Raw genomic sequence first — 57,671 nt, forward strand, 5'->3', positions numbered from 1 at the left:
CCTGCCAAAAGCGATGAAGTTTTTGCATGTCTTAGTTGGTGCTTATTTATATTAATCCCATTTCACTTTAAAGTCAATGCTTTTTCTCCATTTCTTATATTTATATATTACCGGTGATTAGCATCTTCAGTTTATCAACAATTTCAAGACAGCACTTATATAATAGAAAGACGAAAATGACCTGATAATTATCTTTATATCCTTTTGATGCTCTTAATAATAGTGAAGTTCTGGAACATAACCAAGTTGACTTCATAATTTTCATTATGCTATTATATAACCAAGTAAAATAATCGGAATAGTTAATTTTATTAAAACCTTCTATTAACAAAACTTAGCTAAATCAAAGGAGATGGGAATATGACAGCAGCAATGGTAATACCAGGTGCGGAATCTTTTTTCTTACCCGGCAATTCTATCGGCATCCTTATTTGCCATGGTTTTAACGGAACGCCACAAAGCGTAAGGTATTTAGGTGAAAAATTTGCCGCCAAAGGCTTTACTGTCTTCGCTCCTCGACTGGCAGGCCACGGAACGGATGAATATGAAATGGAAACAAGTCATTATCAGGAATGGATACAAGATGTTGAAATGGCTTATGCAAAATTAAAGCGAACCTGCACCCATGTTTTCGCCATCGGACAATCAATGGGAGGCGCCCTTGTTCTCGATTTAGCGACAAAATTGGCTTGTGATGGAATTCTTACTATCAACGCCGCTCTCCAAGTTCCTGAATATGAAAGATATCGTAACCAATCGGTTCCACGCTTTATTCCCGAAGGCAAGCCTGACATAAAAGACGATATACCTAAAGAAATCACATATGACCAAGTTCCGTCAAAAGCGATTAATCAATTGCTTGATATAATGGAACATACCAGCCAAAAACTAATAGACGTTTCGTGCCCGATTCTTATCTTCCATTCACCAGAAGACCACGTTGTACCAGACTCGTGTTCCTATCAGATTTACGATACTGTCATGTCCGGTGATAAAGAGATGGTGCGCCTTGAAAATTCATATCATGTGGCGTCGTTGGATCATGACAAAGATCATATCATTGAACATTCCTATCAGTTCATTCAAAGGTTAAGTAAAAGGGAAATAATCGCTTCTTAAAACTCCTTTCTCCATAAATCAGGTTTACCCATACACTTCATGGGTAAATACAGTATATAAAGAAAAAGGAGGTAACATAATGAGCGGTTTATCAGACAAAGTAAAGAGTGCTGTAAATAAAGTTAAAGGTGAAACGAAAGACCAAGTCGGAAACGCGAAAAATGATCCTCACTTACAAGCAGAAGGTAAAGCCGATAAATTAAAAGGCAATCTCCAAGATGGCATTAGTAAATTGAAAAATGACCGTTAATTGCAAATAGCCGAATACAGGATTCACTCTCTTAACGAACATTCTCATTTCATATAAAAGTGACCCCCCCTTTTATAGAGAAGAGGCGGCAGATGATCTGCCGCCTCTTCCTTCTTCAATTCGCTTGAATAACCACAACACACATATCATCAGGCTGATCTTGCTGCATTTCAGGTGACATCAAAAAATCGATAGGGGGAGATTCTTTACAATCAAACCATCTTGTCGAGACCGCTTCTTTTATTTGGTCGAGCCCTTCCGTCCCTTCTCGATCTATTGCTTCCATGACTCCATCCGTAAATAGCATAAGCTGAATCTTCTCTTCATAATGAATGACGGATTTCTCTATTTTCATCTCGGTGAAGAAACCAACAGGACATGTCCCTTTTGAAAGGGAGACCACTTTTCCATCGTCCATTAAAGCAAATCCAGGAGGATGTCCGGCATTTACATATTCCACTGTCTTTTGCTCTGTATCAATGATCATATAAATAGCGGTAAAATAATAATGCACTGGATTATCATCTTTATTAAGGGTACTCATCCAGCGATTCATTTCATTTATTACTGACACTGGGTCCGAATGGGTCCTGATGGCATCCCTCAATACGGAGGATATGAACATACACACAAGTGAGGCGGATATGCCATGCCCCATCATATCCAACAGGATGATCCCATACCGATTTTCATCAATGCGGTGCCAATAGTACATATCCCCTGCTAATTTATTCGCAGGTAAGTATGATGCCCTTATAGTTAAGTGGTCATTTATAATGGGTTCACTTAATAAGCTGCTTTGAACCTGCATGGAAAGATCCAATTCATTGCGGATTTTTTCATCCTGCATTTTATGCCAATCTTTTTCATATTTAAGTCTTAACCCCACGCGAATCCTCGCAAGTAAATCTATTTTATTGATGGGCTTCATTATATAATCAATTCCGCCAACATCAAGTGCCTCGGCCACCTTGTTTGAATCTTCAAGGGCGGTCACAAAAATGACGGGGATATCTCTAAGGTGAGGAATACTTTGAAGTCTCCTGCACGCCTCTATCCCATCGATCTCCGGCATCATGATATCAAGCAGAATGATATCAACTGAAGTCTCTTTAGGTTGCGGACTATCCACCTGTAAATATTCAAACATCTCAACAGCTGAAGTTAATGATAGAAAATCCGTATAGCCAGCTCGTTTTAGAATTTTCTCTATAACGAAAAGGTTAACCTGGTTATCATCTACGATTAAAATCGTCATTCTTTCATTCCCCTTTTGGCTTATATCGAGCGGCAACATTTATCTTTTTTATATGGAACAGTACTTATATAAAGCTCCCTTAACAGGGATTTTTCCATTATATTATAACGAAGTTCAGTCTCTTTTAATAATAATAAACTGCAGTCGAGATTCTGCATGGAGACCAACTCATTATATATACCCCTTTTTCCGATGCCTTAAACATAGTAAAGCAAAAAAATGAAAAATAATTTAATCAAAAAAGAAAGAGTCCGCATAAATGCGAACTCTTTCTTTTTTACAGTTTCCGATAAATCCGTTCCTTTGAATCAAAGTCCTCATAATCCTCCGAAAAGGATGATGTACGAAGAGTTTCCTTGCTGCCGACTGCAAGGAAGCCATCTTTACAAAGACTGTCATAAAACAACTGATTAACATAGGTCTGTAATTCACCGGTAAAATAAATCATCACATTCCGGCACATGATGATATGGAACTCATTGAACGAACCATCAGTAACTAAATTATGCTGGAAAAACACAATGTTTTTAAGGAGACCCGAATCAAGATAAGCATTTTGATAATCGGTTGTATAATACTCCGAAAATTCCTGGTTACCTCCAGCTTGCAGATAGTTTTTCGTATAAGACTGCATTCTATTTAAAGGTAATATCCCTTTTTCCGCATGACGGAGGACTTCATCATTCATATCAGTGGCATAAATTCTCGCCTTATCATAAAGTCCCTCCTCCTTGAGGATGATCGCCATGGAAAAGGCTTCTTCACCGGTTGAACATCCCGCATGCCAAATTCTGATTTCAGGAAGTTTTTTCAGGAGCGGTACAATATTTAAACGAAAGGCTTTAAAGAAATCCGGATCGCGAAACATTTCAGTGACATTTATTGAAAAATCTCTCAATAGCTTCTCGACATACCCTTTTTCATATAAAACCATTTCAATCATTCCGCTGATCCTGCGAACATGGTCCAGCCTCATTCTATTTTCAACTCTTCTTTTTATTGAAGAACGCATATATTTACGAAAGTCATAGCCAGAAACGGAATAAATGGCCTCTAGCAATAATTCGATTTCTAAATCTTCTCTTTCTTCAATCGTTAAAGTATCCTTCATGAAAATCCTTCCTCACCCATACTATCAATCAATTAGTCAGCCATACTCTTAGGACTGATAGCAGCTGATCCAATTTTAATGGTTTGCTGACATAATCGGAAGCGCCGGCCTTCAGGCATTTTTCCCTATCGCCTTTCATCGCTTTTGCAGTTAACGCGATGATTGGAAGATCCTCGAATTTACTTTGCTCGCGAATTCTGGTCATCGTTTCGTAACCGTCCATACCCGGCATCATGATATCCATCAATATAACATCTATATTGTTACCTTTTTCAAGGAGTTCCAAACATTCAAAGCCGTTTTCAGCTGTAAGGATTTCCATCCCCTCATGCTTCAGCGCATTTTTCAGGGCAAATATATTGCGGTGATCATCATCGACGACCAGTACTGTTTTATTGCAGAATGGTTTGGCCTTATCCTGATCTTCTTCATACATCATACCTGCATCCGGTTCTCCCTGATCGCCAAAAGGCGCGGCAGAATCATCGTGGTTAGCTGCTGCCACTTCCGGAGAAGCAGCTATTGCTTCGTCGACATTTTTGAAGCCCTCTGGCATGCTTGGAATAAAGAAAGTAAAGGTACTGCCTTGCCCTTCTTCACTATCTACAATGACCCAGCCTCCCAGAAGTTTGGCAAACTCCCGGCAAATCGATAGCCCAAGTCCTGTACCGCCATATTTTCTCATTGTAGCTCCGTCACCTTGCTGGAATGCTTCAAAGATAAGCTTTTGCTTCTCTTTTGATATTCCGATGCCAGTATCCGTCACCTTAATTTCAACCCAATTGCTCGCTCCTTTTGTCTGTATCCATTGTGCTACATTTTCTTCATCAGCTTTTTTGATTTGGACAGACACAGAACCTTTTTCCGTGAATTTAAATGCATTGGATAGCAGGTTTTTCAAAATTTGCTGGAAGCGCTGTTCATCCGTAAAGAAAATATCCGGAACGTTTTTACTTTTTTCGATTATAAAGTCAATGTTCTTTTTCTTCGCTACATGATCGAAGTTACGGTGCAATAACTCAGGAAGCTCACTCAGATTCATTTCATCAAAGACCACTTCAAGCTTTCCGACTTCAACTTTTGATAAATCCAAAATGTCATTGATCAACGTTAATAAGTCTTGACCTGATGAATTAATGACACGAGCGAACTCCTGTTGCTCTTCATTTAATTTACTATCATTAGGATCTGAAAGCATTTCCGATAAAATCAGGATACTATTGAGCGGTGTCCGCAATTCATGGGACATATTTGCCATGAATTCCGATTTATATTTTGAACTTAACTTCAATTCTTCCGCTTGTTTTTCAAGATTCAGTTTAGCGACTTGAAGCTCTTTCGATTTTTCTTCCGTTTCACGATTTCTCTCTTCCAATTGTTCATTGATCATTCGCAACTCTTCAGCCTGTGTTTGCAGTTCCTCTGATTGGGCTTGCATCTCCTCTGACTGTGATTGCAATTCTTCCGATTGAGCCTGTAACTCTTCAGTCTGTGCCTGTGATTCTTTCAATAAACGCTCTATTTCCATCCGGCCCTCAACATTATTGATCGTTATGCCCAGAGTATCAAGTACCTGGTTCAGGAACGTTTTTTGCAGCTTCGTAAAGGCCTCCAAACTCGCCAGTTCAACCATCGCCACCACTTCATCCTCAAAAATGACTGGCGCAATGACAATGCTTTTCGGGTTGACTTCCCCCAATCCTGTCGTAACCAATTGGAAATCCTCAGGGATATCTTCGATGACTTTGGATTTCTTTTCAAGGGCGCATTGACCGATCAAACCTTCGCCAAGACGGAATTCACCCCTGCCCGAATCTTCGCCATCTCCAGCAAAGCTGGCAAGCTTCACAAAGCGCATATCCACACCCTCACCCCGTTTGACGTAAAAAGCTCCAATTGAAGCTCCCATCATCGGTGCAAGTCTTGTAATAAACCGGTCAGCTAGGACTTCCACATCAACAATGCGCTGATACATGGTAGCTATATCTGCAACACGGGTCTGAATCCAGTTCTGTTCACTGATCTTTTCAGTGAAATCTTTTTCTTTTTGGTTATAGATTTCAAGCGATTCCGCCATATCATTGAACGATTTCGCTATATCCCCAATTTCATCAGTGGTCCGAACCGGAATTCTTGGTATGACCGACAAATTTTTAAAATCGATATTTTTGATGACCTTCGTAATCGATTGCAGATCTTTTGATGTGCTCCGAATCATCCAAACAACCGTTACGGAAATGACCAAAATGCTGAGAATAACCGCAAAAATTACAAAACCGATCATATCTTCATAGGTTTGTTTCGAATTACTTAAGGTATCTTTCATGACACCTTCTTGGTAATCCTTAAATTCATCCATCGTACTGATGACTTTCGTTCGTTTTTCCCTTTGGTCATCCATCAGGCTTGAAAGATTATCAGAAGAGTTTCCCGATTTTATCTTTTGGATGATTTCAGCCTCCGTTATGGAGTAAGAAGCATATTGGGTCTCGAACTCCTTCAATAGCTGCTTCGCTTTCGCCTTATTTAACGAACCTGATAACCCGGCAATTTTTGATTCAATCAAACTATGATTTTCATTGATGATTTCGAGGCTCTCTGCTCTTTCTTCTTTATTTGCATCATTAGCTGCAAACAAAATCTCACGGTCCGATCTAGAAAAAAGCTGACGGATTTCCATCGAAGCTTGAACCTTCTCATAGCGATTCTCAACTATTTCAGTCATGCTGCTCTTTAAATTGTTTAGCGTAAACATCATGAATGAAAGTAAAATAGCCAAGAAAAGCAAGATCAAACCAAATCCCAACATTTGCTTTTTCTTAAAACCCATTTTCCCGCCCACCTTCAATACTTATTTATACCAGCCCGAAATAGCGGCATTGCAAAATACTAGAACTCACCTTATATTCTTTGAAATGATATATAGATAGTTTCATTGCTCAAAATCAATTTTAACATTTTCCAAGCTAGAATGGTTACCTACACTATCATTTTACATGAATTCCTTTTCCAATTAAGTAACAGTCTGCCTTACCATTGTCATATATGGTTCGTACATAATAAAAGCCGAAAGTTTTCACTTTCGGCTTTTGGTGTGATCCTGTTTATTTAATCTTCTTCACTTCAACATATAAAACATGGTGGCCGTCCATTTCCTTTACAGTAAATTCATATCCGGCGTATTCAATTCTATCTCCGACAGCAATTTCAAATCTGCCTGTCAGGAACCATCCACCCAATGTATCGATATCTTCCTCCGGCAAATCGATCGCAAGGGTATCATTGACATCTTCAACCAATGTTTTAGCATCGAATACATAATGCCCTTCATCAATTTTTTGAATGAGCGGACGTTCATCCTGATCAAATTCATCACGGATTTCCCCGACGATTTCTTCAAGGATGTCTTCAACCGTTACAAGACCAGCTGTTCCGCCATATTCATCGGTCAAAACTGCCATATGGATCCTTTCCTTCTGCATTTTTAGCAGCAGATCATGAATGGCGATCGTTTCAAGAACACGGATGATGGGTGTTACAAAGGAATCCACCGTTAAAGCCGTTACATTATCTTCTGTAATCGTCGCTGTATAAAGGCGTTTGATATTGACCATTCCCACGACATTATCTTTATCACCGTCTATGACCGGATACCTTGTGTACTGTTCTTCCTGAATCAGTTCAACAACTTCCAATAATGGCATGCCTTTTTCGATAACGGTCATTTCCGTACGGGGAACCATGATTTCATTGGCAATGCGCTCATCAAATTCAAATATCTGATTGACATATTTGTATTCCGATTGGTTGATCTCACCGCTTTTATAGCTTTCCGATAAAATGATGCGCAGCTCTTCTTCGGAATGGGCCATTTCGGACTCGGAAGCAGGCTTTAATCCGAACATGCCCGTCAGGAGACGTGCAGAACCATTCAGTACCCAAATGAATGGATACAAAATGCGGTAAAAGAGAATTAATGGCTTTGCAAATAGCAAGGTCACCTCTTCTGCCTTTTGAATCGCAACTGTTTTCGGTGCGAGTTCGCCGACTACAACATGAAGGAATGTCACGGAACCGAACGCGATCAGGAACGAGATGATGTGACTTACAGATTCCTCTAATCCCCATTTAGTGAACAATGGTTTTAAGATTGCCTCGACCGTCGGTTCACCCAACACCCCTAAACCTAGGGCTGTTACTGTAATCCCCAATTGACAGGCAGATAAGTACTCATCGATATGCGATGTCACTTTCTTGGCTGCGAGGGCATTTCTATGCCCTTCTTCAATTAATTGATTGATCCGGGAACTTCTGACTTTCACGATTGCAAATTCCGATGCAACGAAAAATGCGGTTAATGCTATTAATGCAGCTACTGCCAATAATTTTATAAAAATCTCCAATATGTGCGGGTTCTCCATATAGTTCCAATCCTACTGTTCTTCGGATTAGACATATATGGCTTAATCCCAAGCACCTCCTGTATAAATGGTTATTTTCGTTTAATAAGCATTTTTGCCTTATAACATGAACCAAAACCATTTAGCCTATATCGTTACTATGCACCTTTGTGCATAAAACTATAGAGATAAATTTTAATCATACGAGCAACACTAGTAATGATTGGATCAAGGCCATGCTTTCACGGGATATCTGTTTTTTTAGAAGAAGCTCACTTTTTCCGTCCTTTTCAATCAAGCTGATGAATTCCTGAAGTTCTTCGTTCAGGCCATCCATTTTATTCTTGAGCTGAAGACCTTTTGCCTCAATTGCTGATGCGGCTTCCTTATCCTTTTTAAGTATTTCTTTAATATCTTCCAATGAAAGGTTTTCTCTTTTGTATCCTTCGATACGGCGGAGCCTTTCAAGTTCACCGACTGAATAATAACGGTAATTAGAGGCGGAACGTTCTGCTTTAAGCAAGCCAAGATTCGTATAATAATCTACGGTTCGTTTCGTAACATTCGCCATTTCCGCCAACTCGCCAATTTTTAAAGTCTCGTTCCCAACATAGCCCCTCCTAACCGTCACGTTATGGTTTAGACAAATCTTCATGACGTTTTATTCTATTCTATAATCGTACATTATTTTAATTGAAATGAAAAATATTTGTTATGCTCTTTACCCCTTATTGGAAAAATAAAAACCGATTAATTGAATAATCGGTTCATTTTTTGAGAGTGTATAAAATATGAACGCTGATTGGAACGTAAGGCACTCGTTTTCCGCGGTCGGTCCGGGAGCCTCGAACAACCGCTCCAATCAACTTTGTTTAAAAATTAAGATGGAACCCTTTTTATCTACAAACTCAAACCGATTAATGGTTTAGTTTATGATCTATTCCAGTGGTGTTTATTTTTTTGTTTTATCTGAGAGTTGATTGCTCAGTATCTTAGGACCGCACTGGCATAGGGAAGAATGCTTTAGCTTTTTTATTGGTGTTCCACATGTTTCACAAACTTTTGCTACCATTTATACTGTCCTCCTAACTTTTGTTTCATGATAAATATATTATACTACTTTTATAATGATAATCAATACTAAATTAAAATAATTATAAATAAGATCACCTTTTGTTTTATTAACCTTTCTCTTCACAAGTGATTAAAATAAGGATAAAATATAATAAAACACATAAGGAAGGTTGGTATTATATGACGAGTGAAATTCGTTCCATTCCCCGTCCCTTAGTACGTACGAATCAATGGGTCATTTTGTTAAGCGTAGCTACCGCCTTATTGACGGGACAAATATGGATATTAGCCATTCCTTTAACAGCGGGGCTTTTGGGTCTTCTCTTTAATTTCAATCCAGTGATGCGTCTGGCAAAGCTCTATCTTAAAAAGAAACCGTCCGATTATATTCCTGAAGATCATTCACAGCAACAATTCAACCAGGCAATAGCAGTCGTTTGCTTAGGACTTGGATTCACTTCCTTTTTGCTTGGTTGGAATGTTACCGGTTATATATTTACCTTGATGGTCGGAGTGGCTTCACTCATAGCCATTCTTGGATTCTGCATCGGCTGCTTCATCCTTTATCAATGGAAGCAATATTCCTATCGCCGATCACTACGCTAATAGCACACATAAATGGGACTGACATTCGTCAGTCCCATTTTATTATTCGGTTGCACGTAAGGAATTACTCTGTTTGACCCAAATGGCGGCCAATGCAATCAGCAATAATAATACAGCTTGCGGCACCAGCGTTTCCATTGTTGGATAAAGACCTATCGTTTCTGCAAATGGGAAGGAGCTGATCGTATTTGTCTGTATCACTTGAGAAACCTGAAGTGAGTGGATGGAGACTCCAAGAATCTTGAAAGCCAAGGCATATATGAGTATCGTTGCCACTTTAAAGAATAGGGACATCGGTAATTTCACACTGTACCGCAGCATGATGAAACCAATTACCACTAAAATGAGGAAGGCAAGGAAAATCCCGCTCAGCAGCTGCTTTAATTCCATATAAGGAGCCATTCCAGCATAAAAGATAATCGTCTCGGCACCTTCACGGAAGATGGATAGAAAACTGATTAAAGCGAAAGAGATGATGCTCCCCGTCGCAATGGCTTGGTTCATTTGCTTGCTGATATATCGGTTCCATGCATGGACGTTCGATTTACTATGAAGCCAAAGACCAATTGTCAACATCATCAATACGGCTATTATCCCAGTGATTCCCTCAATATATTCCCGGCTTGAAGCAGCCGTGATCTGAGAGAAAACGATATTGATTATGACCGCCAATATGGAACTGGCAACTAACCCCGCACCAACTCCTGTCCAAATCCATTTTTGTTTGTCCGCTTGCCCGATTTTCTTTAGGAAAGACAGCAATGTAGCTACAATCAAGAGTGCTTCCAATCCTTCCCGTAAAAGGATCAGAGCTGCATCCCATGTTGTATAACCCGTATCCTCAATTAAAGGGAGTAACCTTGTGTTTAAATCGGTTACGATTCCCTTTGCTTCATCCGCCTTTACATTTTTCGATTGCAATAGGCTGATTGCGGTCGGGACCTTCGTTTCCATATCGCTGTAAAGTTTGCTGTCCCTTGTGGAAACCTCCCCTTCTACATTAGGCCAAATTGTTAAGATTTCATTTAGCTTATCAACGGCAGAATCGATTTCATCCTTTTCAATATCCGTTGCACTTCCTTGTAAAAGTTGTGTTACATCCCCAAGTGAATAGGTGTTTTTCTGGCTTCCTACTTCAACTTTACCAGCAAGGAAATCCTCGATTAAACCCTTCAATTCAGTTAGATTTTTTTGGGCTTTTTCCGGATCAGGTGGATCTTGGGTAATCGCTATCCGCACAAAGGCCATTTTCGTTTCGAACTCACCATATGTAGCAACACTTTTCTCCCTGACAATGACCTCTGCATCGGTCCATTGATTCAAGAGATTGGTGTATTGAACTTTAGCTTGATCAAAGTCACCTTCAGTTATCAAAGCCTCCAACTTATCTATTAATGGAAGTATCGCTTGTAACCGTTCTTTATAGTCAGTCTTGTCAACAGGGTTTTCGTTTGTATCATAAATAACAAGCGTACTTGATAATGCCGATAATCGCTTTTTGATTTCATCTGTGGAGGCTCGGTCGCTCACAGCACGTTTTACTGCGGATAGCTTCTCGTCGACTTTCCTCGCACTTTCGCTGTCCGTTTTTATCGTTTTCCAATCTTGCTCGAATCGCTCGATATTTTTCGATACTTCCTCAAGGTCGCCTGATTTCACCTTCATTAAACTATCGCCAATATAAACAAAGAGCTGATCATGGTTTTCACCCGCCGAAACCATCTTAATATCAGTCGAAAGAAATAAAAGACTGACGACTAAAACAAATATTCCACTCTTCCATCTAGAAACGGTCATAGTGGTCCCTCCTTATTCATGAACTAAAATCGCCAACTGGATAATATCCATGCTGGCGATTTTCACAGCCTCATTTGAAATGATATTTATCCAAAAAGGGAATCCCCGATATAGCCACCCTTTTTCACACCTGGTAAACAAGCGAACATGGCACTGCCCCTGTGAACGATATATTCGTTGAGCTTATCATTCTTTGCCAGTCGCTCTTGTATCGGTATGAATTGTTTACTTGGGTTTCGCTGAAAACAAATGAATAGCAAGCCTGCATTGAAGCTCCCTGTTTTGGGATCCATTCCATCTGCATATGAATATGGACGCCGCAATATCTTTGCTTTTCCGTCCCCTCTGGAGAGACTTACATGTGAATCTTCTGGAATGATCCGGTTTCCATTTGGGTCTTTAGCTTCGAGATCCACGGTATCGAACTCATTTTTCATTCCTAGTGGAGCTCCACTGTCGCGATGACGGCCAAACGTATTTTCTTGTTCTTTCAAAATAGTCCGGTCCCAAACTTCAATGTACATCTGGATTCGCCGCACCACCATATAACTGCCTCCAACAAGCCAGTCAGGACCGTCCTCGCCCTTCACCCAAACATGCTCATTCATTTCATTATTATCATTCGTATCCGGATTGACGGTCCCATCCTTAAACCCGAAAAGGTTACGTGGTGTCGTTTTTTGTGAATCGGCTTGCTTAGTCCGTTGAAAACCTGTTTGTGCCCAATGAATGATCGCTTTCCCTCTGCCGATCCTCACTAAGTTCCGGACGGCATGGAAAGCCACTTGAAGATCATCTGCACATGCTTGAATACAAATATCCCCACCGCTCCATTCTTCTTCTAAAGCATCTAAAGGAAATTGGGGCAGGTCCTTTAATTCAGCAGGTCTTTTTGATTTCAAACCAAATCGATCCTTGCCATCCTTCGAAAACAGGGTCGGACCCACTCCAAAAGTGATCGTTAAATTGGAAGGTGATAATTCTTTCGCTTCCCCCGTATCCTTTGGGGGCATATTCGTATTAAGTGATGTATCACCAATCAAATTCCCCGCTGTCATCTGAGCCGCAGCCTCTGTCCAATCCTTGAATAACTGGATTAAGTCCGATCTTTTATCCGTGGTTACTTCCAATGACGCGAAGTAAAGGTTATCTTGCGCTTCAGTGGTGATACCAGCTTGATGCGCTCCATAGAAAGGTACAATATCCTTAGTTTGTCCCTTCGCCTTTTGTCCAGAAAGTGACAGCAGCCCGCCAAATCCGGATGCTCCTATCACGACTCCGATTCCACCCACTCCTGCCGTTTTCAGCATGTTACGACGACTCACCTTTTTTGTAAAAAGTCCGGTTTCATCTTTCGGCGTATGTTCTTTCAATTAAGATTCCTCCGTTACAATCCCTATTTGCGAAAGTGGTTCAGCCAATGCATCAATTGCTTGACTTAACTCTTTGACTTCAGATTCCTTTAAATCCGTATATGAGATGTATCCATCCCCTTCTTTATGCTTTTCAAGCAAGTCGTATACATCGTCAAAACGTTGTTGAATTTCCGCAGCAAGCTTCGCATCCTTTTCTTTCAGCGCTGGAGTAAGCAGTTCATAGATCTTCTCTGCACCTTCAACATTAGCCACGAAATCATATAAATCGGTATGGGAGTATCGGTCCTCTTCTCCTGTCACTTTACTTGTTGAAACTTCATTCAATAAATCCACCGCACCCGTGATCAACAAATCCGGTGTTACCTCAACCGTTTCAACTTTGGCACGAAGCAAATTGACATCACTCATTAATTGATCTGCAAACTTTTCGTATCCTTTCGTTGTATTTTCTTGCCATAACCCCATTTCAATCCTATGGTAACCGCCCCATTCTTCATCTTTGACATCCCCTTTACGCGCATCTATTTTGGGATCAAGATCGCCAAAAACTTCAGCGATGGGTTCCGCTCTTTCATAATGCATCCGTGCTGGTGCGTATAATTCCTTCGCCTTTTCAATATCACCGGCAGATACGGCCGTGGTGAATTCTTCCGTTGCGTTTACGAACTCTTCTATTTCACCAATGGCATATTCCCGGTACTCGCTAGATACACCATCAAGCTTACTCGCACTCACTTCTTTGGCATTATCATCTGCCTGTTCAGTTCCTTCCTTTTCCTGCGCACAGCCAAATAATAGACTGGTTGATAATAAGACTGCTAATGACGCCTTTGCTTTCTTCATATTGTATTCTCCCTTTGAAATGATTTGTAGATTCATATTAGCAGATAATGAAATTCATTATCAATATATATTTTTATGGAAACAGACATTGTTCATTCTCTTCCAAAATATTCAACTCTATCCCTTTTCCTTACGCAGGATAAGTAGCTCCCAGCTGGCTAAAAATAAAAAAGGCAGCCTGCATATCAGCTACCTTTCACGCTCACTCATTAACCTGTCATTTTCTTTATCCACGATTTTTGTGATTTCCTCAACAAATTGATTGATCAATATTAGCTCTTGCTCATTATAAGCTGAGCATAATTCTTTTGTGGCCATGGAGAGCTTTTGATAGTGCGATTTGATCTGTTCCTGCCTTTCCGGAATCGGCATAATCATGACCTTTCTTCCATCCAATTGATCTCGTTCCCTTTTAACATAGCCCGATTTCTCAAGGCGATTGATCAGTGCCGTAACCGAACCCGTGCTCAATCCTGTAATTTTGGATAATTCACCAGCGGTAATCGGTCCTGTTTCATTCAATATTTCAGCACTCTTTAAGTCCGTATGGGACACCCCTATTTTCTGGGCCATATTTTGTTGAAATAAAACGGATCTCATTCCATACCGCTGCAATCTGTGTGTTAAACTCTCTAACAGAGCTGAATTCAGCCTATTATCGCTTGACATAAAATGCCACCCCTTTTACACTTGAATTTATCTTGATTATCAAGATAAATATTTTGTTTCATCTTAACGTTTACCCTTCAACCATGTAAAGGAAAATTCATGAGCTGGTTGATATGAAGGAGGAAAATAAATGAACGTTCAAAAAAAACAAAAATTCATTGTTGCCGGTTTACTACTGGGTATCCTGATGTCAGCAATGGATAATACGATTGTTGCTACTGCGATGGGAACGATCGTTTCTGATTTAGGCGGATTTGATAAGTTTGTATGGGTGACATCTGCCTATATGGTCGCCACGATGGCAAGTATGCCGATATTCGGTAAGCTTTCGGACATGTATGGAAGAAAGCGGTTTTTTATTTTCGGACTTATAGTCTTTTTGATTGGTTCCGCATTATGCGGCATGGCTCAGAGCATAGTGCAGTTAAGTATCTTCCGTGCAATCCAAGGGATCGGCGGAGGCGCCTTGATGCCTATAGCCTTTACGATTATTTTTGATATTTTCCCACCTGAAAAACGGGGAAAATTAACTGGCCTTTTCGGTGCTGTATTTGGGGCATCAAGCGTATTGGGACCACTTTTAGGTGCTTATATTACTGAATACTCCAGCTGGCACTGGATTTTCTACGTCAATGTTCCGATTGGAATCATTTCTTTATTTTTCATCTGGAATTATTACAATGAGTCACCCAACACCCAGGAGCAAAAAATTGATTGGGGTGGCGCAGCAACTCTCGTCATAGCCGTTATCAGCTTAATGTTCGCTCTTGAACTAGGCGGGGAGTATGGTTGGAGTTCCTCTCCCATCATAGGCCTGTTTGCCAGTTTTGTGGTTTTCTTCGTTTCATTTTTCTTTTTCGAAAAAAGAGCAAAAGATCCCATCATTTCATTATGGCTGTTTAAAAGGCGATTATTTGCCACTTCTCAGATTTTAGCCATTCTTTATGGCGGCACATTCATTATTTTAACCGTCTATATCCCGATTTTCGTGCAGGCAGTTTACGGTGGTTCCGCAACAAATGCCGGACTGATCCTAACTCCCATGATGCTTGGTTCTGTATTCGGCAGTGCAATTGGCGGGATATTCAATACAAAGACAAGCTTTCGCAACTTAATGACGATTTCCGTCATCTGTTATTTTGCAGGTATGCTTCTATTAGGGACCATCACCCCTGATACCAGCAGGACTTTATTAACTTTGTACATGATTCTGACTGGATTTGGCATGGGCTTTTCTTTCTCCCTTTTGCCTATTGCGTCCATTCACAACTTGGAACCTAGATTCAGGGGGTCGGCCAATTCAACAAACTCCTTCCTCCGGTCATTTGGGATGACACTCGGTGTAACGATTTATGGAGCGATTCAGACCAATGTATTCCAAAGTAAAATGACGGATGCATTTAAAGGAATGCAAGGAGGTCCGGATACAGCCGGCTTGATGGATGACCCACGTCAGCTCTTCCAATCGGAAGCACGTGCGGAGATTCCGGACTTTATCCTGGATAAAATCGTTCACGCGATGTCCGATTCGATATCATTGATATTCACCTTGGCCCTCATTCCGATCGGTCTTGCAGCCATCACTGTGTTCTTCATGGGAAAAACAAGGGTGGAAACACCTTCAAAAAAGGAATCATTACAATAAACAAAAAGCGCTGCACTCCCAGCGCTTTTTGTATTTTCATCTCCCTTCTATAAAGGAGGTGAAGATTGCCGAAATATCATTCCACTACTAAAATATAAGTAACACATTCACATACCGAGGTGAGAAGTTTGAAGATCGTATGTTTTGGAGACAGTTTAACCAGAGGCATCTCTTATGTTAGGGGGCGCCTTCGCATCATTAAAGAAAATTATCCAAACTCTTTAGCTAAGCTAACAGAATCTTTGCCATTCGTCGAAGTTTTGAATAAAGGGGTTTTCAATGATACCTCCGACCTGTTGGTTAGCCGGATCGAGAAAGACGTCATGTCGGAAAATCCCGATATCGTATTAATAGAGGTAGGTGGAAATGACTGTAACTTCCATTGGGACGAAGTAGCCAAGAATCCAGAAGGTGACCATGAGCCCATCGTTCCAATCGAACGCTACCTGGAAAATGTCACGCAACTTGTCAAGCAGGTTCAGGACAAGCATATAACCCCTTTCCTTTTAACTCTTCCGCCACTGGATCCTGCCAGATATTACAGATCCATCGCCGATAAGTTCGGTCATTCAATCGGCCATTTCGTTTCCCATGTCGGCGGTATTGAACATTGGCATGGGATGTATAATCGCCAATTGAAAAGCCTTGCAGAGGAACTAAAGGTGCCTTTGATCGACGTCCGTTCCCATATTAAATCCTCCGGTGACTTGGGTCCCTTGATTAGCGATGATGGCATCCACCTCACTTCAGAAGGATACCAGCAAATGAGCCTGGCCATTTTCAGTGATTTGCTGAAGCATATGGAAGAAGATATGTTTCCTAAAGCCATAAAACGGTAAAAAGGCAAAGCATGGCGCTTTGCCTTTTTGGGTTTTACAGACTTTTCACTTCCACGTTTTCCGGAAGCTTGAAAGGGTTTTCGGTATTGATCCGGTCATAAAACATCATCCCGTTCAAATGATCTAGCTCATGTTGAAACACGATTGCAGCAAAGCCCTTCAGCCGCATCTCTATTTCCTCACCATTACCGTCAAAAGCTTTGATTTTAACCCGTTCATAACGCGGTACATATCCTTTAATATCACGGTCGACAGAAAGGCAGCCTTCACTTTGCGGTAAATAGATCATTGTGGCGGAATGGCTGATGATTTTCGGATTCACAAGGGCATATTCAAACAGCTTCCCCTTTTCGTCGGGAAAATACATGACGAACATGCGTTTATTCAAGCCTATCTGATTGGCAGACAACCCAACTCCTTCACGCAAGTTGAACTTCTTTTGGAGTTTTGGATCCTGACTGTTTTTCAGGTATTGCATCATGCATTCCAGCGTTTCACGATCTTCATCCGAAATCGGCAGGCTAACTTCATCCGTTACCTGACGCAGAATGGGATCCCCTTCTCTAACGATATCCTTCATCGTAATCATATAGTCTTTTATAAATTTACTCATAGAACTTCACACTCTTCTACCATTTTATTTTTTCATGACTTAGACCATTTCACTTTAGCATTTCGCATTTAAAAAGTCTAATATCCCGGATAGATTAAATATTTCTAAATTCCGGACTCTTTAAACTCTCATACATAAGTGTTATTTCTTTCCTTTAACATTATTTACCTTTAATTTAAGGTACAAAGACCTATAGATTACATGTTTAAAAATTTTATACTGAATATATATACTTAAAGGAGATGAAAAATTGAACTCGAACTCTAAATTAGTTTCGAAATTGCTGCCGTTCCTTACGGCTCTCATTGTGATAATTGCTGGAATCAGTTGGTATGCTGTTACTCAGTCAAAGGATATGGTCATTCCTTTTTCATCGGTGGAAAAAACGATTAAAGCCCAAAATGGGGCTCCTGTCACCATTGAAGAAAAAAGAAATGGCACTCTTCACATCTCCACACCAGATGGAGAATACGTTTCAAGTATTCCTCCCAACAGTCAAATGATCAATAAACTTGTCGAAACTTATAACGTTCAATATTCTTTTTCATCAACTAATAAATCAGCATTATGGATTTTAGGCGGGTTAATGGCGGCCCTCGTCACAACCGGTGTCATTATACAGAAAAAATCAAAGGGCGGATTGCGGATCGGCAGCAAAAAACAAAGCCTTTCCACCCCAAAACCCCTGCCAGAGATAACTTTGGATGATGTAGGCGGTTTGCAATCCGAAATCAAACAGGAGATCCTTCAGACACTTACTACACTAAAGGAACCTGAACGTTCAGCTAAAATTGGAATTAAGCCGCCTCAAGGCATTTTATTATACGGCCCTCCTGGAACGGGGAAAACGCTGCTTGCACAGGCAATTGCAAAAGAGCTTGGTGCAAACTTCTTCTCAACGAGCGGTTCAGCCTTCAACGAAATGTTTGTTGGAGTCGGTGCAGCCCGTGTCCGCAGCCTTTTCCAAAATGCACGTAAACAATCGCCAGCTGTCATTTTCATCGATGAAGTGGATGCATTGGCTGGTAAAAGGAAACCCCACGGCGGGGAAGAAGGCGAAAAAACGTTAACCGAACTGCTTGTCCAATTGGATGGGGGCCATCCAAATGAAGGCATTTTATTCATTGCAGCGACCAACCGGAAAGATATGCTCGATGAGGCATTTCTACGTCCGGGCAGGATCGATTTCTCTTTCCAAGTCCCACTTCCGGATACACAAGGAAGAAGGGAAATCATCGATATCCATACGAAGGGAAAGCGTCTAGCGACAGATGTCCTGGCTTCCCTGGATGAGTTGGCTGAAAGTACATCCGGTTTCTCCGGCGCTGACTTAAGCTCCCTGTTCGATACTGCCTCACGTCATGCCCTGAGGAATGAACAGGATATGATTCGTAAACAGGATCTTGATTACGCGATTGACCGTACGATACTTGGAGCGACATCACGTACTTTGAATGATGCGGATACGAAGCGGCGTGTGGCCATTCATGAAAGTGGACATGCCCTGATTGCTGCTTTGACAAAGCCTGGCTCCGTTAGAAAGGCGACCATCATTCCGCGTGGGGAAGCCCTTGGATATGTAGCGCCGATACCAAAAGAGCTCCATCTGGCAACAGCCAGTGAATTGCTCGATCAAGTCAAAATGATTTTGGCAGGCGGCGTGGCGGAAAGAATGTACCTAGGGGAACATAGCATAGGTGTAGGCGGAGATGTACAGCAGGCGAAACATCTGCTGGAACAAATGGTCGATACCGGAATGCTTCAAGATGGATTCACCCTCACCTTCAATAAAGGTGAGAAGGAGCAAAAGATGCAGGAATTATTCACGAAAGCGATTCAGGAAACGGAAATGTTGATTGACTCGAATCGCCTACAGTATGAAGAACTCGTTGAAGAGTTATTGAAAAAAGAGACACTTGAGGGATCTGAAGTTCAGCGTATCGTTGACGCTTCGGAAATAACCGGTATATGCTCGAATGCATAATACTCTTCTCCACTAAGTCTTAAGAACTGATTTCCAGAGCCTGTTTGCAATAAAACAGGCTCTTTTTTTTCAGCCGCAAAGCCAATCTTTAATTAATATTTTATGTAGGCAGTCCCTGTGCCGCTAGCAAAATGAAAAGGAGGTCACTGGCAAAATCACAGTGGCCTTCCTGTTACTTATCCGCTTCTGACCTGTTTTATATCAAGGGATTTAGACATATTTTGTTTCGGTATCTTGGCCTTAAAATCATCCTTTTTCAAACGCATCGCAAATAATAGGGCTATGACGAGCAAAGCCACAGAACCTAGGAGAGCAAATTGATAGGATATTAAATTAACATGGTGCTCCCCATTCGTTCCTATCGAGCTAGTGCCCACTTCCCCCAGAATGCTGGCTAGGATGGCTACACCAATGGCAGAGCCAATCCGGTTTTGGACATTGAACAATGTGGCCGCCATTCCCATCGAAGCAGAGTTGATATTGGTGAAAGTGGAAAACTGTACGGCCACAACAGTATGTCCCAAACAGATACCGACACTAAATAATAAGGCACGAAGGAACCAGGGGTTGGCTGTCGGCCCGACAATGCTGATCAATGTATAAATGATGATTGTACCAAGCAGCCCTATCCGGATCACCTGATGTATGCCCAGTTTCTTCGTAGTCCAAGGCATCATCCGGGAGGCCACCATCAAACCTATAGCTTCCGGGAAAGTGGTCAGCCCGCTTTCTAAAGCTGAAGCATGAAGCGAACTTTGATACATTAACGGGAACACGAAGAGCATCCCCAATAAGCCCGCCATTGAAAATAATGAAATGATGCCCAATGTCCGAAACAATCGATCGGATAATAAACGCAAATCAAGCATCGGTTCGTTCACACGCAGCTCCAATAGAATAAATGAGAGAACAAGAACTGCACCGATAATTCCTGTATACATGATAGCGGGGGAACCCCATCCTTTAGATGGCCCTAAGCTCATTGCATACATCAGCATGGAAAAGCCTGCAGCTGACAATAAGAATCCTGGAAGGTCCAATCTGCCAGCAGTTGATTCTTTATTTTCTTTTAAAAACCATACACCGAATATCAGGACCATAATTCCGAAAGGGACATTTATATAAAATGCCCAACGCCAAGACAGCTGCTCCGCAAGGAATCCGCCAACAATCGGACCAACAGCTGGTGCGAATGCTATGGGAAGCACAAGGGAACGGGACACCTTTGGGCGTTCTTCAACAGAGTACGTTCTAAATAATATGGCCATTCCAATTGGTGTAAGGATCCCGCCTCCTGCCCCCTGCAAAACCCTGAACAAATTCAAGGTTTGAAGATTATTAGCGAATCCGCATAAAAAGGAGGCTGCCGTAAAGACACCCAATGCCATCAAGAAGATTTTCTTGGTTCCAAAACGATCCCCAAGCCACCCAGCTACCGGAAGGAATACAGCCAGGCTTACTAAATATCCAACATTAATGCCACTGGCTGAAGAGGGATCAAGGTTAAATTCACTACTGATCGTTGGCAGGATCACATTGACAATCGTCCCGTCCATCGAAACCATGAACATCGCTATGACATAAACGATGCTAACTACTATTTTAGGGTCCATTTGCATCCTTACTTTCATTTTGTTCCATCAATGCTAGCAACTAGTTTTATGTATTTCCAGCAGTCCTCTCGATATATCAATGACCAGCCTTCTGGAATAACCAAAAAGGCGGGCCAAAGGGAATTTCGACCTTCTTCAATTATTAATTCATTGTAGATCCCATTTTCATTCACAAAACGGTTGGTCATCAGTCATTGTCCTCCTTCATAATTTTTTCGAATTTTCGATAGTGAATGTTTGTTAGTTATCTCCTAGCTAACCAATAATGATAATCATTATCAATCATAATCTACAGGTAATGATATATATTTATAACTTACTGGTCAAGTGCCTTCCGTGGATTTACTGAGAAAGTCCTATTTCTTACCAGTCACATTTCTCTTCAAAGCAAAACGCAAAGCCCTGTTAATCAAAGGCGGCAAAACTGAAAGATGCCCTTCCCCTTCAGACTCGTTGAATTGAACATTCACTCTGCTATCCTTCAAGGATAATCGTTTTGATAATTCCAAAGCATTTTCATTCGTCCCGCTTTTATGGGTGCCTTCCAGCTCCCCCACGCCAAGCAAAAAGGAAATATCACCATCCTTTCCTTGATTCAATCGGGAAAGAAACTTCTCCTCCTCCTCACGGAACCACTTTTTGATCCAATGGAGAGATGGGCATCCAGCCATTTCGAAACCGGCAAATCGCCCATCTATCCGGTGGTCAAAGACAAAGGTTTGGCTGGCAATGGCTTTAGCACAGAAAACGGAGATTTTATTATTGGATGAGCCAACCACCTGCCTTGATATGGCTCATCAACTAGAGGTTTTGCAAATAGTTGAAAAGCTTAATAAAGAACAAAAAATAACGACTGTCATGGTATTGCATGATATTAACCATGCGTCCCGGTTTTCACATGAAATCATAACGATGAAGGAAGGGGAAATCGTTAAAATCGGTAACCCGGGGGAAATCATCATACCTGCCGTTTTAGAGGAAGTCTTTCGTATTCATGCAAGGGTTATGATAGATCCCGGCCAATGGGGCACCCGTTTGTATTGGTTATGACAATTTATCACAGCAAGAAGTATATAAAGAAGCCGTTTTATCCAATTGAAAGGTGTGGTTCGTAAAACGTATAATTCATCAAATGATATTCCCGAATCAACTGATTCAAACCAACACCTCCAACTCCGCGGGTATGGTTTCCATCTGAATTTTATAACATAGTTGATTGGAACTCCTGCTTAGAAAAGCGCGTCTAGGGGAGACCCCGCAGGTGCAAGCCGAGGAGGCTCCCCGACCGCCCGCGGAAAGCGAGTGCCTGGATTTGGAAATCAACATCCAAATTGTACAAGTCATAAAAAAACTGCAGGCAAACTCACTTTTCTTTGAGTTTGTCTACAGTCTAAAGGGATGTCGACAAGTCGACATCCCATTTTACAAATTTATAGTTTTTCCAACTGGATGATATCTGGTGTATTTTGTTTCTGGATCCCTGACTTTTGCAACTTCACTGCCGTTCCTTCAGGTAAGTTAGTGAATATAATAGGAGTGACCGTTGATGGTGCATTCCGTTTAATGAAATCTAAATCAATTTCCAAAAGAGGTGTTCCCTTTGTTATTCTTTGGCCTTCTTGAACAAGAGCTGTGAACCCTTCTCCATTTAATTTAACTGTATCCAAACCAACATGAATCAGAATTTCCAGACCATTATCCATTTTCAAGCCCAGTGCATGATTTGTCGGGAAGATACTTAGAACTTCCCCATCGATTGGGGATACTAGTTTTCCGTTGACTGGCTCGATAGCAAAGCCATCCCCCATCATTTTCATGGCAAACACTTGATCGGGAACTTGTTCTATCGGTAAAATGGTTCCTTCAATTGGAAGGACAAAGTCATTTGCACCCAAAGCTTGGTTTTCCTCTACTATATCCTCTGCCACTTGTGCAGATGGACTTGTTTTCACTTGGCTTGGGTCGACTCCATCCTTGACAAGCTGTTTCATTGCATTTGCAACGAATTCAACATTCGTTCCAACAATGACCTGTACACTCGATTTATTCAACTTCATGACACCGCGGGCACCATGCCGTTTTAAGGCTGCTTCATTCACATTTCCTGAATCGGCCACTTGTAAACGCAAGCGTGTTGCACAGTTATCAATTAGCTTTATATTCTCTTTACCGCCAAGATCTTGAATGAAAAGCGATCCCATATCGGTATATTTATCCCCTGTTTTCACAATAGTTTCTTCTTCCACTTCTTCCTCATCGTCTTCACGGCCAGGTGTTTTTAAATCCATGATCTTGATGACAAAATAGAAAATCACGAAGTAAACTGCCGCGTATACCAATCCAATCGGGATTAACCATAGCGGTTTTTGCGCAATACCAAAGTTCAAGAAATAATCAATGGCTCCTGCGGAGAATCCAAACCCATGATGGATATCCAATATAACAGCAAGTGCCAGAGAGACCCCGGTTAAAAGGGCATGTATTACATATAACACCGGTGCGATGAACATGAAAAGAAATTCAATCGGTTCTGTGATTCCTGTAAGGAAAGAAGTGAAAGCCAATCCAACAAGCATCCCTGTCACCAATTTACGTTTCTCTTTCTTAGCAGCTGCAATCATCGCTAATGCTGCAGCTGGAAGACCGAACATCATGATCGGGAAAAAGCCGGTCATGAAGGGCCCAGCAGTCGGGTCCCCTGCGAAGAAACGATTTATATCACCCGTCGCTCCATTGTACTCACCAAAGACGAACCAAACCATACTATTCAAGACATGATGCAATCCTACTGGAAGCAATAAGCGATTCAATACGCCGAATACGCCGGCACCCAATGCCCCTGCACCTGTAATCCAGTCACCGACACTATTTATTACATCTTGAATCGGCGGCCACACAAAACCGAATATTCCCGCAAGTATGATCATCGCAAGCGAAGTGATGATCGGGACGAATCGTTTCCCTGAAAAGAATCCAAGCCATTCAGGGAGTCTTATGTCGGAGTATCTATTATATAGAAGAGCGGCAACTATCCCCGATATAATACCGCCTAAAACAGCCATGTTGATTTCTTTATCAATCGCTTGTGTACCATTCGTTAATACAAAGTATCCAACAAGGCCTGATAATGCCGCAGCGCCACTTCCATCTTTGGATAATCCAATCGCTATTCCCAAGGCGAACAATATCGCAAGGTTATCGAATATCGCCTTTCCAGCTGCGGCAATAAAGGCAATATCAAGTAAATCCGGTTGCCCTAAACGAAGCAATAACGCGGCTGCTGGTAAAACGGCAATCGGTAACATTAAAGCTTTCCCAATCTTTTGTAAAAAATTTAACATCGAACTCATCTCCCTTGTACCTAACTTCTTTAATCAACAACAAGATGTATTAAGCGTTTTCATTTTATCAATATAATAACGTTTCTTTGGGATTATACTAGCACAGAAAATATATAGATGTCTATACCAATTTACTTGTAAATATACTATATTCTTCGAAAACATAGTAAAAATATCATTTTTGTTCTTGATACTCCCTAACTGGTCTAGACAACTTTTAATAAAAACGATAAAATGAGGGCAAAATATATGAGACCATTTCATGACTCATTCATTAAGTTTTACTTTCATAAAGGAGATTATGTATGAAAACATTCATTATTAATAATCTGATGGTTCACAGCGAAAAGGAAACATACAAAAATGGGTACATTAAAGTCGTGGATGGAAAAATTGCCGAAGTTGGTCCAGGCAGCCAATACAAACAGGACGATGATGCCAAGGTGATTACTCTTTCACCGGATTATCAGGTAATTCCCGGTGCCATCGACATTCATATTCACGGTGCATCCAATTCCGATGCAATGGATGCCACACATGACGCATTATCCACAATGGCAAAGACCCTTCCTAAAGAAGGAACCACCAGCTTTCTGGCCACTACAATGACCCAAGCCACCCAAGCCATTGAATCAGCACTTCTTAATGCTGGTAAATATATCGAAAATCAAACTCAGGAAAATGCTGAAATAGTTGGAGTACATTTAGAAGGTCCTTTCATTTCACCGGCCCGTAAAGGAGCACAGCCTGAGGATTATATCGTTGATCCTGATGTCACTCTATTTAAAAGATGGCAGGAAATGGCCGAAAATCAAATCAAGCTTGTAACGCTTGCTCCTGAACAACCGAACGGATTAGATCTTGCCGCCCACTTAAGGGGAACTGGCGTCGTCGCCTCCATCGGCCATTCAGATGCAACATATGACCAAATAGATGAAGCAATCCAGGCAGGGACTACCCACGTTACACATCTTTATAACGGAATGCGTGGACTCCATCACCGCGAACCTGGCGTTTTGGGAGCTGCTTATCTTCGAGATGAGCTATATGTTGAACTTATTGCTGACGGCATTCACTGCAGGCCGGAAATGATCAAGCTCGCATATGACCAAATTACCAGCGAACGAATGATACTGATAACGGACTCACTTCGTGCCAAATGGCTTGAAAAGGGAACCTATGATTTAGGTGGTCAGCCTGTTAATGTTGACGAAACGAAAGCAACGCTTTCAGACGGCACACTAGCCGGCAGTATATTGAAAATGAATGATGCCATCAAGAACACAATGGAATATACCGGTTGTTCCATGACTGACATTATAAAAATGACGGCGGAAAACCCTGCCAAACAACTTCGGATTTTTGACAGAAAAGGAAGCATCCAAGTCGGCAAAGACGCAGATCTTGTAATATTGAATGACCGCTTGGACGTTGAAATGACTTTCTGCAGAGGAAATTTAGCTTTTAAAAAGGAGAATATATAATGAATATCATACAAGTGCAGGACTACACGGAAATGAGCCGGACAGCCGCAGAAATAGTGATCGGAAAAGTCAAAGGAAATCCGAATATCAAATTGGGCCTTGCAACAGGCGGCACCCCTAAAGGAATGTACGATAATTTGATTGAAGATCACGTACGTAATCATACTTCATATGAACATGTAACGTCTTTTAACCTTGACGAGTATATCGGCTTAAAACCAAATGATCCAAACAGTTACCATTTTTATATGGATCATTCCTTATTCACTCACATCAATATAAATAAAGAGCGTACTCACCTGCCTAATGGCACAGCCGATGACACGAATGGAGAATGTCAACGGTATGACGAAATGATTGATTCCGTGGGCGGGATCGATCTTCAGATACTTGGCATTGGCCAAAATGGCCATATTGGTTTTAATGAACCTGGAACTTCCTTCACATCCGGTACACATGTCGTGACACTTGAAGATTCGACGCGCCAAGCGAATGCACGTTATTTCGACTCCATAGACGAAGTTCCGACACATGCCGTTACGATGGGCATTTCAACAATCATGAAAAGCAAAGAAATTCTGCTGCTGATTTCTGGTGAAGAAAAAGCCGAAACACTGAAGAAATTGATACACGGTGACATTTCAGAGGAATTTCCTGCATCTATCCTAAAAAAACATAATAGTGTTACAATTATCGCAGACCAAAAAGCGTTATCCGGAGTGATAATACCCTAAAGGAGCGAAAGTCGATGATTGATAAAAACTCACCTCTTCCGATTTATTTTCAAATCGAAGAACAAATAAAAAGAAAAATAGAAAACGGTGAGTTCCAAGCGCACGATGCCCTTCCATCTGAACGTGAATATGCCGAGCAATTCGAAATTAGCCGGATGACCGTCCGCCAAGCCATAAATAATTTGGTGAATGACGGATACTTATACCGTCAGAAAGGAAGGGGAACCTTTGTCGCCGATAAGAAATTGGAGCAGCAGCTCAATGGGCTGACCAGTTTTACCGAGGACATGAAGGCCAGGGGATTAAACCCAAGCAGCAAGCTGCTGAGCTTTGAAATCATTCCGGCTGATAAGAAGATTGCCAGTGAATTGCACATTTCCCTTTATGCTCCCGTTTATGAAATAAAACGCATTCGGTTGGCTGATGATGTTCCAATGGCGCTCGAGACCGTGTACATGTCTGCCAATTTAATTAAAGGATTAACGGAAGAAATCATTAACCTTTCCCTTTACCAATATGTGGAGAACTACGTCAAACTAAAGATAGACTATGCTTCACAAACGTTGGAATCATCGATTGCTTCTGAATTGGAAGTGACCCATTTAGCAATTCCAAAGCACTCACCCATATTATTCATTCAAAGGAATACGTTCTTAATAGACGGAACTCCCCTTGAATATGTTAAATCGGCTTATCGTGCGGATAGGTATAAGTTCACTATCAACATAAGCAGATAAAATGGAATATTTTCATCACTATAGTCTTTTAATTGCCAAAGGTAATCGGAGGGTGTCACATATATGAACTCATACTTTGAAGAAGTGCAGGCTTTACTCACAATTGTGGGAGAACAGGAAAAGCAATCAATTAAGGAATCTGTGAAACGTATCTCAAAAGCAGTCATGTCGGATGGGATCATCCATTTATTCGGAAGCGGACACTCCCACATTTTGACCGAAGAGGTATTCTACCGGGCTGGTGGGTTAGCCGCAATTCGTCCAATTTTCGTTGAAGATCTAATGCTTTTTAAAGGAGCATCAAGATCATCCCAACTTGAACGCCAAAATGACCTATCAGAGAAATTCATGAATGATGAAGATATCCGTCCTGGTGATGTTTGTATTGTCATTTCGTCATCGGGCGTAAATCCCGTTCCGATAGATGTAGCCACTATCGCAAAAGAAAAAGGGGCATTCGTTATTGGACTAACATCACCGGAGTATGCAAAAAGTTGTTCTTCACGGCATAAACAGAAGCATTATCTCCACGATGTCGTTGATTTGGTCATAGACAATCATATTGCCAAAGGTGACACATTACTGAAATCAAATAATATACCTTTTGGTTCCGGATCGACCGTGGTCGGGGCCGTTCTCCTCAATATGGTTTTCACGCAAGTCATCCAAACGATTATTGAATCAGGGGAAACCCCTCCCGTATTCCTTAGCAGTAATATCGAAGGGGCAGATGAACACAATCAAAAGATCATCGCGAAATATAAAACAAGAATCCCCCAATTATGAAATGGAATACATATTTTTTTGTTTCGGTTGTTTATTTCTTACTGTAGGCAAACTCCATCGAGTTGGTCTACAGTTTTTTTGAGAGTTTGGAAGTTGAGCGTTGAATTCCACTGCAGGCACTCGCTTTCCGCGGGCAGTCCGGGGTCCGGGGAGCCTCCTCGGCGTTTGCGCCTGCCTGCGGTGTCTCCCCTGCACTCGTATTCCCGCAGGAGTCTCGCACCTTCCGTTCCAGTCAACAGAGTTTTAGTAATTAGACAGAACTCCATGGGCCAACGGTCTTTCTGCAACTTTTATTCAAACGCTTTTCCATCCCCTCTTAACTAAATGTTTCATTTAACGAATGAGTGCAGGGCATGTATTTGTTGATCCCACACATTCGTTTCATGCACCAGCAGACCATAACAAATTTGTGTTGTGGACGAGAGTAACACCGATTGAGAAAGTAGGAAAACCGGAAGCTGTTGAAGATGCAGCTTCCAAAACCAGTACGCCTGATTATGTGTATGATGGAACTTATGATTGTCATTCTTCCTCCACCGGGCGAGCTTTTAAATCCATTTCCCATTTTATAATCATTCAAAAAGGGTTTCGGAATTGGAGCATTCCGAAACCCTTTTGTCTACAGTCTGGAGGCATCCGAATGGAGGCCTTCTTTATTTTATATTCCCTTTTATTCCTTATTTTTTAAAAACGGCCACCAATTCGCGTTTCCAAACGTTGCAACCATCACCGGAATAAACAATGGCAAGATGACAAACGCATATAAAGCAAGCCCCACCAATATTAATGTGGCTATCTCCAAGAGCGATAAAACTCCTGCTGGCATCATGGCAGCAAAGGTTCCGCCCAGAATGACAGCCGCCGAGATGATCACCGTTCCCATTTTTCTCATGGACAGCAACATCGCTTCCTTGACCGGCTTATCTTTCCACTCGTTGAAGCGATCCATCAAGAAAATGCTATAGTCAATGCCAAGAGCAATCAAGATGACGAAGGCAAAGAAAGGAACTGCCCAGCCAATGCCGGCATAACCGAGAATATTAACAAAAATCAACTCTGTAATGGCTGCCGCTGTATAATAAGTCAAAACGAGCGACACTATCAAATAGACAGGCATGATCAAGGATCGCAGCATGAAAAAGAGAATGATTGCAATACCCGACAGCATCAAAACGACCGTCCTTGAGAAATCCTCCCCAGACATCATGCCCAAGTCATGATGTGTACTTGTGATTCCCCCTATCGCCACCTGCGCGTTTTCAAGCTTTGTATCTTTCGTTACTCTTTCAACGGTTGCCTCAATCGAATCAATTTGCTCGATTGCATCATTGGAATAAGGATTCGCCTTGAATACCACATCCATGGTCATGGTTTTACCATCTTCAGATAAATACGCGTTCAATGCTTCCCCGAATTCTTCGCTTTCCACTACTTCTTTGGGAATGTACATGCCTGTTACCGTTTTATCCGTTTTTGCCAGCCCTGATAAATAACCCTGTGCGGACGATAGTCCATCATGGACTTCATTCAGACCATCCGCACTTTCATTTAAGCCATTAGTCAAATCAGTAAGCTGCCCGCCCAGGCTTGAAAAACCATTTAGGAGTTCTTGCTGCCCATTACTTAAGCTAGTAAGGCCTCCTTTAAATCCTGACAGATTATTTATGACTTCCCCCTGACCATTAGCCATGGTGCTTAGACCCTTTTGTAAATTGTCAACGCCTGAAATCAATTGGTTCAGGCCCTCCCCAAGAGAATTTTGACCCTTTACGATTTCTTCCATATTTTCATTCGCCGTATTCAAACCGCCGGACACTGAACCAAGATTCCTATTGAGCTCTGAAAGGCCTGCTGCCATGGGCTCCAAGCCACCCTGTGCCCCTTGCACTGTTTGCTTGATCGTTTGATAGGACTGATCAGCCTGTAATTCTGGATGAGTGGCTTCCATTTGCTCAAAAGAAGGATTTAAACCGGCAAGGCTTTGTGATACACCCGTAAGGTTAGTTTGAATTTCTTTATATTGACCTGTGAGCTCACTTAACCCATTAGCTGATTGTTTATAGCCTTCGAGAAGCTGTCCGCTTCCGGTGGCGAGCTTATCCAAGTTAGCCTTGACCTCATTCAATCCGTTTTTTATGTCCCCGGTTCCTGAAGACCCATCACGAATGCCTGCTTCAATGCTTGTTAACGCCTTCTCCACCTGACCTACGCCGCTCTTTAATTCATTGGTCCCGGATATGAGTCCCCCTATTCCGTCCGTCGCTTGCTTCAATCGCGGTCCTGAATCGGAAAGCTCACTGCCTGCCGTTTTCAATCCATCGCTGATTTGTTTAATGCCTTCATTTCCTTCCCCGATTCCCTTTTCCAAGGTTTCGGCCTGGTTCGCTACAAATAAATCCTTAATCGGTTCACCTGTCGGGCGGGTCATGGATCGAACTACATCGACTTCATCCACCTTGACTACTTCCTGGCTGATTTTTTCAGCAAGTGCGACGTACTCTTCCGAATCCATGCGTTCGTCATTCTTTATGACAATCTGTGTTGGCATCGATTGTCCCGGTCCGAATTCATCGGAAATGATATTAAATGCCATGATGGAAGGAACATCATCACCCGCTTCTTCAAGGGAGTTATATGAAATCTTCCCATCATACATAAACAAAAAGGGAACACAGACGATTGCGACGATCATAAGCGCCAATAATGGGCGGTTCAAGGAGAAGTTACCTAGAACTCCCCATAGTTTACTTTCACTATGCGCAAGTTTCCCTTTCGCCGGCCAGAATAGCTTTTTGCCAAGAACCGCCATGAAAAATGGAACGATCGTATAAAGGGCGATCATTAAAATGAAGACCCCTATGGCAACGGCCGCCGCAGATTGATAGAGCTTAAAAGTAGAAAAACCAATTGCCGCAAAGCCAATCATTACGGTCAGCCCGCTGAAGAAGACAGTCTTACCGGCAGTTCGGTATGTCTCAACGATCGCTTCAGGCAAGGACTCCTGTGACGTTAGCTCTTCCTTGAAACGACTAAGCAGCAGGATGCAATAATCAGTCCCTATTCCAAATAAAATACCTACCAGGAATATTTGGGTGTAAGACGAAATCGGAAAGTCCCATTTATCCACCAGGAGTGAGACGATGGATTGGGAGCATAAATAAGTGAAACCTACCGTTACCAACGGAATGACCGGTGCCACCACTGAACGGAAGACTATCAGCAATACAGCCAGAATGAAGACAACCGTGATGCCTTCAGTTTTCTTCAGCCCTTCTTGGGAATTGGCATTAAGATCTTCATCGATCATCCAGCTGCTTGTGTAATAATGCTCGACATCCACTTGCTCCAGCTCTTTATAAAGGGCATCGATCACTTCCTTAGCTTCTCGGTCCCCCTTGACCATCGTGATGGATGTCAAAACCGTTGTTTCGTTCTCCGAGACCAACTGACCTTTTAGCGAGGGCTCTTTAAAATGGGTCATGACCTCTTTGATGCCAAGCTCCGCTTTATTCTTTTCAAGGTTTTGGATCGCTACCTCGATCTCTTTCAATTCCGGGGAAGACAGCTTCTTATCACCATGAAATACGAGAGCCACTTGTGACTCATCCTTATCCTGGATCTCTTTCATTAGCTCATTGGCCATCCCAGAGGAATACTCTGCCGGTACATCCAGCTGGCCCTTATTCCGGACAAGCTCCGCCATATTCGGTGCCGCAAACAATAAACCTGCCGTAATGGCAACCCATACGATAATGACCAGCCATCTTCCCTTTATGATCCCCCTCATTTATACTCCTCCCATTCCTCATTCTTCATTTGAATGAAAATTTGTGAAAGCTTCTCATATGTATCAAGGAATTTAACAATCTCTTCATAATCGAATTTCGTCATGATGCTCTCTACCAATTTATGAATCTTATTTTCCGTTTCCTGTAACAACGCTTCCCCCTCTTTGGAAAGCTTCAAATGGAAGACCCTTCGGTCAACCTGGTCCTGTTCCCGTTCTATCAATCCTTTGCCTTCCAGCCTGTTGATGTTGGACGTGACGGCACTCTTATTAATATAAAAGGCATCACTGATTTCCGTCGATGTACACAACCGCTGTTGTTGAATGAACCGTAAAGTATAGTATTGTTCGTTCGTCAGCACATCACAAATCTGATCTTTTATTAAAAGCTCCCCCATCTTATTGACATAGAAAGAAACCTTCATATATCGATCAATCAATCCAGAAACTTTTTCATTCGTCATCGTTGCACCTCTCAAAAAGTAGTTCAGTCATTTAACTATATGTAGAGTACTATTGTTTTATTTATCATGTCAATCCCATGATAGTTTATTATTTCCAGTTTAACTTATGGTAAATAAGGGAAAACCCAAAATAAGCAAACAATCTACTATTCTAAAGGAGGAAATATAAATGACTCAAACAACTATCGAAACTCAAACGAATAGCAAACTTTTAAAAGGGATTCTAATCGGGGGGCTTGTCGGCGGTGCATTGACCTTGCTCGACTCCAACACGAGAAATAAAGTAAAGCGATCTGCCGTCCTTTTAAAAGACAACTCCATGAATATGATTGAACAGGTCAAGGAAAATCCCGGCGAAATGAAGGAACAGATGGTATCAGGAGTCAAAGGGGCAACGGAGACGATTAAAGAGGCAATCAATGACGTTGAAACACTATATGAAACCGTGAATGAAGACGTGGTGGGTAAAGTATCCGAAGTAAAGGATATCTCCACTGATGCCCTTGGTACAGCGAAGGACGCAACAAGTGAATTAAAAGACATCAGTTCAAAAGTGGTCGTTGCCGGTAAACAGCTGAAAGAAACGCCAGCACAATCATTGAAATCCAATAATGATAAAGGTGAAAAAGAGAGTGATGAAATCGTTAAAAAATCAGGATTATCCAATCAAAAATCCATCTCATCCAACTTCTAATATATAAAAAAGCTGAGGCATTATGCCTCAGCTTTTTTTGTAGAGAAAATGCACCCGGAAAATGTGCGTTTCATCAAATGAAGTTCCCGAACAACCAAAACAACACCTTCAACTAAATAAGGATGGTTTTATCTAAATTTAAATTATGGCTTGTACGATTTGGATGTTGATTTCCGCTTCAGGCACTCGCTTTCCGCGGGCGGTCGTGGAGCCTCCTCGGCATGCGCCTGCGGGGGTCTCCCCTAGACGCGCTTTTCCCGCAGGAGTCTCGTACCTTTCACTCCAATCAACTCTGTTTGGTTTCGGAATATCCTTCACTTGATACCTTAGTTAGAGTCCTCCAATTTATTCGTTATATCATGGTCTTTTTTTACTTCGGCTAACCAAACTGGATATTCCTCTTGTAATCTTTCAGAAAGAAGCGTTTCTTTAATTACTTCTTTACTGTCTTCTAAATTAGCTTTTTTTGCTTCCTTCTTACCGGTTACTTTTATGATATGGTACCCATATTCGGTTTTGACTGGATCACTGACTTTATTTATATCAAGATCAAAGGCAACATTTTCAAACTCTTCCACCATATCGCCTTTTCCAAAATACCCCAGACTTCCACCGTTATCCGCCGTTTCAGTATCAGTGGAATATTCAGCTGCCAACTTAGCGAAATCACCGCCTGCCGCAAGTTCTTTCGCAACCTTTTTAGCCGTTTTTTCGTCTTCGACTAAAATATGACTAGCTTCCACTTGTTCCGCTTGAGCAAATGTATCTTTATTATCTTCAAAATACGTACTGATTTCATCGTCCGTTACAGTAATTCTCGGTTCGACCAATTTTTTCGTTTGCAGGTAAACCACGATGTCCTTTTTTAAAGCATCCATTGAAGAACCGCTTGCTTCCAATTGTTCTTTTAACGACTTTTCATCACCATAGGACTCCACCATAACATCGATTTCTTTCTGGATTTCTTCATCCTTAATTTTGATTCCTGCTTTTTCCGCTTCCAATTCCACCAATTTATTCGTAATTAGCAGGTCTAAAGTATCTGCTCCGTACCCTGCAACAAGCGCGTCATACAGCTCATCCTCATTGATTTTCTCGCCATCGATACTCGCAATTGTCTTATCCATGGACGAAATCATCGCAAATGCCATGATCCCGGCAATGATTAAAATGCTCCCTGCCCAAATATATGCCTTCGTGCTTTTTAATAGTTTCATGAATAGTCTCCCTTAAGTTTTCTATTATGATAGCTTGTAAATATTAATTAATCCTTAAGACTTTAACTTAACCTTCAATATGTATGAACTCTATCATTATACTAACATACTTATATTTCTGCAGATATTTTAGAGCATTTCATTCTGTTATGGATTTACATTAAATTTTGGATGATTATAACAAAAAACGGTATTATACCGTTATATCAACTCTTGATATATAGGTAACAGAGTGTAATTCGGCTTTCACTCGTAAGTTTCGAGCAATACTCGTGAGTTTCCGGCTTTCACTCGTGAATTTCGAGCTTTTACTCGTAAGTTTCGAGCAAACGAAAAAGCATGGTGTACGGAGGGAATTCCTACACCATGCTTTATTTATTTTGTTATTTACGATGCATCTTGAATTCAAGGAAGAGTTCATTGTAACGGGCCAAGTTTTTCTTCCCAAGGTTTTCGTACACTTCCAGTTTCTTCGTCAGTTCAGGTGATGGATAGAAACGTTCATCCTTAACCACTTCTTCAGGCATATATTTAAGTGCTTCTTTATTAGGTGTCGAGTAACTTACATATTCAGCATTTTGAGCTGCAATTTTCGGGTCCAGCATGAAGTTGATGAACTGGTGGGCCGCATCGACATTTTTCGTTGTTTTCGGGATGACCATATTATCAAACCATAAATTGGACCCCTCTTTTGGAACAACGTATTCGAGATCTTCATTTTCAGCCATGATTTCAGAAGCAACTCCCGACCAAACAAGGCCAATCGCCGCCTCCTGGGCTTCCAATAGCATGCGGCTTTCATCTCCCACTATCGCTTTAATATTCGGGGTGAGGGCATCAAGTTTGGTTTTTGCCTCTTGAAGGTGTTCTTCATCTGTATCATTCAATGAATAATTCAAAGAGTTCAGACCCATGCCCATCACTTCTCTAGCGCCATCCGTCAAAAGGATTTCATTTTTTAAATCTTTATCCCATAAATCCGCCCAGGCCGTTATTTCTTTGCCACCGAGCATCTTGGAGTTGTAAACAATTCCAACCGTTCCCCAGAAGTACGGGACGGAATATTTATTCTCCGGATCGAATGGCAGATCGATGAATCGCTCATCGATATTTTTCAAATTCGGAAGCTTGGAATGATCCAAGGGAACCAGTAAGTCTTCTTGCCTCATCTTATCGATCATATACTCAGACGGAATGGCAATATCATAAGTGGTACCGCCCTGTTCAATTTTAGTCATCATGGCCTCATTCGAATCGAACGTCTCATAAATGACCTTTATACCTGTTTCTTCTTCAAAACGTTCGATTAGATCCGTATCGATGTAATCGCCCCAATTATAGATGGTAAGCGTATTGCTGCTCGTAAATCCCTGCGCTGAATTCAATCTTGAAATCGCATATAGCAGCAAAGCGGATACGAGGGAAATGAGCAAAAACATTTGCAGTAGCCTTTTCATCGTTTCCCCCCCATTCCCGTTTGCCTAACACGTTGAGTTATAAAGTAATAGACGACAACCAACAGCAGTGTCACGACGAACAGCAGTGTCGATAGTGCATTGATATTCAATGAAATTCCACGGCGGGCCAATGAATAGATTTCCACGGAAAGAGTGGAGAAACCATTACCGGTCACAAAGAACGTTACCGCAAAATCATCAAGTGAATAAGTCAATGCCATAAAAAAACCAGCAAAGATACCTGGCAAGATGTATGGAAGGATGACTTTCGTCAATACATCCCACCGGCTGGCCCCTAAATCCCGGGCGGCATCAATTAAAGTAGGGCTCATTTCCTGAAGTTTCGGAAGGACCAGCAGCACAACGATTGGGATACTGAAGGCGATATGTGACAACAGTACCGCGTAGAATCCAAGCTTGATCCCGGCCATTGTGAATAAAATCAGGAAGGAAGCACCGATGATCACATCGGGACTGACAATCAATACATTATTCAATGACAATACCGTATTCTTAGCTTTACTGCTCGTAAAGGAGCGAATTCCAATTGCCCCTATCACCCCGATGATCGTTGCGATCAGTGCAGATAATAAAGCTATCACAAGTGTATTCAATACAATGATCAACAGCCTCGTATCTTGGAACAGCTCCTTGTACCACTCCATCGTGAACCCTTTAAAGTCATACATCGTTCCACCGCTGTTAAAAGAGTAAAAGACTAAAAAGAAAATCGGTGCATAGAGAATGAGAAAAATCAAAACGAGAAACGCTTTTGATATTGGTGATAATTTATTGCCCAATTTACACACCCTGCTTTCGGTTACCCGTTACAAACATAATCAGGAACATTATAATAATCAAAAATACCGCGATCGTGGAACCCATTCCCCAATCCTGTGTTACAAGGAAATGCTGCTCGATAGCCGTACCAAGCGTAATGACTCGGTTACCGGCAATCAATCTTGTAAGCATGAACAATGAAAGTGCCGGGATGAAGACTACTTGGCATCCCGTCTTTACCCCATCTAACGTCAATGGAAAAATGACACGGCGGAATGTCATCCATCGGGACGCTCCCAAGTCATTGGCCGCATCCAAAAGGGTTGGATTCATTTCATCAAGCGCATTGAATATCGGTAAAATCATAAACGGGATGAAAATATAAACCGAAACGAATATGAAGCTGAAATCCGTAAAGAGAATCTGCTGCTTTCCGATTCCTACCGCCTCCAGAAATCCATTCGCCACACCATACGTGCCAAAAATTCCAATGAAGGCATAAGCTTTCAAAAGTAAATTGATCCAGGAAGGCACGATAATCAGCAAAAGCCACAACTGCTTATGCTTGGTTTTCGTTAACAAATAGGCTGTCGGGTAAGCGACTAAAAGGGATATTCCCGTAATCAGGAATGCATACCAAAATGAGCTCAATGTCATTTTTAAATATACTGGCGTAAAGAACTTTTGATAGTTAATCAATGATAAATTGCCTTCAATGTCAAAGAAGGAATAGTAAAGGATTAACAAAATGGGTGCGATCACGAATAAAGCAATCCATAAGACATAGGGTATGAAGTAAATATTACGGGATATTTTATTCTTCATGACTTTCCCCATCATGATACGCTTCCAGACGCTTATCGAATTCTTCTTCAGTTTCACCCAATCGCATGACATGGATCGATTCCGGTTCGAAATAAAGACCTATTTCATCTCCGACTGCCACTTTTTTCGTTGATTGGACAAGCCATTCATTTCCATCATGGTCATAACAGCTGATTTCATAATGAACACCTCGAAATAGCTGGGAGTCCACCCGAACTCGCAGTTTTCCGCGATCGACGGAAGTAATCTCTAAATCTTCCGGGCGGATGACAATATCGACAGCTTCATTACTGTTCAATCCTTGGTCAACACATTCGAACTGTCTGCCGACGAACTCCACGAGGTAATCTTCAATCATTTTTCCTTTTACAATATTGGACTCACCGATGAAATCGGCAACGAATCGATTCAGCGGTTCATCATAAATATCCGTAGGGGTCCCGCTTTGCTGGATTTTCCCTTTGTTAAGGACAAAAATCTCATCTGACATCGCTAAAGCTTCCTCTTGGTCATGAGTGACGAAGATAAACGTGATTCCCAGCCTCTGTTGCAGCTCCCGCAATTCATATTGCATTTCTGTACGCAATTTCAAATCGAGGGCAGATAGCGGTTCATCCAGGAGAATGACTTCAGGTTCATTAACAATAGCCCTCGCAATAGCTACCCGTTGCCGCTGGCCGCCGGACATTTCCCTGATCTCCCGTTTTTCATACCCTTCCAAATTAACAAAGCTGAGGGCTTCCTTCACCTTGATTTCCACTTCCGAATTCTTCATTTTTTTGATCCGAAGACCAAATGCTACATTTTCAAACACATTTAAATGCGGAAACAGTGCATAATCTTGAAATACCGTATTCACTTGCCTTTTATTGGCTGGCACATCATTGATCTTTTTCCCTTCAAAGTAAATATCACCTTTGGAAGCTTCCGTAAATCCGGCAATCAAACGAAGGATCGTGGTCTTCCCACACCCGGAAGGACCCAATAGCGTATAGAACTTCCCTCTCTCGATTTCAAAACTAACATTATCGAGAACCACCGTTTCATCATCAAATTGCTTCGTAACTTGATCGAAGCGTATTATATTCCCATTTGCCATAGCTTCTTCCCTCTCTCCATTCCCTTACTCATCAATCTTCAACGATTGCATTTTTTTGAATTCTATAAGTATGATTCCGTCACCACGAGTAATAACTCGGACGGACCTTCAAAATCATTGATGATTTGATGTTCATCTGAAGCATGAAAATAAATCGATTCCCCTGCCTTGACGAAATACGTATGTGTACCCAGCTTTACAATGACTCTTCCGCTTAATACATAACCGAATGTTTCCGACAAGGATGGTTCAAATTGTTTGAACTCCCCTTTTTCCTGGAGAGTCAGGCGAATAGGTTCCATTTCCTTTTCATTCGATTCAGGCACGAGCCACTGAATTTGGTATCCCCGTTCTTCATCGATGAAAAATGTTTGTGCTTCTTCTTCATACACTACTTTTTGGACTTGATCCTCATCATCGAAGAACTGTTTCGGCTTGCAGCCGAGTACTTCTAAAATATTGAAAAGAGTTTCAATCGAAGGGGAACTAAGATCCCTTTCCAACTGTGAAATATACCCTTTGCTTAAATCCGTTCTTTCGCCCAATTCTTCCTGGGTCAATCCCTTTTTCAAGCGAAGGTTCTTTATTTTTTTTCCAATTTGCATTCCATAACCCTCAATCGGTTTACTTATAGTAAACACAAAGTAGATAAAGTTTTATATAAGTAAACTTTAAGTTTAATTTTACGAATATCATTATACAGGAAATGCCGGAAACTTCAAACGGAATTTCCGGCATTCATTAAAAAAAGGACTGCCGCCTGGCAGTCCCCCTTTTACAACTTCAGACATATCTCTTCCGCTTTCTTTTCCCCATCAGCAATACAATCCGGGATTCCGACTCCATTGTATGAACAGCCCGCAAGTAAAACATTCGGATAATTCTCGGAGATTTTCGCCTCCAGTGATTGAACGATTTGAGGATGTTTAATATGGTAGTTCGGCATATTTTCATGCCATTTCGTCACTTCACTCGTAATTGGATTCCCAGAAATGCTTAGACTGTTCATAATGTCTTGTAAAGCCACAGAGATCAATTCCTGTTTTGTAAGGGACTGTAATCGTTCATAGTCCGGACTAGAGCTTTTATAAAAAAGCCTTACCAAAAGCTGACTGTTTTCAGAAGTATGCTCCCATTTCCGGCTTGTCCAGGTGCATGCATTACAGATCAAATCACTATTATCGCCTGCAATGAAACCTGTCCCGTCTTTAGGAAGCATGCTGTCCGGGATATCGAATCCAAGATAAACGCTAATCATCGAACTATTGATCAAGCCGTTGAAATCCTCATCCAACTCCCTATCCCCCAATAATTTCTGGGCAATTGTATGCGGTGTACTCAATACGATAAAGTCCGTTTCCAGCGTTTCACCGTTTGCCAATGTAATGATGTACGCCTCATCATTTCTTCCGATTTTATCTACACTGACCCCTTTTAATATCTCGACCATATCGAGGCTTTCCTCTATTCTTTCTACCAATGTTGATAAGCCATTTTTAAACGAAAGGAACTTCTTATTTCCCTTGCTTTTATATTTCTGCTTATTTTCCGATAGACCTCGTATTATACTGCCATATTCATTTTTATAATCCAGCATCTCTGGCAGTGTTTTGGCAATGGTCAATTCATTTAATTTTCCTGAGTAAACACCTGATAGGACAGGAGATATCTGCTTTTGCACCAATTCCTTTCCTAAGAAACTTTCAAGAAATAAACCGATGGAGTCATTCTTCGTAAATGTCTCATTTTTTGTGTAGAAATCCTTTAAGGCGTCGACCTTACCTTGGGCGGAAACCAGATCACTTTTGGCCAGTGACTCCAGGCTCATTGGTATTCCGAATAGGGCATCTTCGGGGATTCCCTTCAGCATCCCATCTGTATGAATGAATGATTTTCCCGTCGCATTATAGACGACTTGGTCCTCCAGGTTCAATTCTTTAAGAAATGGCTGTATATTCTGTTTCCTGGCGACGATCGAATCGGCACCCGCTTCAATTTTAAAAGGACCATCGTGCACAGTCCTTATTTTACCGCCTAGTTCCTCATTTCCTTCTATTAATATTAATCGTACGGAGAGACTCCTCGCTTTAACTGTCTTTTGTAAATAATACATGGTTGATAAACCGGTAATGCCTCCACCTACGACTACGACTGTTTTCATTAGGACTACACCTCGATTAAGATTTTGCAATAAGTAAAGTGTACCATAAGGCAGCGGCATTATTAAAAGCAGCCCTTCTAAAATCTTCGGTTACATAACGAAACCTGTAACAAATTGGACAAAAAAGACTTCCCCTTTTGGAAAAGTCCATTAGCCAATTTCATTTGTTATTCCTCCCTTATTCGATATCCTTGTTCCCCATATCCAATCTATATTCCATTATCTCCATCAACCCGCTTCTGCCTTCCTTCTGAATGCCTGTATCCTGAAACCCCGATTTCGCATAAAGCGTTTTTGCGTTCACGTTCATGAAGTCCACTGCCAGAATGATCGAATCCTTGTTTGGAAAAATCCCTTTTGCGAATTCCGGAAGGATTTGCAAGGCTTTCTTTCCTATCCCTTTTCCCTGATGTTTTTGATCAACAAGGAATCCCCGGAGTAAAATCGCTTTTTTATCGCTGGTGAAAGGGTCGGTGTTTTCGCCAATGTGTAAAACGAAAAAGCCAACTGGGATACCATCGGCCAATATTACGAAAGGGTGCCTGTCGCAATCTTCCCGGCAATATTTCAGTGACTCTTCCGGCAGAGCTGAAAAAGGAGTTTGTGTATTCGGTAAATAAAACTGGGAAAGCTGGTGAAGGTGTTCCGGTATATAAGGCGTTAAAGTTATGGTCTCGATTTCCTTTTCCATTAAGCACACTCTCTTTCATCAATTATTGAATACAATAATGATTCGATGCCCTGTCCGATATTCCCTTCACAAACCGGAAGGAGCACTGTCGATATATTCGACAGTGCTCCTTCTGTATAATCAATGTGTATTTTCATTGATAGTGAGTGCTTCCCGTAAATTGATTTGCTGGCGGAGTATGTTGGCAACATCACGGGAGATTTGTCGTTTTTCAAACATATCCTGCACTTCGTCCCGTTCTGCCTGGATCGCTTTATAGAACAGCTCCCTTTCATACTCAACCATTTTACTCGGGGTACTGCCTCTGTTCTCACGTTTGCATTTTAAAATCAACACTTTATACTCGTCTATGATCATCGAGGATGTCTTATGATTATCGGCTGTAATTCCGGCCTGTATCTCTTGGATGGCGGCTTTATACATCCTGATTTTAAGATCCCTGACCTTTTCCAATCTCTTAAGATTGATTTTTCTTATTTCACTTTTATTAGGGAAAAATAATTTTAATACCCTCAGCATACTTCTCCTGAACAGCGTTACTGACCTAAAAAAACGGAACTTCAGTCGATTTGTTACGGCACCTTCCATACGCTGGATATATTCCTTGCATATATACGCCGTCTCCCGGTCCACCTTTTCATCCTTAATGAGTTTATCAAGGAATCTTTGCTCTGCTTCAAGGGCTTTGAAGCGAAGATCCTTCTCTTCTTCCCTTAATGCGGCCGGTTCTTTCTCCTGTTCTACATAGGACAGTTCATTGATCTTGGTACAATACCTGGATATGATCGACAAAGCCGCTTCCCGGTTTTCATCTGTCATTTGGGACTCAATCACCCGTATAGCGGCTTGATGTGAGTGGATGGCAGCAGCTTTCGTTTTGTCAGCCTGCTTATCCACCACTTCCTCTTCTTCCGACCGTGCCACGATTGGCAGAAATACACTCGCAACAATCAGTGTCAGCAATATGACACCTGCTGCAATGAAAATGATTAATGAACGCTCAGGAAAAGGACTTCCATCTGCCAACACATATGGAATCGAGAACGAACCCGCTAACGTTACAGCTCCGCGAACTCCGGAAATGGTAATGATCCCGGCCGCTTTGAAGTCCGGTTTTTGGGCTCCCGCTTTTTTCGTCATCCAGCCAATCGACCAGGCAGCCGTTAGCCAAATGAATCGTAAAGCGAAAAGGAAAAGTGTAATGATCACGATATAAAGGATCACTTGTCCATTATTGAAGGCTGGATCTTGAAAGATCGTTTTCGCAACGCTTGGGATTTGCAAGCCAAGCAAAACGAATACAAGACCATTCAATACATATAAAATGACGGACCATGTACTCTTTGAAACGACTTGAAGTTCCACTGTTGGTGAAATTTCCCGATCTCGTTCAATGGCATGGACAATTCCCCCAGCCACGACTGCCAAAATCCCAGAAAGGTGGAAATGTTCCACAGCGAGGAAAATAATAAAAGGAGTCAGGATTTGGATAAGCATATGCATCGTGACATCTTCCATCCCTAAACGGCGAAGAAATACACGAAGCCTGATAATGATGAAAGCTAGTATCGCTCCACCTACAAACCCACCAATTGCAATCCATATGAAACTGAAGGTTGCGTCGACTAAGGAGAAAACACCAGTGACCGTAGCTGCAACGGCAAACTTAAAGGCAACTAAACCTGAGGCATCATTCATCAGCCCTTCGCCTTCGAGAAGGTGCATGATGCTCTTCGGCAATTTGACACGACTCGCCAAAGCACTTACTGCCACTACATCCGTAGGTGACAGAATGGCCGCCAAAGCGAATGCTGCAGGCAATGGTATCGAAGGGATCATCCAATTAATTAAATACCCGCCTGCCCAAACCGTTATGAATACGAGGCCCAGTGCAAGCATCAGAATGGGTGCTCTCAACTTCCATAGTGCTGTTCGGGGTACATTTTTGCCATCATTGAACAATAGAGGTGCGATGAATAATAGCAAAAATAATTCCGTCTCCATCTCAACATGCATGCCCAGGGGTAAAAGTGCCAATATGACACCGAGTGCTATTTGTATTAATGGTACAGGTATAAAGGGTATAAAATGGTTAATTACATTAGACACTCCTATCAATATAAGAAGGGCTAATATAACAAGAAAAAACTCCATACGAACATCAAACTTCCTCTCTCATCTATAATCATAAATATAAGCGTAACATATTTATACCCAGTCAATCATGCATTAACTATTCTAACCTGGAATCCTTCTGAATAATGATATCTTTTATCAAAAGCGAAGGAGCTTACGTTGTGTACGATGAACACCCGCAAAGAAAAAAGCTGATTGGCTAAACCTTGATCAGCTTTCCCCACATGTTGAAAGAAATGGGAACTAAACGACTCATTTAGTTCCCGGGACGAATAGACGAAGATGTTTATGCAGTACATTTGCCTGGAAAGGAAGAAGAATGCCTTCATCGCCATCGATATTGACTGCAAGTTCCTCTGACGTGGTTAAATGGAGCTTGGATGTTTTAATATATTCGACTTCGTCATTCCCCATGATCTCCCCCCTGATCAAACTGGGAATGATCTTGACGATGAGAGGAAGAGATAAATCCTTAATGATGAATGTGTGCAGCTTTCCATCATTCACTTCCGCCTCTGGTGCAAGTTGTTCAAAACCGCCGACAGAGTTAGTCATGGTTGCAATCAGTAAATGAGCCTCCCCCATCCACTTCCCGTGATCATGTTCAACCGTTAAAGGAAACGGAGTCTTTTTAATGATCGCTTTTGCTCCTTCAATGAAATAGGCAAAAGACCCAAGACGGGTTTTTTGTTCAACGGAAACATTATAGGTGGCCTCCGCGATTGCCCCTACCGCCAACACATTCATGAAGTAACGGTCATTGATCTTCCCTATGTCCGATTCCTTAATATGCATATCCTTCAATGTCTCGATGGCTGCATTGGGATTCAGTGGTATTCCCAAAGACCTGGCGAAATCATTGATGGTTCCTAGTGGAATGATCCCGAAGATAGGCCGATGCTGCTGCTCGCCCAAGCCATTCACTATCTCGTTCACCGTTCCATCACCACCCATGGAAATGACAGCATCGAATCTATCTGCACAGGCCTCCTTTGCAAAACCCGTCGCATCCCCCTCTCCTTCCGTTTTACGAACGCATACCTCATCAAAAAGTTCCCCTAGTGCCTTTTCCGCTTTCGGCAAAATCTTCCCTGCCTTTTCCTTGCCTGAAGATGGATTGACGATAATCATCGCTTTCGACATATGCTACCTCCCATAATTGTACTTCTACTAGCAAGTTACCTCTTTACTGAAGTATTAAAACCATACAGACAGGAACTTACATATAATCGTTGCCGCTTGGATTTTGCTGACATTTTGGAACAAGCTCTTTTATGTTACATCGACTGTGAAACAGGCATTCAATGATCACCCAACTTCCTGTTTCCCATCTGTTATATTAATGGCCCACTCTACACATTGAAAATTGTTTGTCCGTTCCACTCCCTCATTTTTTTTCGTTTTATAAAAAGCATTATTTCTTTCATTTCCTACTTGCCGTGGAGAAAAATAAAAAAATATACAGATGATAAATCCCTTTCCAATAGGGTTTTCACACTATGGGTGAAAAAAATTTCAAATTTTCTGTAAAATACCTATACATTTTCCAGATACAGGTATATACTGTATTATAACAACAAGCAAATGACAAAAACTGTACTATAAAGAGGGGGAGCGAGACATGCAAGCAAATCAATCAGATTTACTCATAATCGATTCATTTAAACATTGCCTGGAATGTGGTGAAACACATGTGGACCATTCAAATTCCTATCTGATGGAATGCGATCGCTGCCTTTCCAAACGTGAAGAATAAAGCGACCGGAAAATATATCTAACATTAAAAGGAGGAAATCATCATGCAAATGAAAAAATCCATTGAGTTTTTTAACAATATCCCTGCTAAACATTGCCCTGAGTGCGGTGACCATATTATCGAGCATGCTGAATCCTACTTAATGGAATGTGACCGCTGCCTTTCCAGACGCGAAGACTGATTAAACCAAAATCAAAAAGGAGGAACCATCATGCAAACTATAAATCCACTGGAATTCTTCAGGACACTGCCGCCTAAACAATGTACGGAGTGCGGAACCCATATCATTGAACAAGCTGAATCCTATCTCTTGGAATGTGACCGCTGCCTTTCCAAACGCGAAGACTGATTAAACCAAAATCAAAAAGGAGGAATCAACATGCAAACTATAAATCCACTGGAATTCTTCAGGACACTGCCGCCTAAACAATGTACGGAGTGCGGAACTCATATCACTGAACAAGCTGAATCTTACTTGATGGAATGTGACCACTGCCTTTCCAAACGCGAAGACTGATTAAACCGAATCATAAGGAGGAATCATCATGCAAACCAAAAATCCATTGGAATTCTTCAGGACACTGCCGCCTAAACAATGTACGGAATGCGGGAGCCATATCATTGAACAAGCTGAATCCTACCTCTTGGAATGTGACCGCTGCCTTTCCAAAAAAGATGAATATTAATAAAAGATGCTGACATCAAGGACCTATATAGGCCATGTTGATGTCAGCATTAACCTTGTTATCTGCCTCCCTTCCTTGCATTCAAAAAAGGATGTCCCCTGGACACCCTTCAGTCTTACTATCTTTTCATCTCCCAATATATTTATCTACATACTTCCCGCTGATCTTCCTGCTGCTGTATTGTAAGAAGTCCAATGCAAAAATCATGAATTCAAGGCCCAGACGCTTATCGGAGCGCATAAAATCAGAACCTAGCAGTTTCTCCAATTTTTCAAGCCTATGATATAACGTTTGCCGGACAATGAATAATTGTTTTGATGTTTCCTGTTTAGAACCGTTACAGGCAAGGTATGTCTTCAGGGTAGGCATTAGCTCTCCATTGTTTTGCTTGTCGTATTCAATGACAGGACCTAAATATTCATATACCGTTTCCTCCAGATTGCCATGTTTATTTATGAGTGAAATCATGCGATGCATATGTAAGTCCTGATAAAAGAAGCTCCTGTCATCCTCTGGTAATGTATCCTGAAGCAGCAACGTTTCTCGGGCCGTTTCATAACTCTTATAAATCTCACTTAACCTTTGAACATGCTTACCAAAACCAATGGAAAGCAGCCCCATACGATTACGCCCGCTTACATCCATTTTCATGATTCGATCCAGCGCGCTTGTAACCCTTGATTTCCAATCTTCGGATGAACGATTATCACCTAAAATAAAAACAAGATGCTGTTGTATTTCCATGGAAAATATCTGAAAGCCGTACTGTTCAAAAACAGTTCTAAACATTATCTTAAAATAGGTTCCATCTAATTTTGCGGAATTTTTATTATACTTTGGGTGTTGTTTGCAAATGCAAACAATTCCGCCATCCAACTGCATTTTCGGATCAATATAGGAAAGCCTTTCCCGGATCGCTTCGTCACTATATTCACCTTCAATCCAATTTGTAAGCCATATACTTTCTTCCGACATTTTCTTTTCTTCTATATACAACTCCCTTAATAGATGCTGTGCCAATGCGGTAGCCGTTCGATCCAAGATCAATGAATCAAAATCAGTCAACTCCCTGCCGTTGCTGCAAATGAGCAGTTCAGCATAATTTTCGCCAAGCACTTGAATCGGCTGTCCAAGAACGGTTTTATCCAACTTCCGCTTCTCTTCATATATGTCCGCTACCATTTGATAGGTTGATTTTTTCTTTATTTTTGGAATACTGGCTATTTCATTTTCATTAAAGATAAGAATAACCTGTACATGTAAATAGCTGTGGAGAAATTTTAGAATTGGTTCATAATGGTCAATTTCGAGGAGATTTTTATTTAACTGCTGTGAGTAGTTTTCTAAGTTGGAGATCATCTGATATTGTTTATTGATGATAAGGGAATGTATATCCTGCGTGATTTCCACGAAAGGGACTTCTTCATGAAATAGGATGATAGGGAATTGCCGTTCATTTGCGAGATCGATGGCACATTGCGGCACTGCCATGGTGTTGGCGCCCATCTCTATACAGAGTCCAGCTGCATCGCATTCTACTAACTGTCTTAAGTAGGATAGAAATGTGTCATCGCAGTCTTTCCACCCTAAACCGGTAGTCAGTATCAGTTCGTTTCCATTTAACAAATGGCTGATTTGGGTGACTTCCATGCAGTGGACCCACTTCACTTGACGCTTTATCCCACTGCTTCCTGCAATTATATCCGTCAGATTAAAATGCTTGCGTGTTAGAATTTCCTCGATTGTAATCGATGTATTCATCCAGCCACATCCTTTTATAAAACCGCTTTAAAATCTATTATAAACGGACAACCCTTAAATCTCCAGACACTTGTCAGAAAATCTAACGTCAAAATTCTACAAAAAACTCGAACAAAAAGGACCCATTCGTGAGGAATAGGCCCGGTCCATGACTATTTCAATTCAATTTTTTTTTGAAAAGCAATGTAGAGAAGTATTTCCTTCCTTCCGGGGTTTTGATGTTCAATTGCTTCCATTCCTGCTTCGTTCCTTCAATCAGTTCAAAATCGAGAAAGGCTCCACTTAAACTTTCGGAAACCCGGGTGATTCGATATCCTCTTTCAAGCAAAAAATCGATTTGTTCCCTTTCTAAGCGATACTCTTGATATTCGGACATTTACATTCCCCCTTTTTCAAACGTTCTCCTTGCCGGTCGAAGCCGTAAAAACCATCTCTTCCTCAAGTTCTGGACCTTCCCCAATTATCCAATCCCTTCCAACTGAAATACCTAAATATTTCTCATCGCTCGGATCGATGATTTCAGCTTGTTCATATCGCTTGAACCACCAATACTTAGCCAATATAAAATAACTAGCACCGCCGAGAAGGAAACCGATAATAAACGAATAATTTGAAAAAATCGTGGCACCGATTCCTCCAATCACCCAAGAAATGATTCCTGCCCAATTCACTCCATTCAAGTACTTATACTGGCCTTCACTTTCATAGAGTTCTTGTACATTCACTCTCCGTTTACGAAGGAAATAGTAATCCGCTACCAGGATGCCGACAATGGACGCCAGGATTCCACCTATTATTAATAAAACTTCTATGATGATGCCGAACAGGCTCCATGGCTGAACTACTATCCCAATAACCCCCGCTACAACGACTCCCGCCCAAAATGGCATTTTAGGACCCATGACATTGGAGAAAATGGTAGCTGCGGGAATGACATTGGCCGTAGTATTCGTCGACCATTGAGCAAATACGATCATGATCAAAAGGACGCCGAGGGCAATTCCACTTGCTGATCCCTGTATGGCAACTACAGGGTCATAATTGGAAACAGCCATATAAGAAACCGCTCCGATAATCACCATGAACGTCTGGGTGATGGGATAGGTGATAATATTCCCAATTATTTGCCCCTTATTGCGTTTGAACCAATTTTTTTCATTTTTTGGTGCCTTTATATAGCGGGAAAGCGTCGGCATATCTGCAGTCAATGTGCCCCAAAATCCCATATTTGCCATAATGACGACCATGAAAGCCGTTGCGGCGGCCCCGCCAGTGACCGGACTTTCAATCCAGGACCATACCTCCCTTCCTTGGGCCACAGCCTGATCGGATAGGGTGAAATACATCCATCCAGAAATTAGAATGATGACGGGCGCCGCCAAGTCGGCGAATCGTTCAATCGACTTTATTCCCATTGCCGTGTTGACCAATTGTAAAACGGCAAAAATGAGGAAGCAGATAAACCAATTATCAAAGTCAAAAAGAGTTGTAAAGATAGCGTTCATTGCAGTGGCTCCAAAGTAAGTATTGAGGCCGAACCAGCATGACGCTACAAAACCGCGCACAACCGAAGGGATGTGGGTGCCAATCGTACCGAACGGCGCCCTCATATAGACTGGAAATGATATTCCATGTTCAACACCGATATCCCCTGTCATTGTCATCAAAAAGCCGAGAACCACACAGGCAATGACCGTTGCAAGAACGACCCAGCCTAAGGATAAACTTTGAACACCGTTCCCACCGATCGCGAAGGCAGCCAATACTACAGCCATGCCCACCCAAATGAAACCAAATCCGGCTGCACTTATGTTTTTCTCACTATGAGGTATAGGCAGCAAATCGGGAGACTTTAAATAATCTTTCTTCTCACTCATAAAAATCCCCCTAATTTAATTTGCAAGATTCCTTACCGAAGTCAGACTGTAAGCTTTTTCCCGGTATCCGGCTTCAACGCCGAATTATATTTTGCCCGTTTCAAGAATTGTCCTTTTCCAGCTTCGCCCACAAATTGTTTGTCTTTAATGACGAATTGACCTCTCGATAAAACGGAAACCGGCTCACCCGTAATTTCCATACCCTCAAACGCATTATAATCCACCGCCATGTGATGAGTATCTGCAGAAATGGCCCTTTCAACCTTCGGGTCAAAAATGACAATATCAGCATCCGAGCCTACGGCAATCGTCCCTTTCTTAGGGAATAACCCAAATAGTTTGGCAGCACGTGTAGAGGTCATGTCGACGAATTGATTCAAGGTAATGCGCTCTTTCATGACCCCTTCAGAAAAGAGGATACTCATGCGGTCCTCTATCGTTGGGCCGCCGTTCGGTATTTTCGTGAAATCTTCACGTCCAAGTTCCTTCTGTCCCTTAAAGTCAAAAGAGCATTGATCGGAGCCGATCGTTTGCAGCTGCCCCGTTTTCAAAGCATTCCATAGCACTTCCTGGTTTTTCTTCTCCCTTAACGGCGGGGACCATACATACTTAGATCCTTCAAAATGGGGCTTTTCAAGATAAGACTGGTCAAGAACCAAATATTGCGGACAAGTCTCACCCCAAATATCCACCCCTTTATTCCTTGCCTCAGTGATCTTTTCAACCGCATCTTCACAGGTGACATGAACGACATAGAGCTGGCCATTTGCCATTTCCGTCAGTTTAGCTGCACGTCCAGTTGCTTCCCCTTCAAGCTCCGGAGGCCTTGTTAATGCATGGTAAATTGGATCGGTGTTCCCTTCGGCAAGGGCCTGCTTTGTAAGATAATCGATGACATCACCATTTTCAGCATGAACCATGACAAGTGCGCCAAGTTCCTTTGCTTGCAACAAAGTGCGGTATAGCGTGGCATCATCAGCTTGAAAAACATTCTTGTAAGCCATGAATACTTTAAAGGACGAAATCCCTTCATTATCGATGATACTTGGCAACTCAGCCAATACTTCATCATTAATCTCACTGATCATTAAATGAAAACCATAATCTATGGCCGCCTTTTCATTGGCCTTTTCATGCCATGTTTCAATTGCTTTCTTTAAAGGCACCCCTTTTTCGGTCAGGCAAAAATCGATGATCGTTGTCGTGCCTCCATATGCAGCAGCGATTGTACCTGTTTCATAATCATCCTTTGTCGTTGTCCCGCCAAACGGCATATCGAGATGGGTATGCGGATCTATGCCCCCCGGAAAAATATATGCGCCTTTTGCATCAATGATTTCAGCCCCCTCAGCCGACAGGTCCTTGCCAATCATTGCAATCTTCTCATTTTCAATCAATATATCCGCTTGATACGTATCTGCAGCCGTTGCAATCGTTCCATTTTTAATGATTTTCTTCATATTCGACCCCTCCATCATTTTACGAAATCAACACTTTCACTGCTTATGCCCCCAAGGAACGATTGGCGTTCATTCCACGTCATTGGCGGCAATTCATTTGTCAATTCGATCATATCGATCGCCCCATCGGCCGGACAGACGATCGAGCAAAGATTACAGCCTACGCAATCCTCTTCGCGCACTCTCAAGAATGAGCTGCCTGACGTGTCCTTTAACATATCTATACATTGATGCGATGTATCTTCACACGCAATATGGCATTTATTGCAGTTAATGCACACATCATTATTAATGCGCGCAACGACCTTATAATTAAGATCTAAGTTCCCCCAGTCGGAATAGCGCGGTACGGACTTACCGACAATATCCATCACGGAGGATATCCCTTTTTCATCAAGATAATTGGACAGTCCATCGATCAAGTCTTCAACTATTCTAAAACCGTGATGCATGGCAGCTGTGCAAATTTGCACTCCAGTCGAACCCATCAGCAAAAATTCCACCGTATCCTGCCAATTTGAAATGCCGCCAATTCCCGAAATGGGAACATTGATCATTTTATTCCTTGCACACTCTGCCACCATATTCAAAGCAATCGGCTTCACAGCTGGACCGCAATACCCTCCGTGAGCACCCTTGCCGCCTACATGGGGAATCGTATTCCATGAATGGATATCCACTCCTGCCAAGCTGTTGATCGTATTGATCATGCTTATTGCATCCGCACCGCCGCGCACCGCCGCTTCAGCCGTAACCGTAATGTCGGTTATATTGGGTGTAAGCTTGACGATGACGGGCTTGGATGCAGCTTCCTTCGCCCAGTATGTTTGCTTTTCAACCAGTTCTGGAACCTGTCCCGAAGCAGCTCCCATCCCACGCTCAGCCATACCGTGCGGGCAGCCAAAGTTCAACTCGTAACCATCGACCCCTACATCTTCTATGCGCTTGATGATCTCATGCCACTTTTCCTGTTGTGGCTCCACCATCACCGATGCAATGATCGCATGATCAGGGAACCTCTTCTTCGTTTCATATATTTCCTTCAGATTCACTTCCAGCGGACGGTCCGTTATCAATTCTATATTGTTGAACCCGGCAACTCTTTGTCCATTAAAACTGACCGCTGCAAAACGTGATGAGACATTCAGGATGGGGTCACCCAATGTCTTCCAAACAGCTCCTCCCCAGCCAGCTTCAAATGCACGCTGAACTTGATAACCCGAATTAGTAGGTGGTGCTGAAGCAAGCCAAAAAGGATTGGGAGATTTAATACCTGCAAGATCAATTGATAAATCAGCCATGATAAGCCTCCTATTTTTCATAGTTATTTAAGCAATATCCACCGCTCCGCCCATCAAAATCGAATCAATTTCATAGGCTGTCTTTTTCCCTTGCTGGGCAGCTGAAACAACCATTGCCTCACCTTGGCCTTTTCCGAAGATCACGTCACCGCACGCAAAGATCTTGTCATTCGATGTCCTGTAGGAATCACCCTCCAATGTCACGACGCCATCATCATGTTGAATGCCGAACTGTTCAATCAATCCTACATACCTTGATTGGCCTATGGCACGAATGACGCCATCGACCGGAATGACGAACTCTGATCCGGAAATTTGGACTGGACGGCGCCGGCCATCTTCACCTGCCTCGCTAAGCACCATTTTTACGCACTCGATACCCGTTACCTGACCGCTTTCATCCGATAGGATCCTGGAGGGGGCAGTCAGCCAGTGAAAACCGACACCTTCTTGTTTGGCAAACTCATACTCAAAATCATAGGCAGTCATTTCCTTTTGGGTACGACGATAAATAATGCTCACCTGTTCGGCGCCCAGGCGAATAGAACAGGTCGCGGCATCGATCGCCGTGTTTCCAGCCCCAATCACCGCCATCTTCTTCCCAATGAATTTATCAGTGATTGTCCCTGTTTTCGTTGCCTTTACGAAATCGATTGCATCATAAACTTCAGCTAAATCCTCCCCTTCAATCCCAAGCTTAGGAACATCGGACATGCCTATCGCTAAAATGACCGCATCATGGTCGGCAGTCAGCTGATTTGCGGAAACATCCACCCCGACCCGTGTATTCGTTTTAATATCAACATCCAAACTCTTTACTTGTTCGACTTCCCAATAAGAAATGCTCTGAGGTAAACGGAACGATACAATTCCGTAAGTATTTAATCCGCCTGGATTCTTTTCAGCTTCGAAAATGGTTACACTGTAGCCAAGCAAGGCTAACTCCCTTGCTGCAGACAAACCCGCCGGACCGCTTCCTACAATGGCAACTTTTTTGCCATTCTTCTTCCCGGCCTTGAATAGGGCTTGTTTATTTTGGATGGCCCAATCTGTGGAATAACGCTGGAGATTGCCGATCATGATCGGCTTTGTAGAATGGTTCAGGACACATGCCCCCTCACATAACTCTTCAGTCGGACATACCCGCGCACAGCTGGCACCGACAGGATTGGCCGTCATGATTGTCTTGGCCGACCCTTTAAAATTACCTGATGCTATCTTCTTGATAAAACCGGGAATATCTATTCCGGTCGGACAGGCTTGGATACATGGGGCATCATAGCAGTATAAACATCGATTCGATTCTTCCAAAGCTTCCCTTGGGGATAATCCCCTCTCCGCTTCCTGAAAGTTAATCTCTAGACCACCTTTTAACGGGCTCGTCATACTCATCCACTATTTCTCCTTCCAAACATTTATTTTTGAAAAATAAAAAGGGAGGAATTGCGTGCATTCTCTCTACTGTCCTCATATTTAAACGATTGAAAGCATTGCCAACATGGTTTACATCCATTTAATCACCTAACAAGTCATGGCGATTTCCCAGCCAAGAATCTCTCATTTTGTTTATTATTTTCTCTCTGATTCTCTCACTGGCCACGCCCCGGTCCCTGTTTCCTTTAAAAAGCCCCCCCTACTAATCTTAAAAACTCAAATCCTGATGATAAATCAGAGAATTGAGTATTCTTTATTCTATAATGTTGAAAAGCAAGTTACATTATACAAAGTGTAAAGTATTTCCAGGCACTAAATTTGCAATATGTAATATTCATGTTATTTTTCCTAACAATAAGTGATAAGCCTCGTCATTTTTCTACATCCAAACTTACTTTTCATCATACTTACTGATATTTTTGGCTGATTTGTTCCGATTACCTGCTTATCAACACTTTGTCCACATAAAAAAAAGCCCAGAAACGAAAATTCTTGGTTTCCTGGGTCTTTTCACATTTATCCACAACTTATTCACATATTATATGGTGTTATTCTCTTTGTTTTTGCAGAACAGAGGCACTTCACCAAAAGTTATCCACATTAACGAATCGACTTTTCCACTTATCAACAACCCATTAAAAATTTATCAACAAGCAGGTTCATTCCGGATGTATAACGTATCGTTTATATTTCTCATAATCCGTTTTCTTGCACTCAAGCTTTATTCGATAACCGATTGCCTCATATTCCGTTTCCGTTATGTGACCATTTTCATTGAAATAAGAAACCAGCTGCCCTTGGTCAAATGGAATCAGCATTTCACAGTGAGTATAGTCGACAAAAATATGCTTGCGAATTTGATTTATCAATTCCTCGATGCCAACTTTGTTTTTTGCTGACATATATACAGAGCCACGATTCACCTGAGGGATATCCAAATCGGTAAGGTCCGCTTTATTATACGCAAAGATCGTCGGAATCCCTTTAATGCCTATATCGTTTAAAGTCTTTTCCGTTATCTCTATTTGCTGCTCATGATTAGGATTGGAAAAATCGACAACATGGATCAACAGATCCGCTTCTACCACTTCTTCCAATGTGGATCGGAATGCCTTCACTAGATGATGCGGCAATTTAGACACAAATCCCACCGTATCCGTCAATAAGAATTCCTTTTTATCCGGCAGCGGAATGTTTCGAACGGACGTCTCAAGCGTAGCGAACAGCATATCCTTCTCCAACACCTGCTTTTCGGCAGTTGGATGGAACATCTCAATCAGTGCATTCATGATCGAAGATTTACCTGCATTGGTATAACCGACTAAGGATACGACAGGGATGGCATTCTTTTTCCGCTGTTTCCTCTGCGTTTGCCTGTGTGCAACAAGGTCTTCCAGTTCTTTATTCAAAACACTTATATTTTCCTCGATCCTCCTGCGGTCAAGCTCTAACTGCTTTTCACCTGCTCCTTTGTTTGTACCGACCCCGCCGCTCTGACGCCCTAGCGACTCCCTTAAACCAACGAGACGCGGGAGCATATACTGCAGCTTTGCCACTTCTACCTGAAGCTGTGCTTCCTTCGTTTTCGCCCGATGCGCAAAAATATCCAGAATCAAGATTGTCCGGTCAATCACCTTGCAATCCATGTCTCTCTCCAGATTACGAAGTTGCGAAGGGGAGAGCTGGTCATTAAAAATGACGACATTAGCTTCTCTATGCTCAACGAGATTTTTCACTTCCTCGATCTTCCCGGTACCGATAAAATGTGATGAGTTCACCCGATGCAAATTTTGTGTGATGGTCCCTGCAACCTCTACCTCACATGCTTCCGTTAAATTGGCCAATTCCTCCATCGAATACTCAAAATCCTTTGAACCGTTGAGATTGACTCCAACCAAAATTGCCCTCTGCTGTAATTCCATCATTTCAAATCCCTTCCGTACATACCTTACTCCCTATATTATACTTAAACAAACTGTCATGCTGCCTAAAAGCGAGCCACATTGTAGTATACCAGGCATCGCTTGCATAAAGGTTGCTGCCCTGAGCAAAGTGTTTTTATTGGACTTCCTTTTACTTTCAACAAAAAATATGACAACCGACTATTTTTTCAAAGTTTCACATGAAACAATTGGAAAGCTCAAAATAAAAGCTCCCTGGTGCACCTTAAGATGCACCAGGGAGCCCATATTATTCTATTCTTTTATTCTCAATAACCTAAGACTGTTCAATGTAACTAATAGCGTCGCACCCATGTCGGCAAAAATTGCCATCCAAAGTGTTAACCAGCCCGGCGCTATCAATAATAAGGCCAGGACTTTAATCACCAATGAAAACGTGATGTTCTGCTTAATGATTTTTAATGTTTTGCGGCTTAAGCGGATTGTATAAGGCAGCTTCGATAAGTCATCACCCATCAAGGCAATATCGGCTGTTTCAAGGGCTGTATCCGTGCCTGCCCCTCCCATTGCGATTCCTACCGTGGAAGCTGCCAAGGCCGGAGCATCATTGACACCATCGCCTACCATGGCCACTCGATCGTATTTTTGTTTCCATCGTTTAATGATGGTCAATTTATCCTGCGGCAAAAGCTCCGCCTCAATCTCATGAACGCCAGCTGCCGCTCCAATCGCTTTTGCCGTACCGATATTATCGCCAGTCAGCATGATCGTTTTTTCAATGCCCAAAGCATGCAGTTTCCGAATGGCTTCCTTACTGCTTTCCCTTATTTCATCAGACACCGCGATGAGTGCATGGAGCTTCACTTGATCGCCAAGCACCATCACCGTTTTCCCTGTATTTTGATAGCCGCTGATTAATTTAAGCACATCATCAGAGAAAACGAAACCTGCCTCTTCCACAAAAAGGTGGGGTTTACCAATGTAATAGATTTCTTGATTGATTTTCCCTTTTATCCCTTTACCGGTGATTGCAGTAAAATCCTCTACCAATAAAGAATGATAGTCCACATCGTAGGTTTCCGCCTTTTGAAGAATGGCCGTGGCAAGGGGATGCTGTGATCTGCTTTCTAAAGCAGCGGCGATAGCCAGCACGTCCTGTTCATTCAACACATCAGATAACATTTTGAAATCGGTCACCTCAGGTACGCCCTTTGTTAAAGTACCCGTTTTATCAAACGCGATTGCCTTTAAGGCTCCCGCTTCCTCCAAATGGACCCCGCCTTTAATCAGCACACCATGTTTCGCAGCATTTCCGATTGCTGTCACGATGGCGATGGGCGTAGAAATGACCAAAGCACAAGGACAGCCGACAACCAGTACAGCCAATCCCCGATAAATCCATTCACTCCAATCCCCGTTCATCACGATCGGGGGTAATACCGCAATGCCCAGGGCAATGAGCATGATGGCCGGCGTATAAAATTTTGCGAATTTATCCACGAAGGCTTGGGAAGGAGCCTTTTCGGCCTGTGCTTCTTCAACAAGGTGGATGATTTTTGCAATCGTCGTATCCTCGACCCGCTTCGTGACCTCCACTTCGAGCAGCCCTTCACCATTTAGGGTTCCGGCAAATACTTCACCCTCAACCGTTTTAAAAACCGGCTCGGATTCACCAGTAATGGCTGCTTGATTAAGTGTCGAGGCGCCCTTCATGATCCGGCCATCCATTGCAAGCTTTTGACCAGGTTTAACGATCATGATGTCGCCCACTTCAACCTCATCAACAGCAACCATCATTTCATGATGCCCTCTAAGGATCAAAGCTTCTTTAGGTGCGATGTTCATTAATGATTCGATGGAATTACGCGCCTTATCCATCGAATATTTTTCCAATGCTTCACTTAT

The 57,671-nt window shown here is 42.0% G+C and carries 51 protein-coding genes and 1 pseudogene (1 of these 52 running past the window's edge); 17 read left to right on the top strand and 35 right to left on the bottom strand.

Features of this window, described 5'->3' with window-relative positions; translation table 11 throughout:
• Positions 1-360 precede the first annotated feature (360 nt).
• Positions 361-1,119, top strand: a complete 759-nt coding sequence (locus AC2YHV_RS24645; RefSeq protein WP_057276318.1) for an alpha/beta hydrolase — start codon at positions 361-363, stop codon at positions 1,117-1,119.
• A gap of 79 nt (positions 1,120-1,198) precedes the next feature.
• Positions 1,199-1,369 (top strand): CsbD family protein, encoded by a 171-nt coding sequence (locus AC2YHV_RS24650; RefSeq protein ID WP_065310846.1) that lies wholly within the window; start codon positions 1,199-1,201, stop codon positions 1,367-1,369.
• 115 nt (positions 1,370-1,484) lie between these two features.
• On the opposite strand, the gene AC2YHV_RS24655 is transcribed toward AC2YHV_RS24650, so the two are convergent.
• From AC2YHV_RS24655 to AC2YHV_RS24675, 5 genes are all read right to left on the bottom strand, one after another.
• A complete protein-coding gene (locus AC2YHV_RS24655; protein ID WP_096340796.1) occupies positions 1,485-2,627 on the bottom strand; it encodes a PP2C family protein-serine/threonine phosphatase in 1,143 nt (380 codons plus the stop codon).
• A 277-nt stretch (positions 2,628-2,904) separates the two neighbouring features.
• Positions 2,905-3,738, bottom strand: coding sequence for a CheR family methyltransferase (locus tag AC2YHV_RS24660; RefSeq protein ID WP_413003561.1), 834 nt, complete (start codon positions 3,736-3,738; stop codon positions 2,905-2,907).
• Positions 3,739-3,766: 28 nt separating this feature from the next.
• A complete protein-coding gene (locus tag AC2YHV_RS24665) occupies positions 3,767-6,568 on the bottom strand; it encodes a response regulator (protein WP_487374375.1) in 2,802 nt (933 codons plus the stop codon).
• Between the two features lie 274 nt (positions 6,569-6,842).
• Positions 6,843-8,141 (bottom strand): hemolysin family protein, encoded by a 1,299-nt coding sequence (locus tag AC2YHV_RS24670; RefSeq protein ID WP_095679787.1) that lies wholly within the window; start codon positions 8,139-8,141, stop codon positions 6,843-6,845.
• Positions 8,142-8,337: 196 nt separating this feature from the next.
• Positions 8,338-8,793, bottom strand: a complete 456-nt coding sequence (locus AC2YHV_RS24675; protein WP_223256011.1) for a MerR family transcriptional regulator — start codon at positions 8,791-8,793, stop codon at positions 8,338-8,340.
• Positions 8,794-9,392: 599 nt separating this feature from the next.
• Here AC2YHV_RS24675 and AC2YHV_RS24680 point away from each other — a divergent pair.
• The gene (locus AC2YHV_RS24680; RefSeq protein WP_487374376.1) at positions 9,393-9,818 is read left to right on the top strand and encodes a DUF4395 domain-containing protein; all 426 of its coding nucleotides are present in this window, start codon (positions 9,393-9,395) and stop codon (positions 9,816-9,818) included.
• Positions 9,819-9,860: 42 nt separating this feature from the next.
• Here the strand turns inward: AC2YHV_RS24680 and AC2YHV_RS24685 are convergent, their stop codons facing one another.
• From AC2YHV_RS24685 to AC2YHV_RS24700, 4 genes are all read right to left on the bottom strand, one after another.
• Positions 9,861-11,615 (bottom strand): FTR1 family protein, encoded by a 1,755-nt coding sequence (locus tag AC2YHV_RS24685; protein ID WP_487374377.1) that lies wholly within the window; start codon positions 11,613-11,615, stop codon positions 9,861-9,863.
• An 86-nt stretch (positions 11,616-11,701) separates the two neighbouring features.
• Positions 11,702-12,988, bottom strand: a complete 1,287-nt coding sequence (gene efeB / locus AC2YHV_RS24690) for an iron uptake transporter deferrochelatase/peroxidase subunit (protein WP_487374378.1) — start codon at positions 12,986-12,988, stop codon at positions 11,702-11,704.
• Entirely contained in the window at positions 12,989-13,834 is an 846-nt protein-coding gene (gene efeO, locus AC2YHV_RS24695; RefSeq protein ID WP_283929794.1) for an iron uptake system protein EfeO, read from the bottom strand.
• A gap of 189 nt (positions 13,835-14,023) precedes the next feature.
• Complete coding sequence (locus AC2YHV_RS24700; protein WP_487374379.1) at positions 14,024-14,503, bottom strand: MarR family winged helix-turn-helix transcriptional regulator; 480 nt, start codon at positions 14,501-14,503, stop codon at positions 14,024-14,026.
• A gap of 130 nt (positions 14,504-14,633) precedes the next feature.
• On the opposite strand from AC2YHV_RS24700, the gene AC2YHV_RS24705 reads away from it, so the two are divergent.
• On the top strand, positions 14,634-16,148 hold the full coding sequence (locus tag AC2YHV_RS24705; protein ID WP_487374380.1) for an MDR family MFS transporter: 1,515 nt from the start codon (positions 14,634-14,636) through the stop codon (positions 16,146-16,148).
• A 128-nt stretch (positions 16,149-16,276) separates the two neighbouring features.
• Positions 16,277-16,987 (top strand): SGNH/GDSL hydrolase family protein, encoded by a 711-nt coding sequence (locus AC2YHV_RS24710; protein ID WP_487374381.1) that lies wholly within the window; start codon positions 16,277-16,279, stop codon positions 16,985-16,987.
• A gap of 34 nt (positions 16,988-17,021) precedes the next feature.
• On the opposite strand, the gene def is transcribed toward AC2YHV_RS24710, so the two are convergent.
• Positions 17,022-17,600: a peptide deformylase gene (gene def / locus AC2YHV_RS24715; RefSeq protein WP_034304843.1), complete on the bottom strand. Its 579-nt coding sequence runs from the start codon at positions 17,598-17,600 to the stop codon at positions 17,022-17,024.
• Between the two features lie 250 nt (positions 17,601-17,850).
• On the opposite strand from def, the gene AC2YHV_RS24720 reads away from it, so the two are divergent.
• Positions 17,851-19,584: an AAA family ATPase gene (locus AC2YHV_RS24720; protein WP_063574507.1), complete on the top strand. Its 1,734-nt coding sequence runs from the start codon at positions 17,851-17,853 to the stop codon at positions 19,582-19,584.
• Positions 19,585-19,760: 176 nt separating this feature from the next.
• On the opposite strand, the gene AC2YHV_RS24725 is transcribed toward AC2YHV_RS24720, so the two are convergent.
• The 3 genes from AC2YHV_RS24725 to AC2YHV_RS24735 all read right to left on the bottom strand — a co-directional run bounded on the left by AC2YHV_RS24725 (position 19,761) and on the right by AC2YHV_RS24735 (position 21,796).
• Positions 19,761-21,215 carry a DHA2 family efflux MFS transporter permease subunit gene (locus AC2YHV_RS24725; RefSeq protein ID WP_487374382.1) on the bottom strand — a complete coding sequence of 485 codons (1,455 nt, stop codon included), beginning with the start codon at positions 21,213-21,215 and terminating at the stop codon, positions 19,761-19,763.
• The gene (locus AC2YHV_RS24730; RefSeq protein WP_268565335.1) at positions 21,212-21,385 is read right to left on the bottom strand and encodes an MbtH family NRPS accessory protein; all 174 of its coding nucleotides are present in this window, start codon (positions 21,383-21,385) and stop codon (positions 21,212-21,214) included. The genes AC2YHV_RS24725 and AC2YHV_RS24730 overlap by 4 nt, the downstream gene beginning before the upstream one ends.
• A gap of 168 nt (positions 21,386-21,553) precedes the next feature.
• Positions 21,554-21,796, bottom strand: a complete 243-nt coding sequence (locus AC2YHV_RS24735; RefSeq protein ID WP_063574509.1) for an alpha/beta hydrolase — start codon at positions 21,794-21,796, stop codon at positions 21,554-21,556.
• A 71-nt stretch (positions 21,797-21,867) separates the two neighbouring features.
• Here AC2YHV_RS24735 and AC2YHV_RS24740 point away from each other — a divergent pair.
• Positions 21,868-22,296, top strand: a pseudogene (locus AC2YHV_RS24740) (ABC transporter ATP-binding protein); the annotation flags it as partial.
• Between the two features lie 331 nt (positions 22,297-22,627).
• Here AC2YHV_RS24740 and nagE read toward each other — a convergent pair.
• Positions 22,628-24,538 (bottom strand): N-acetylglucosamine-specific PTS transporter subunit IIBC, encoded by a 1,911-nt coding sequence (gene nagE / locus AC2YHV_RS24745; protein ID WP_048688745.1) that lies wholly within the window; start codon positions 24,536-24,538, stop codon positions 22,628-22,630.
• 305 nt (positions 24,539-24,843) lie between these two features.
• On the opposite strand from nagE, the gene nagA reads away from it, so the two are divergent.
• From nagA to AC2YHV_RS24765, 4 genes are all read left to right on the top strand, one after another.
• A complete protein-coding gene (gene nagA / locus AC2YHV_RS24750) occupies positions 24,844-26,022 on the top strand; it encodes an N-acetylglucosamine-6-phosphate deacetylase (protein WP_487374383.1) in 1,179 nt (392 codons plus the stop codon).
• A complete protein-coding gene (nagB, locus tag AC2YHV_RS24755) occupies positions 26,022-26,756 on the top strand; it encodes a glucosamine-6-phosphate deaminase (protein WP_063574512.1) in 735 nt (244 codons plus the stop codon). Before nagA ends, nagB begins: the two co-directional genes overlap by 1 nt.
• A 14-nt stretch (positions 26,757-26,770) precedes the next feature.
• On the top strand, positions 26,771-27,493 hold the full coding sequence (locus AC2YHV_RS24760; protein ID WP_034304859.1) for a GntR family transcriptional regulator: 723 nt from the start codon (positions 26,771-26,773) through the stop codon (positions 27,491-27,493).
• A gap of 63 nt (positions 27,494-27,556) precedes the next feature.
• Positions 27,557-28,279 (top strand): SIS domain-containing protein, encoded by a 723-nt coding sequence (locus AC2YHV_RS24765; RefSeq protein WP_063574513.1) that lies wholly within the window; start codon positions 27,557-27,559, stop codon positions 28,277-28,279.
• A 670-nt stretch (positions 28,280-28,949) separates the two neighbouring features.
• Here the strand turns inward: AC2YHV_RS24765 and AC2YHV_RS24770 are convergent.
• Together AC2YHV_RS24770 and AC2YHV_RS24775 are read right to left on the bottom strand one after the other, a co-directional pair.
• Positions 28,950-32,066, bottom strand: a complete 3,117-nt coding sequence (locus tag AC2YHV_RS24770) for an MMPL family transporter (RefSeq protein ID WP_487374384.1) — start codon at positions 32,064-32,066, stop codon at positions 28,950-28,952.
• A complete protein-coding gene (locus AC2YHV_RS24775; RefSeq protein ID WP_057276336.1) occupies positions 32,063-32,530 on the bottom strand; it encodes a MarR family winged helix-turn-helix transcriptional regulator in 468 nt (155 codons plus the stop codon). Before AC2YHV_RS24775 ends, AC2YHV_RS24770 begins: the two co-directional genes overlap by 4 nt.
• Before the next feature lie 169 nt (positions 32,531-32,699).
• Between AC2YHV_RS24775 and AC2YHV_RS24780 the strand changes: the two genes are divergently transcribed.
• Positions 32,700-33,224, top strand: a complete 525-nt coding sequence (locus AC2YHV_RS24780; RefSeq protein WP_063574515.1) for a hypothetical protein — start codon at positions 32,700-32,702, stop codon at positions 33,222-33,224.
• Between the two features lie 326 nt (positions 33,225-33,550).
• On the opposite strand, the gene AC2YHV_RS24785 is transcribed toward AC2YHV_RS24780, so the two are convergent.
• From AC2YHV_RS24785 to AC2YHV_RS24835, 11 genes are all read right to left on the bottom strand, one after another.
• Positions 33,551-34,441, bottom strand: a complete 891-nt coding sequence (locus tag AC2YHV_RS24785; protein WP_063574516.1) for a peptidylprolyl isomerase — start codon at positions 34,439-34,441, stop codon at positions 33,551-33,553.
• Between the two features lie 383 nt (positions 34,442-34,824).
• Positions 34,825-35,898: an ABC transporter substrate-binding protein gene (locus AC2YHV_RS24790; protein ID WP_487374385.1), complete on the bottom strand. Its 1,074-nt coding sequence runs from the start codon at positions 35,896-35,898 to the stop codon at positions 34,825-34,827.
• Positions 35,895-36,698, bottom strand: coding sequence for an ABC transporter permease (locus AC2YHV_RS24795; protein WP_487374386.1), 804 nt, complete (start codon positions 36,696-36,698; stop codon positions 35,895-35,897). The genes AC2YHV_RS24790 and AC2YHV_RS24795 overlap by 4 nt, the downstream gene beginning before the upstream one ends.
• Position 36,699: 1 nt before the next feature.
• A complete protein-coding gene (locus tag AC2YHV_RS24800; protein ID WP_034305104.1) occupies positions 36,700-37,503 on the bottom strand; it encodes an ABC transporter permease in 804 nt (267 codons plus the stop codon).
• Positions 37,493-38,602 carry an ABC transporter ATP-binding protein gene (locus AC2YHV_RS24805; protein WP_063574518.1) on the bottom strand — a complete coding sequence of 370 codons (1,110 nt, stop codon included), beginning with the start codon at positions 38,600-38,602 and terminating at the stop codon, positions 37,493-37,495. Before AC2YHV_RS24805 ends, AC2YHV_RS24800 begins: the two co-directional genes overlap by 11 nt.
• Positions 38,603-38,664: 62 nt before the next feature.
• Positions 38,665-39,207, bottom strand: a complete 543-nt coding sequence (locus tag AC2YHV_RS24810; RefSeq protein WP_034304877.1) for a helix-turn-helix domain-containing protein — start codon at positions 39,205-39,207, stop codon at positions 38,665-38,667.
• Positions 39,208-39,377: 170 nt separating this feature from the next.
• Positions 39,378-40,763 carry a protoporphyrinogen oxidase gene (locus AC2YHV_RS24815; RefSeq protein WP_063574520.1) on the bottom strand — a complete coding sequence of 462 codons (1,386 nt, stop codon included), beginning with the start codon at positions 40,761-40,763 and terminating at the stop codon, positions 39,378-39,380.
• Between the two features lie 178 nt (positions 40,764-40,941).
• Positions 40,942-41,454: a GNAT family N-acetyltransferase gene (locus AC2YHV_RS24820; RefSeq protein ID WP_057276340.1), complete on the bottom strand. Its 513-nt coding sequence runs from the start codon at positions 41,452-41,454 to the stop codon at positions 40,942-40,944.
• Complete coding sequence (locus AC2YHV_RS24825; RefSeq protein WP_156404321.1) at positions 41,454-41,591, bottom strand: hypothetical protein; 138 nt, start codon at positions 41,589-41,591, stop codon at positions 41,454-41,456. Before AC2YHV_RS24825 ends, AC2YHV_RS24820 begins: the two co-directional genes overlap by 1 nt.
• Positions 41,575-43,608, bottom strand: coding sequence for a Na+/H+ antiporter (locus AC2YHV_RS24830; protein WP_063574522.1), 2,034 nt, complete (start codon positions 43,606-43,608; stop codon positions 41,575-41,577). The genes AC2YHV_RS24825 and AC2YHV_RS24830 overlap by 17 nt, the downstream gene beginning before the upstream one ends.
• 234 nt (positions 43,609-43,842) lie before the next feature.
• Complete coding sequence (locus AC2YHV_RS24835) at positions 43,843-44,733, bottom strand: diacylglycerol/lipid kinase family protein (protein ID WP_487374387.1); 891 nt, start codon at positions 44,731-44,733, stop codon at positions 43,843-43,845.
• A gap of 478 nt (positions 44,734-45,211) precedes the next feature.
• Between AC2YHV_RS24835 and AC2YHV_RS24840 the strand changes: the two genes are divergently transcribed.
• Genes AC2YHV_RS24840 through yhfH (AC2YHV_RS24860) form a run of 5 tightly spaced genes read left to right on the top strand, consistent with a single transcriptional unit; the run spans position 45,212 to position 46,032 of the window.
• Positions 45,212-45,346 carry a hypothetical protein gene (locus AC2YHV_RS24840; RefSeq protein ID WP_487374388.1) on the top strand — a complete coding sequence of 45 codons (135 nt, stop codon included), beginning with the start codon at positions 45,212-45,214 and terminating at the stop codon, positions 45,344-45,346.
• A 43-nt stretch (positions 45,347-45,389) separates the two neighbouring features.
• A complete protein-coding gene (gene yhfH, locus AC2YHV_RS24845; protein WP_082162914.1) occupies positions 45,390-45,527 on the top strand; it encodes a protein YhfH in 138 nt (45 codons plus the stop codon).
• A 30-nt stretch (positions 45,528-45,557) separates the two neighbouring features.
• On the top strand, positions 45,558-45,695 hold the full coding sequence (yhfH, locus tag AC2YHV_RS24850) for a protein YhfH (RefSeq protein ID WP_082854478.1): 138 nt from the start codon (positions 45,558-45,560) through the stop codon (positions 45,693-45,695).
• 30 nt (positions 45,696-45,725) lie between these two features.
• On the top strand, positions 45,726-45,863 hold the full coding sequence (yhfH, locus tag AC2YHV_RS24855) for a protein YhfH (RefSeq protein WP_082196596.1): 138 nt from the start codon (positions 45,726-45,728) through the stop codon (positions 45,861-45,863).
• Between the two features lie 28 nt (positions 45,864-45,891).
• Positions 45,892-46,032 (top strand): protein YhfH, encoded by a 141-nt coding sequence (yhfH, locus tag AC2YHV_RS24860; RefSeq protein ID WP_082854479.1) that lies wholly within the window; start codon positions 45,892-45,894, stop codon positions 46,030-46,032.
• Positions 46,033-46,158: 126 nt separating this feature from the next.
• Here the strand turns inward: yhfH (AC2YHV_RS24860) and AC2YHV_RS24865 are convergent, their stop codons facing one another.
• The 8 genes from AC2YHV_RS24865 to AC2YHV_RS24900 all read right to left on the bottom strand — a co-directional run.
• Positions 46,159-47,793: a PucR family transcriptional regulator gene (locus AC2YHV_RS24865; RefSeq protein ID WP_487374389.1), complete on the bottom strand. Its 1,635-nt coding sequence runs from the start codon at positions 47,791-47,793 to the stop codon at positions 46,159-46,161.
• A gap of 157 nt (positions 47,794-47,950) precedes the next feature.
• On the bottom strand, positions 47,951-48,169 hold the full coding sequence (locus tag AC2YHV_RS24870; protein WP_034304894.1) for a hypothetical protein: 219 nt from the start codon (positions 48,167-48,169) through the stop codon (positions 47,951-47,953).
• A gap of 16 nt (positions 48,170-48,185) precedes the next feature.
• A complete protein-coding gene (locus AC2YHV_RS24875) occupies positions 48,186-49,670 on the bottom strand; it encodes an NCS1 family transporter (RefSeq protein ID WP_054398348.1) in 1,485 nt (494 codons plus the stop codon).
• 41 nt (positions 49,671-49,711) lie between these two features.
• A complete protein-coding gene (gene hydA, locus AC2YHV_RS24880) occupies positions 49,712-51,130 on the bottom strand; it encodes a dihydropyrimidinase (RefSeq protein WP_034304900.1) in 1,419 nt (472 codons plus the stop codon).
• Positions 51,131-51,144: 14 nt separating this feature from the next.
• Positions 51,145-52,431 carry an NAD-dependent dihydropyrimidine dehydrogenase subunit PreA gene (preA, locus tag AC2YHV_RS24885; protein WP_034304903.1) on the bottom strand — a complete coding sequence of 429 codons (1,287 nt, stop codon included), beginning with the start codon at positions 52,429-52,431 and terminating at the stop codon, positions 51,145-51,147.
• A gap of 27 nt (positions 52,432-52,458) precedes the next feature.
• The gene (locus AC2YHV_RS24890) at positions 52,459-53,817 is read right to left on the bottom strand and encodes an NAD(P)-dependent oxidoreductase (protein WP_487374399.1); all 1,359 of its coding nucleotides are present in this window, start codon (positions 53,815-53,817) and stop codon (positions 52,459-52,461) included.
• A gap of 707 nt (positions 53,818-54,524) precedes the next feature.
• Entirely contained in the window at positions 54,525-55,790 is a 1,266-nt protein-coding gene (gene hflX, locus AC2YHV_RS24895; RefSeq protein ID WP_487374390.1) for a GTPase HflX, read from the bottom strand.
• A gap of 270 nt (positions 55,791-56,060) precedes the next feature.
• On the bottom strand, positions 56,061-57,671 hold the 3' portion of the coding sequence (locus AC2YHV_RS24900; RefSeq protein WP_063574527.1) for a heavy metal translocating P-type ATPase. It continues 513 nt past the right edge of the window; only the last 1,611 of its 2,124 coding nucleotides appear in the window; its start codon lies beyond the right edge, outside the window — the gene reads right to left on this strand; it ends in the stop codon at positions 56,061-56,063.

Source organism: Peribacillus sp. SRI_006 (assembly GCF_057586375.1).

What these genes read in the sequence shown, in the direction of transcription:
- AC2YHV_RS24645 (WP_057276318.1), top strand. Translation starts at nt 361, where the DNA reads ATGACAGCAGCAATGGTAATACCAGGTGCGGAATCTTTTTTCTTACCC.
- AC2YHV_RS24650 (WP_065310846.1), top strand. Translation starts at nt 1,199, where the DNA reads ATGAGCGGTTTATCAGACAAAGTAAAGAGTGCTGTAAATAAAGTTAAA.
- AC2YHV_RS24655 (WP_096340796.1), bottom strand. Translation starts at nt 2,627, where the DNA reads ATGACGATTTTAATCGTAGATGATAACCAGGTTAACCTTTTCGTTATA.
- AC2YHV_RS24660 (WP_413003561.1), bottom strand. Translation starts at nt 3,738, where the DNA reads ATGAAGGATACTTTAACGATTGAAGAAAGAGAAGATTTAGAAATCGAA.
- AC2YHV_RS24665 (WP_487374375.1), bottom strand. Translation starts at nt 6,568, where the DNA reads ATGGGTTTTAAGAAAAAGCAAATGTTGGGATTTGGTTTGATCTTGCTT.
- AC2YHV_RS24675 (WP_223256011.1), bottom strand. Translation starts at nt 8,793, where the DNA reads ATGAAGATTTGTCTAAACCATAACGTGACGGTTAGGAGGGGCTATGTT.
- AC2YHV_RS24680 (WP_487374376.1), top strand. Translation starts at nt 9,393, where the DNA reads ATGACGAGTGAAATTCGTTCCATTCCCCGTCCCTTAGTACGTACGAAT.
- AC2YHV_RS24685 (WP_487374377.1), bottom strand. Translation starts at nt 11,615, where the DNA reads ATGACCGTTTCTAGATGGAAGAGTGGAATATTTGTTTTAGTCGTCAGT.
- efeO (WP_283929794.1), bottom strand. Translation starts at nt 13,834, where the DNA reads ATGAAGAAAGCAAAGGCGTCATTAGCAGTCTTATTATCAACCAGTCTA.
- AC2YHV_RS24700 (WP_487374379.1), bottom strand. Translation starts at nt 14,503, where the DNA reads ATGTCAAGCGATAATAGGCTGAATTCAGCTCTGTTAGAGAGTTTAACA.
- AC2YHV_RS24705 (WP_487374380.1), top strand. Translation starts at nt 14,634, where the DNA reads ATGAACGTTCAAAAAAAACAAAAATTCATTGTTGCCGGTTTACTACTG.
- def (WP_034304843.1), bottom strand. Translation starts at nt 17,600, where the DNA reads ATGAGTAAATTTATAAAAGACTATATGATTACGATGAAGGATATCGTT.
- AC2YHV_RS24725 (WP_487374382.1), bottom strand. Translation starts at nt 21,215, where the DNA reads ATGAAAGTAAGGATGCAAATGGACCCTAAAATAGTAGTTAGCATCGTT.
- AC2YHV_RS24730 (WP_268565335.1), bottom strand. Translation starts at nt 21,385, where the DNA reads ATGACCAACCGTTTTGTGAATGAAAATGGGATCTACAATGAATTAATA.
- nagE (WP_048688745.1), bottom strand. Translation starts at nt 24,538, where the DNA reads ATGTTAAATTTTTTACAAAAGATTGGGAAAGCTTTAATGTTACCGATT.
- nagA (WP_487374383.1), top strand. Translation starts at nt 24,844, where the DNA reads ATGAAAACATTCATTATTAATAATCTGATGGTTCACAGCGAAAAGGAA.
- nagB (WP_063574512.1), top strand. Translation starts at nt 26,022, where the DNA reads ATGAATATCATACAAGTGCAGGACTACACGGAAATGAGCCGGACAGCC.
- AC2YHV_RS24760 (WP_034304859.1), top strand. Translation starts at nt 26,771, where the DNA reads ATGATTGATAAAAACTCACCTCTTCCGATTTATTTTCAAATCGAAGAA.
- AC2YHV_RS24765 (WP_063574513.1), top strand. Translation starts at nt 27,557, where the DNA reads ATGAACTCATACTTTGAAGAAGTGCAGGCTTTACTCACAATTGTGGGA.
- AC2YHV_RS24770 (WP_487374384.1), bottom strand. Translation starts at nt 32,066, where the DNA reads ATGAGGGGGATCATAAAGGGAAGATGGCTGGTCATTATCGTATGGGTT.
- AC2YHV_RS24775 (WP_057276336.1), bottom strand. Translation starts at nt 32,530, where the DNA reads ATGACGAATGAAAAAGTTTCTGGATTGATTGATCGATATATGAAGGTT.
- AC2YHV_RS24780 (WP_063574515.1), top strand. Translation starts at nt 32,700, where the DNA reads ATGACTCAAACAACTATCGAAACTCAAACGAATAGCAAACTTTTAAAA.
- AC2YHV_RS24785 (WP_063574516.1), bottom strand. Translation starts at nt 34,441, where the DNA reads ATGAAACTATTAAAAAGCACGAAGGCATATATTTGGGCAGGGAGCATT.
- AC2YHV_RS24790 (WP_487374385.1), bottom strand. Translation starts at nt 35,898, where the DNA reads ATGAAAAGGCTACTGCAAATGTTTTTGCTCATTTCCCTCGTATCCGCT.
- AC2YHV_RS24800 (WP_034305104.1), bottom strand. Translation starts at nt 37,503, where the DNA reads ATGAAGAATAAAATATCCCGTAATATTTACTTCATACCCTATGTCTTA.
- AC2YHV_RS24805 (WP_063574518.1), bottom strand. Translation starts at nt 38,602, where the DNA reads ATGGCAAATGGGAATATAATACGCTTCGATCAAGTTACGAAGCAATTT.
- AC2YHV_RS24810 (WP_034304877.1), bottom strand. Translation starts at nt 39,207, where the DNA reads ATGCAAATTGGAAAAAAAATAAAGAACCTTCGCTTGAAAAAGGGATTG.
- AC2YHV_RS24815 (WP_063574520.1), bottom strand. Translation starts at nt 40,763, where the DNA reads ATGAAAACAGTCGTAGTCGTAGGTGGAGGCATTACCGGTTTATCAACC.
- AC2YHV_RS24820 (WP_057276340.1), bottom strand. Translation starts at nt 41,454, where the DNA reads ATGGAAAAGGAAATCGAGACCATAACTTTAACGCCTTATATACCGGAA.
- AC2YHV_RS24825 (WP_156404321.1), bottom strand. Translation starts at nt 41,591, where the DNA reads ATGAAAATACACATTGATTATACAGAAGGAGCACTGTCGAATATATCG.
- AC2YHV_RS24830 (WP_063574522.1), bottom strand. Translation starts at nt 43,608, where the DNA reads ATGGAGTTTTTTCTTGTTATATTAGCCCTTCTTATATTGATAGGAGTG.
- AC2YHV_RS24835 (WP_487374387.1), bottom strand. Translation starts at nt 44,733, where the DNA reads ATGTCGAAAGCGATGATTATCGTCAATCCATCTTCAGGCAAGGAAAAG.
- AC2YHV_RS24840 (WP_487374388.1), top strand. Translation starts at nt 45,212, where the DNA reads ATGCAAGCAAATCAATCAGATTTACTCATAATCGATTCATTTAAACAT.
- yhfH (WP_082162914.1), top strand. Translation starts at nt 45,390, where the DNA reads ATGCAAATGAAAAAATCCATTGAGTTTTTTAACAATATCCCTGCTAAA.
- yhfH (WP_082854478.1), top strand. Translation starts at nt 45,558, where the DNA reads ATGCAAACTATAAATCCACTGGAATTCTTCAGGACACTGCCGCCTAAA.
- yhfH (WP_082196596.1), top strand. Translation starts at nt 45,726, where the DNA reads ATGCAAACTATAAATCCACTGGAATTCTTCAGGACACTGCCGCCTAAA.
- yhfH (WP_082854479.1), top strand. Translation starts at nt 45,892, where the DNA reads ATGCAAACCAAAAATCCATTGGAATTCTTCAGGACACTGCCGCCTAAA.
- AC2YHV_RS24865 (WP_487374389.1), bottom strand. Translation starts at nt 47,793, where the DNA reads ATGAATACATCGATTACAATCGAGGAAATTCTAACACGCAAGCATTTT.
- AC2YHV_RS24870 (WP_034304894.1), bottom strand. Translation starts at nt 48,169, where the DNA reads ATGTCCGAATATCAAGAGTATCGCTTAGAAAGGGAACAAATCGATTTT.
- AC2YHV_RS24875 (WP_054398348.1), bottom strand. Translation starts at nt 49,670, where the DNA reads ATGAGTGAGAAGAAAGATTATTTAAAGTCTCCCGATTTGCTGCCTATA.
- hydA (WP_034304900.1), bottom strand. Translation starts at nt 51,130, where the DNA reads ATGAAGAAAATCATTAAAAATGGAACGATTGCAACGGCTGCAGATACG.
- preA (WP_034304903.1), bottom strand. Translation starts at nt 52,431, where the DNA reads ATGGCTGATTTATCAATTGATCTTGCAGGTATTAAATCTCCCAATCCT.
- AC2YHV_RS24890 (WP_487374399.1), bottom strand. Translation starts at nt 53,817, where the DNA reads ATGACGAGCCCGTTAAAAGGTGGTCTAGAGATTAACTTTCAGGAAGCG.
- hflX (WP_487374390.1), bottom strand. Translation starts at nt 55,790, where the DNA reads ATGATGGAATTACAGCAGAGGGCAATTTTGGTTGGAGTCAATCTCAAC.